At 46.0% G+C, this 42,486-nt stretch carries 36 protein-coding genes; 17 read left to right on the top strand and 19 right to left on the bottom strand.

The features are described 5' to 3' along the window. Positions 1 to 753 precede the first annotated feature (753 nt). On the bottom strand, positions 754 to 1,197 hold the full coding sequence (locus QT973_RS17055; protein WP_333058561.1) for a hypothetical protein: 444 nt from the start codon (positions 1,195 to 1,197) through the stop codon (positions 754 to 756). 66 nt (positions 1,198 to 1,263) lie between these two features. Further along, a complete protein-coding gene (locus tag QT973_RS17050) occupies positions 1,264 to 1,668 on the bottom strand; it encodes an NIL domain-containing protein (RefSeq protein ID WP_190741019.1) in 405 nt (134 codons plus the stop codon). A gap of 178 nt (positions 1,669 to 1,846) precedes the next feature. Here QT973_RS17050 and QT973_RS17045 point away from each other — a divergent pair, with 178 nt between their 5' ends. The 5 genes from QT973_RS17045 to QT973_RS17025 all read left to right on the top strand — a co-directional run bounded on the left by QT973_RS17045 (position 1,847) and on the right by QT973_RS17025 (position 10,895). After that, positions 1,847 to 2,449, top strand: a complete 603-nt coding sequence (locus tag QT973_RS17045) for a thioredoxin family protein (protein WP_333058562.1) — start codon at positions 1,847 to 1,849, stop codon at positions 2,447 to 2,449. 434 nt (positions 2,450 to 2,883) lie between these two features. Beyond that, positions 2,884 to 6,108 carry an efflux RND transporter permease subunit gene (locus tag QT973_RS17040; protein ID WP_333391773.1) on the top strand — a complete coding sequence of 1,075 codons (3,225 nt, stop codon included), beginning with the start codon at positions 2,884 to 2,886 and terminating at the stop codon, positions 6,106 to 6,108. Positions 6,109 to 6,570: 462 nt separating this feature from the next. Further along, positions 6,571 to 7,692 carry a hypothetical protein gene (locus QT973_RS17035; RefSeq protein ID WP_333391771.1) on the top strand — a complete coding sequence of 374 codons (1,122 nt, stop codon included), beginning with the start codon at positions 6,571 to 6,573 and terminating at the stop codon, positions 7,690 to 7,692. Positions 7,693 to 8,073: 381 nt separating this feature from the next. Beyond that, a complete protein-coding gene (locus QT973_RS17030) occupies positions 8,074 to 9,201 on the top strand; it encodes a hypothetical protein (protein ID WP_333391769.1) in 1,128 nt (375 codons plus the stop codon). 512 nt (positions 9,202 to 9,713) lie between these two features. Further along, positions 9,714 to 10,895 (top strand): RtcB family protein, encoded by a 1,182-nt coding sequence (locus QT973_RS17025; RefSeq protein ID WP_333232145.1) that lies wholly within the window; start codon positions 9,714 to 9,716, stop codon positions 10,893 to 10,895. A gap of 227 nt (positions 10,896 to 11,122) precedes the next feature. Here the strand turns inward: QT973_RS17025 and QT973_RS17020 are convergent, their stop codons facing one another. From QT973_RS17020 to purC, 10 genes are all read right to left on the bottom strand, one after another. Further along, complete coding sequence (locus QT973_RS17020; protein WP_333262236.1) at positions 11,123 to 11,494, bottom strand: DUF4278 domain-containing protein; 372 nt, start codon at positions 11,492 to 11,494, stop codon at positions 11,123 to 11,125. Between the two features lie 343 nt (positions 11,495 to 11,837). Further along, positions 11,838 to 12,182 carry a BON domain-containing protein gene (locus QT973_RS17015; RefSeq protein WP_333053154.1) on the bottom strand — a complete coding sequence of 115 codons (345 nt, stop codon included), beginning with the start codon at positions 12,180 to 12,182 and terminating at the stop codon, positions 11,838 to 11,840. Between the two features lie 379 nt (positions 12,183 to 12,561). Beyond that, positions 12,562 to 13,824 (bottom strand): DNA cytosine methyltransferase, encoded by a 1,263-nt coding sequence (locus tag QT973_RS17010; protein ID WP_333391767.1) that lies wholly within the window; start codon positions 13,822 to 13,824, stop codon positions 12,562 to 12,564. A gap of 136 nt (positions 13,825 to 13,960) precedes the next feature. Further along, positions 13,961 to 15,133, bottom strand: a complete 1,173-nt coding sequence (gene lpxB / locus QT973_RS17005; protein ID WP_333270550.1) for a lipid-A-disaccharide synthase — start codon at positions 15,131 to 15,133, stop codon at positions 13,961 to 13,963. A gap of 9 nt (positions 15,134 to 15,142) precedes the next feature. Further along, entirely contained in the window at positions 15,143 to 15,745 is a 603-nt protein-coding gene (locus QT973_RS17000; protein ID WP_333053159.1) for a Uma2 family endonuclease, read from the bottom strand. Between the two features lie 41 nt (positions 15,746 to 15,786). Then, entirely contained in the window at positions 15,787 to 16,581 is a 795-nt protein-coding gene (gene lpxA / locus QT973_RS16995) for an acyl-ACP--UDP-N-acetylglucosamine O-acyltransferase (RefSeq protein ID WP_333208292.1), read from the bottom strand. Positions 16,582 to 16,848: 267 nt separating this feature from the next. Further along, on the bottom strand, positions 16,849 to 17,370 hold the full coding sequence (gene fabZ / locus QT973_RS16990; RefSeq protein WP_333053161.1) for a 3-hydroxyacyl-ACP dehydratase FabZ: 522 nt from the start codon (positions 17,368 to 17,370) through the stop codon (positions 16,849 to 16,851). Positions 17,371 to 17,455: 85 nt separating this feature from the next. After that, positions 17,456 to 18,313 carry a UDP-3-O-acyl-N-acetylglucosamine deacetylase gene (gene lpxC, locus QT973_RS16985; protein ID WP_333053162.1) on the bottom strand — a complete coding sequence of 286 codons (858 nt, stop codon included), beginning with the start codon at positions 18,311 to 18,313 and terminating at the stop codon, positions 17,456 to 17,458. A 120-nt stretch (positions 18,314 to 18,433) separates the two neighbouring features. Continuing rightward, positions 18,434 to 20,815, bottom strand: coding sequence for a BamA/TamA family outer membrane protein (locus QT973_RS16980; protein ID WP_333053164.1), 2,382 nt, complete (start codon positions 20,813 to 20,815; stop codon positions 18,434 to 18,436). 182 nt (positions 20,816 to 20,997) lie between these two features. After that, on the bottom strand, positions 20,998 to 21,726 hold the full coding sequence (gene purC / locus QT973_RS16975; RefSeq protein ID WP_333041222.1) for a phosphoribosylaminoimidazolesuccinocarboxamide synthase: 729 nt from the start codon (positions 21,724 to 21,726) through the stop codon (positions 20,998 to 21,000). A gap of 402 nt (positions 21,727 to 22,128) precedes the next feature. On the opposite strand from purC, the gene QT973_RS16970 reads away from it, so the two are divergent. The 10 genes from QT973_RS16970 to QT973_RS16925 all read left to right on the top strand — a co-directional run bounded on the left by QT973_RS16970 (position 22,129) and on the right by QT973_RS16925 (position 31,837). Then, the gene (locus QT973_RS16970) at positions 22,129 to 22,560 is read left to right on the top strand and encodes a response regulator (protein ID WP_333053165.1); all 432 of its coding nucleotides are present in this window, start codon (positions 22,129 to 22,131) and stop codon (positions 22,558 to 22,560) included. A gap of 120 nt (positions 22,561 to 22,680) precedes the next feature. Beyond that, a complete protein-coding gene (locus QT973_RS16965; protein ID WP_333391766.1) occupies positions 22,681 to 26,100 on the top strand; it encodes a response regulator in 3,420 nt (1,139 codons plus the stop codon). Between the two features lie 185 nt (positions 26,101 to 26,285). Next, on the top strand, positions 26,286 to 28,589 hold the full coding sequence (locus QT973_RS16960; RefSeq protein WP_333232153.1) for a DNA phosphorothioation-associated putative methyltransferase: 2,304 nt from the start codon (positions 26,286 to 26,288) through the stop codon (positions 28,587 to 28,589). A 161-nt stretch (positions 28,590 to 28,750) separates the two neighbouring features. Continuing rightward, entirely contained in the window at positions 28,751 to 28,978 is a 228-nt protein-coding gene (locus tag QT973_RS16955; protein WP_333053171.1) for a hypothetical protein, read from the top strand. A 7-nt stretch (positions 28,979 to 28,985) separates the two neighbouring features. Then, positions 28,986 to 29,375 (top strand): type II toxin-antitoxin system VapC family toxin, encoded by a 390-nt coding sequence (locus QT973_RS16950; protein WP_333053173.1) that lies wholly within the window; start codon positions 28,986 to 28,988, stop codon positions 29,373 to 29,375. A gap of 136 nt (positions 29,376 to 29,511) precedes the next feature. Continuing rightward, positions 29,512 to 29,805: a hypothetical protein gene (locus QT973_RS16945; RefSeq protein WP_333312996.1), complete on the top strand. Its 294-nt coding sequence runs from the start codon at positions 29,512 to 29,514 to the stop codon at positions 29,803 to 29,805. Between the two features lie 103 nt (positions 29,806 to 29,908). Beyond that, a complete protein-coding gene (locus QT973_RS16940; RefSeq protein ID WP_333053176.1) occupies positions 29,909 to 30,274 on the top strand; it encodes a DUF433 domain-containing protein in 366 nt (121 codons plus the stop codon). Then, positions 30,258 to 30,575 carry a DUF5615 family PIN-like protein gene (locus tag QT973_RS16935; RefSeq protein WP_333337825.1) on the top strand — a complete coding sequence of 106 codons (318 nt, stop codon included), beginning with the start codon at positions 30,258 to 30,260 and terminating at the stop codon, positions 30,573 to 30,575. The genes QT973_RS16940 and QT973_RS16935 overlap by 17 nt, the downstream gene beginning before the upstream one ends. A gap of 102 nt (positions 30,576 to 30,677) precedes the next feature. Further along, positions 30,678 to 31,451, top strand: a complete 774-nt coding sequence (locus QT973_RS16930) for a DUF2314 domain-containing protein (protein WP_190741039.1) — start codon at positions 30,678 to 30,680, stop codon at positions 31,449 to 31,451. Positions 31,452 to 31,543: 92 nt separating this feature from the next. Further along, positions 31,544 to 31,837, top strand: a complete 294-nt coding sequence (locus tag QT973_RS16925; protein ID WP_333053179.1) for a hypothetical protein — start codon at positions 31,544 to 31,546, stop codon at positions 31,835 to 31,837. A gap of 340 nt (positions 31,838 to 32,177) precedes the next feature. Here QT973_RS16925 and QT973_RS16920 read toward each other — a convergent pair whose 3' ends face one another. Beyond that, the gene (locus tag QT973_RS16920; RefSeq protein WP_333262239.1) at positions 32,178 to 33,350 is read right to left on the bottom strand and encodes a TRC40/GET3/ArsA family transport-energizing ATPase; all 1,173 of its coding nucleotides are present in this window, start codon (positions 33,348 to 33,350) and stop codon (positions 32,178 to 32,180) included. Between the two features lie 298 nt (positions 33,351 to 33,648). After that, positions 33,649 to 34,041, bottom strand: coding sequence for a DUF2358 domain-containing protein (locus tag QT973_RS16915; protein WP_333270535.1), 393 nt, complete (start codon positions 34,039 to 34,041; stop codon positions 33,649 to 33,651). Between the two features lie 69 nt (positions 34,042 to 34,110). Between QT973_RS16915 and QT973_RS16910 the strand changes: the two genes are divergently transcribed. Beyond that, on the top strand, positions 34,111 to 34,719 hold the full coding sequence (locus QT973_RS16910) for a glutathione S-transferase N-terminal domain-containing protein (RefSeq protein WP_333053183.1): 609 nt from the start codon (positions 34,111 to 34,113) through the stop codon (positions 34,717 to 34,719). A gap of 322 nt (positions 34,720 to 35,041) precedes the next feature. Here the strand turns inward: QT973_RS16910 and QT973_RS16905 are convergent, their stop codons facing one another. From QT973_RS16905 to ahcY, 3 genes are all read right to left on the bottom strand, one after another. Beyond that, positions 35,042 to 36,466 carry an NADP-dependent isocitrate dehydrogenase gene (locus tag QT973_RS16905; protein WP_333391763.1) on the bottom strand — a complete coding sequence of 475 codons (1,425 nt, stop codon included), beginning with the start codon at positions 36,464 to 36,466 and terminating at the stop codon, positions 35,042 to 35,044. 449 nt (positions 36,467 to 36,915) lie between these two features. Next, the gene (locus QT973_RS16900; protein ID WP_333053186.1) at positions 36,916 to 37,530 is read right to left on the bottom strand and encodes a DedA family protein; all 615 of its coding nucleotides are present in this window, start codon (positions 37,528 to 37,530) and stop codon (positions 36,916 to 36,918) included. A gap of 161 nt (positions 37,531 to 37,691) precedes the next feature. Next, a complete protein-coding gene (ahcY, locus tag QT973_RS16895; RefSeq protein ID WP_333232159.1) occupies positions 37,692 to 38,969 on the bottom strand; it encodes an adenosylhomocysteinase in 1,278 nt (425 codons plus the stop codon). 353 nt (positions 38,970 to 39,322) lie between these two features. Between ahcY and QT973_RS16890 the strand changes: the two genes are divergently transcribed. Next, a complete protein-coding gene (locus tag QT973_RS16890; protein ID WP_333053187.1) occupies positions 39,323 to 39,616 on the top strand; it encodes a mechanosensitive ion channel domain-containing protein in 294 nt (97 codons plus the stop codon). 779 nt (positions 39,617 to 40,395) lie between these two features. On the opposite strand, the gene QT973_RS16885 is transcribed toward QT973_RS16890, so the two are convergent. Next, entirely contained in the window at positions 40,396 to 41,088 is a 693-nt protein-coding gene (locus tag QT973_RS16885; RefSeq protein WP_333232161.1) for a PEP-CTERM sorting domain-containing protein, read from the bottom strand. A 627-nt stretch (positions 41,089 to 41,715) separates the two neighbouring features. Beyond that, entirely contained in the window at positions 41,716 to 42,315 is a 600-nt protein-coding gene (locus QT973_RS16880) for a sulfite oxidase-like oxidoreductase (protein ID WP_333053320.1), read from the bottom strand. Positions 42,316 to 42,486 lie beyond the last annotated feature (171 nt).

Below are 42,486 nucleotides of genomic sequence, written 5' to 3'. Positions count from 1 at the left end.
GCTCAAAGTAAAAGTGAAAGGGGAGGGACTTGAAGCCTCCCATGTCTATAAATGACTATACTTTTACCAGCTATGAGGATGTGGCGATGCGGAGATTTTATACAAGAACTAATGGCAGACTCATCTGATGCGTTAAAGTCGGCTATTGAGTTCTCCCTAAAAATAAAATGGCCCCACCGCTGAAGGGCTGTAGGGCGCAAGGACAGTTAAACGCTAACTTGATTGTCGGGAAATTTAGCATCAATGATACTCTGCTATGTGACGATTTTACGATCGTCCATTCACTAATCAACTCTCCCGTATCAAAAAATGTAACCCAGCACCGATCGAATTCAACCTGTCCTATTCTAAAAACAATACCTCATGCATTCTGACTAGCAGCTCCCTAAAGCTGCTTTTTTATTGCGATGAGTTTTTGGCTGCGGGACTTGCGGGTTCTTGGCAATAACATTTTGAGCAACAGTCGCTACACTTCAATACTGCCCTAGGGGTTTTCAGTTCCACTCCAGGTTTGTCGGTAATGGGTAATTAGTAATTGGGAATTAGTAACGCGCAACCGGGAATCGGCAATTGAGAAGCTTTACCTCACGAGGCTGGAAAACTGCTATGATTACGGCGCGGAACGGGGAATTAATCCGGGGGTGGGGGATTGAAAAAAAATAAGCTGTATTTATTGATGGGCGATCTGATAGTTTTCGGCTAAATATCCATTGCGAGTTATAGAATTTGGTTGGATGAATTTCCCGTTCCGAATTAAGAGAATACGAGCCTGCCTGTTTTTGCCCAAAACTCGATCGCTCCGCCCAACCCCACACCTGTTAAAGAAATGGTAGCTAATACCGCAAAAGCCCGCCAATTTTTCCAACCAGATATTTGAATATCGAGTCTTGCCAAAGCTCCGGCTGAAATCAAGAGTAAACAAGTAGCAAAAAGGTGCATCCAAGCAATAATTACTACTGCTACAAAAGCTCCTAAAATTATAGAAATAAAAGCACCCATATCACTCGAAAACCACCGCAAAATTAATGCTTTTATGTCTTTCAACGGGAACGAGAAGGCGGCAGTCAACACTAGAATTGAAGCTATGGCTAGAAACCAAGTCAGGTGCGGGGGAACATCAAACTCAGATAATTTCCAGCCAAAAGTGAAATAAGTAACAAAAAGTAGAGTTAGGGAAACCCAAGAGTTTTTTTTCATCCAATGGCACAATTAGGAGAACCAGGCAAAAAAAAAGATGATGCTCCCGATGAGTTTGTACAGGGCTTAGAGGTTAGTAGAAATAGCTTGCACCGGACAAGTAGGGATGCACTGCTCGCAAACGATACAGCGCGATCGAGCAAAACTTAGTTTAAAGCTTTCTGGGTCAAGGGTCAAGGCTTCTGTCGGGCAAACCCCCGTACATAAACCGCAGTCAACGCAGATATCTTCGTCTATAAGTATTTCCCGACTGGCTAGGGAAACGCCGATATTTTGCGATCGCATCCAGTCGATCGCGGCTTCTAGTTGGTCGATGTCCCCTGATAACTCTAGCACCAGTTTGCCCACCTGATTCGGAGCCACCTGAGCGCGGATAATGTTGGCTGCAACATTAAAATCCTTTGCCAGTCGATAGGTGACAGGCATTTGGATCGATCGTTGGGGAAACGTCAGTGTTACCCGTTTTTTCACCCTGCAAGTCCTCGGTAATTTACAAACAATCTTTGTTATCTTCTGTTTTAGCGCACTTAATCTAATTACTGCCTTTAGCACAAATTTTTATGAAATGGGTCTGATTATCTCAAAATGTGGTATAATCTGAATCTATTATTTAAAATAAAAACATAGAAATCAAAGCGCAATTTATTTTATGACCCAGAATTCGCCCAAGTCAACGGTCGCCCCCGTCGCCAAAAATCCCGAAACAAAAGTCGCCACGCGCCTCAGAAACTTATTGATCGTGTTAACAGCGATCGCCCTTTCAATATCCATCTTCTTCGGGCTGCAAACCCAAACGCCGTCAAGCAGTCTCACCGACATGGCAAAAGCTTCAACGCCATTAGAAACAGCTTTGGTAAATGGCAAACCGACACTGATGGAATTTTATGCTAATTGGTGCGGTAGCTGTCAGGCAATGGCTAAGGATCTGAGCGAAATCAAACAGAAATACGCCGAACCGATGAATTTTGTGATGCTGAATGTAGATAATGACAAATGGCTGCCCGAAATCACAAAATATCGAGTAGATGGCATTCCGCACTTTGTCTATTTGAACGATAAAGGCAGCGCCGTTGCTGAAACGATGGGCGAAATGCCGCGCAGTATTATGGAAGCTAACTTAGAAGCTTTAATTGCAGGAAAACCTCTGCCACACGCCCAAGCAGGCGGTCAAGTTTCTAATTTTACTCCCCCCACAGGGCCTGTGAAAACAAGTAGCTCCGACCCCCGCGCCCACGGCTCTCAAGTACAGTAAATGAAGGAAGTTCGGCAACGGATTCTGTAACGGATGTAACGGATGTCAGCAAGAGGGAAGAAGGAAGAAGGAATAAAGAAGAGGGAAAAGGGAAGAAGACTTTAGGAACAGGCAAGATTCCTGTTCCACAAGAAAGTTTATTTGTTGTGGAACAGGCATCTTGCCTGTTCCTGATGGCGATAAGTTAGAGAGATTCAAAAGCCCCTTGCAATTTCTGCCAATCTGCGTTGTGGGCGATCGACTACCTCTAAAGAAATATTCACAAAAACTTTTGGGAATATTTATTAAGATTTATTATACTCCTCGTAAGGTGCGTCAGTAGATATTCTCTCACCGCCTAGAAAAATTCAAGACTGACGCACCCTACTAGAATTAGTCTGAATGACGGGGCCGACTCTTCAATCTAAAATCTAAAATCTAAAATCTAAAATCGAATGACTCCTGACAAAACCGGATTCAGTATTAGCGCGACCGCGATTCGTCGCCACATCGGCACCCTCATGCTGACACTTGCTATCATAATCGTGGGCCTTTTCTACATCACCCAACTGCCCGTTGACTTGCTACCCTCCATCACCTATCCCCGCATCGGCGTGCGCTTGAACGCCCCAGGCGTATCCCCAGAAGTAGCAATAGACGAAGTTACCCGCCCCCTCGAACAAGGGCTGTCCGCCACTGAAGGCGTCATGCAAGTTTTCTCCCGCACTCGCGAAGGACAAGTCAGCGTCGATTTATTCTTCAAACCCGGGGGCAACATCGACCAGGCCCTCAACGACGCCACCGCCGCTGTCAACCGCATCCGCAACCGACTTCCCGATACAGTTGAATCGCCCACTCTCTTTAAAGTTGACCCTTCCCAGCAGCCGATTTACGAATTTGCCCTCACTTCCGACTCCCTGCAAGGAGTAGATTTGCGCGTATTTGCTGACGAAGAATTATCCAGAGAACTAAACGTAATTCCTGGAATCGCAGCAATTGACGTGGCCGGCGGCGTGCAAGAAGAAATTCAAGTAAATATTGACTTAAATCGCTTGCAATCTTTAGGTGTCAGTATTTCTGACGTTTTATCAGCGCTCGAATCCCGGAACCTGGACACTTCCGGCGGGCGGCTGCGGCAAGAAGCAGCAGAACCTTTAACCCGCACCGTCGGGCGATTTCAGAACGCGAAAGAAATTCAGGCAATTTCTTTTCAAGCATCGGGTTCCAATCCGCCAAAACGAGTTTTTCTGCGCGATTTTGCTCAGGTAATTGACGGTACAGAAGAAGAGCGAGTTAAAGTATTTCTCAATCAGAAATCAGCCGTAAAAATTAGCATTCAAAAGCAGCCAGACGCGAATACAATTTCAGTTGTAGATGGCATCAAAAAGCGGCTAGAAGAATTAAAAACATCCGGGGCAATTCCCGAAGGTACGACTATCGTTACTACTTTTGATGAGTCTAAATTTATCCGCGATTCTATTAGTAACGTCGTATTTTCTGGTTTAACCGGGGCTGTTTTAGCGGGGGCATCTGTATTGCTTTTCCTCGCTTCACTTCGCCAAACTTTGATTATTGTCCTGGCAATTCCCCTCGCAACTTTAATGGCGATTATCCTGATGGGAGTTTTTGGCCTATCTCTGAACGTTTTCAGTTTGGGTGGTTTGGCGCTGGGTGTGGGAATTGTGGTCGATAACTCGATCGTCATGCTGGAGAATATTGTCGAAGGAACCAGCAATGCAAACAGTGCCAACGGCAAGCAGCGTTTAAGTAACAAGCAGTTGATTCAGCAAGCAGAAAAAAGCAGCCAAGAATTAGAATCAGCTTTATTTGCTTCCACCATCACTAACTTAGTTGCCGTACTGCCATTTTTGCTCATCGGCGGCTTAGTTTCCTTACTTTTCAACGAATTAATTCTCACCATCACCTTTTCCGTCGCCGCCTCTCTGATTGTCGGATTGACAGTTGTACCGATGATGGCTTCTCGACTGCTAGCGCTGCGGGTATCCAGCGGTTTGAGCAACTTTTGGCCGCTGCGCGCATTCGATCGAGCTTTTACCAATGCTACCGCCGGCTACGGGAAATTTTTATCGGGAGTAGTGCGGTGGCGGTTGATTATCATTGCAGTAGCGATTATTGGATTGGGTGGCGGCAGTTGGCTGATGGCTGGTCAAATTCCCCAGGAAATATTGCCCAGAATTAATACCGGTCAAGCGAGATTGTTTGCTTTGTTTCCTGCAGGCACAAATTTGGCAACCAACCAAAAAATCATGGCAGAAGCTGATAAAATTATCCTCAGCCAACCAGAAACTCAATACACTTTGACGACGGTGGGCGGGCTGTTATTCGGCAACAATACGGTTGAGAATTTGCTGCGCGGCGGCTGCAACATTACGCTGAAACCGGGCACCAATACATTGGATTTTGTGCAGCGAGTTACGCAAGAATTGAATAAAATTGATTTGCCAAAAAACACTCGTTTGCGCCTGATTCCAGAAAATGTGCGGGGTTTGGTTTTAACTAATTCGCCAGTGCGGGGCGCTGAAGTAGATGTCCTGCTTCAGGGCGAAAATGAACAAATATTGCAGCAAACTGGCCGCGAGATATTGGCAACTTTGGATCAAAAGGTAAAATTAGCTCGTTTTCGCCCGGATGGAGACCCGCAGCAAACGGAAGTGCAGATTCGCCCCAACTGGGAACAAGCGGAAGTCTACGGGTTGAATGCGAGGCAAATTGGAGAGGCGATTCAGACAGCAATTCAAGGTTCTGTTCCCACGCAATTGCAGCGGGGAAACCGTTTGGTTGATGTGCGGGTACAGTTCGATCGCGATTCTGTCCAATCGGTTTCGGAACTAAAATTTATTCCTTTAACTGCTAGGGATAACAGCATTATCCGCTTGAGCGATGTGGCGAATATTGAACTGGGAAAAGCGCCGGGGGAAATTCAAAGGCTTAACCAGCGCCAAGTTTTCTTGATTGCGGGGAATATTAATAAGGGCGCGAGTTTGGGCGATGCTTTGAAACAAGTGGATGCAGTTTTGTCAGAAATAAAATTGCCGCAAGGAGTGCGAGTCATACCGAGTTCGGCGGCGGAAACCAACCGGGAATTGCAAAGTTCGCTGATTGTTTTGGGTTCTTTGGCGGCGTTTTTGGTATTTGTGGTAATGGCGGTGCAGTACAATTCGCTTGTCGATCCGCTGGTGATTATGTTAACGGTGCCCCTGGCTTTGGCTGGGGGGATTTTCGGGTTGTATGCGACTAAAACTCCGATCGGCGCAACGGTGATTGTGGGGGCGATTTTGCTGGTGGGAATTGTGGTAAATAATGCGATTATTATGGTGGAGTTGGCGAACCAAATTGGGGAAGATGAAAAGGTCGATCGCGCCACAGCAATTCTCAGGGCCGCACCTCAGCGCTTGCGTCCGATTTTGATGACAACTATTACTACAGTTTTGGGTTTATTCCCCCTAGCTTTGGGCATTGGCGACGGTTCGGAATTCTTGCAACCGCTGGGTGTGGTGGTGTTTTCCGGTTTGTCGCTGGCGACGCTGCTGACGCTGTTTATTATTCCGTGTTTTTACATTTTGCTGCACGATTTATTTGGTATGTTTGCAGGGAATAAGAAACCGCAGGCGGTTGCTATTCCTGTGCAGAAGGTGGGGAGAAAGACTCCGAATTTGTAATAATTTAGTGCCAGCAAATACGCGCTTTTCCCACAATCCGACAGGGAATGAATTCCCTGCCTCATAGCGAAAGTCGGTTAAAACCGACTGTAGATTTTGACGGGAAGTGCGATCGATTTTAGTCCTCTTTCAGAGGACTTTTGCTATGAGACAGGGAATTCATTCCCTGTCGGACTGTCGGTTAAAACCGACTGTAGATTTTGAGGAAAAATACGATCTATTTCAGTCCTCTTTCAGAGGACTTTCGCTATGAGACAGGGAATTCATTCCCTGTCGGACTGTCGGACTTACCAACAATACTGGTACGGCATTTGATGTTAAGTTGACGCGCCGATAATTAGTCGGTAAGGTGCGTCAGTAAACAGTCTCTGACTCCCCAAAGAAATTCCCGACTGACGCACCCTACGATAAATGCTGCAAGATTTCAGTTAAAATAGAGCTTATTTACGCTGAAATATCTTTATGCTGATTTTACCAAAACATGAAAAACAAATTGACTGGGGTATCTTAGCCATAAATCAACGCACTGATTCCGATTGGACTATTGCGACAAGTTGCGATCACAAAAAAGTCACTTTAGTCGATCGCAACTTGTCGCCAAAATACGAATACCAGCTTCCCGACGAAATTAGCTGTTTAGCCATCAGTCCCAAAGGAGATTTGCTGGCAGCAATTATGGCAAATGGCAATCATTTAGCAATTGTGACAGCAGAAAACCAGCTAGTTTTTGAAGAACAGCTACCTCACCCTCCTGTTAAGTTTTCGTATAACAAAAATGGATTTCAGGACTGCTGGTTTGATGCAGACGGCGTGCGTTTTTGGTGCATGAAATTAATTGAAGGCGGGGAAGTCGAGATTCAAATTCGCGATACCAATTCGTGGCAAATTCAACGACAACTTTTGCTCGAAGACCCTTTTTGCTGGAGTTCCTTCTCGTTTCACCCGCACCCCGAAAATCAAATTTTAGCTCTTTGGGCTGCCGCAGGTCAGGACGGACAGCAAATCTACTGGCTTTATGACGATGGTACGGAAATTCACGCCGTGGAGGTTCCATGTCCCGATGACACAGGGCCTCCAGAATTTCATCCTGCTGGTGGCGAATTTGTGGTTGTACATGGTTGTGAGCGAACAATCAGCCGATTCAGTTTTCCTGACTGCAATCTACTGGGAATATGCGAATGGCCTTGGCCTGATTCTGATGACGGTTTTCTCTTCTCTATGTGCTACCTATCGGACGATCGCCTTCTAATTAACACTAATGAAGGACTTATGTATCTAATCGATCTTAACAAAATGGAAATGTTAGATGAACTGATTTTAAGCGGTCATGAACCGCGTCCTTCTCAAGAACTTTATCCTAATCTTAATGAGGAAGAAGGGCTTTGCAGCGACTTGGACTGCTTTTATAGATTTGATTCAGATAGGATTCTTTCGGTTCACTCACAACTGCCGAGTCAAAAGCCTGAGTCTAAACAGAGGACATTAGTTATCTTCGGGGGAAAAGAGCTGTTTGGTTCCTTGACGAAGGTACAACAATCCGCACCCTACAGTAAATTATTCATTCAATCTTTAGGCCTTTCTTAAGGATTTCCAATACAAAACGCTTCTTGTGCCGTGTTAGCTTTTGACTCGCTTTCCCACAATCCGACAGGGGTTGAAACCCCTGCCTCATAGCGAAAGTCGGTTAAAACCGACTGTAGATTTTGACGGGAAGTGCGAGGGATTTTAGTCCTCTTTCAGAGGACTTGAGCTATGAGACTGGGAATTCATTCCCTGTCGGAGTGTCGGATTTACCAACAATACCGCTACTGCATTTGATGTTAAGTTGACGCGCCGATAATTAGTCGGTAAGGTGCGTCAGTAAACAGTCTCTGACTCCCCAAAGAAATTCCAGACTGACGCACCCTACGATAAATGCTGCAAAATTTCAGTTAAAATAGAGCTTATTTACGCTGAAATATCTTTATGCTAATTTTACCAAAAAATGAAATACAAATTGACTGGTCGTTCTCACACATAAATCAACCCATTAATTCCGAGTGGGCGACGATTGTCAGTGGCGATCGCAAAAAAGTCACTTTAGTCGATCGTAACTTGTCGCCAAAATACGAATACCAGCTTCCCGACGAAATTAGCTGTTTAGCCATTAGTCCCAAAGGCGATTTGCTGGCAGCAATTATGGCAAATGGCAATCACTTAGCAATTGTGGCAGCAGAAAACCAGATCCTCTTTGAAGAACTCCTACCTAACCCTCCTGTTAAGTTTTCGTATAGCAAGAATAGATTTATGGACTGCTGGTTTGATGCAGACGGCGTGCATTTTTGGTGTATCAAATTAATTGAAGGCGAGGAAGTCGAGATTCAAATTCGCGATACTAATTCATGGCATATCCAACGAAATATTAGGCTCAAAGACCCTTTTTATGGCCGTGGATTCTGGTTTCAACGACACCCAGAAAATCAAATTTTAGCTGTTTGGACTACCGATGGTCAGGGCGAATCGCAAATCTATTGGCTTTATGATGATGGTATGACAATTCATGCCGTAGAGGTTCTCTGTGCCGATGATTACATGGGGCCTCCAGAATTTCACCCTGCTGGTGGCGAATTTATAATAGTACATGATTGCGGCCGAAAAATCAGCCGATTCAGTTTTCCTGACCGCAATCTACTGGGAATATGCGAATGGCCTTGGCCTGGGCTGAGTGACGGTTTTGGTAGCTATATGTGCTACCTATCAGACGATCGCATTCTAGTTAATACTGATGAAGGGCTCATGTATCTAATCGATCTTAACAAAATGGAGATATCAGAGCAACTAATTTTAATCGGTCACGAGCCGCGTTCGTCTAAAGAACTTTATCCCAATCTCAAGGATGTTGAAGAAGGGCTTTGCGGCGACTTGCACTATTTCTATCGTTGGGATTCAGATAGCATTCTGTCCGTTCATTCACAAATCCTGACTCAAGAACCTGACTCTAAACAGAAAACATTAGTTATCTTCGGGGGAAAAGAGCTGTTTGGTTCCCTGGCGAAGGTACAAGAATCCGCACCCTACAGTAAATTATTCATTCAATCTTTAGGCATTTCTTAAGGATTTCCAATACAAAACGCTTCTTGTGCCGTGTTAGCTTTTCACTCGCTTTCCCACAATCCGACAGGGGTTGAAACCCCTGCCTCATAGCGAAAGTCGGTTAAAACCGACTGTAGAGTTTGACGGAAAGTGCGAGGGATTTCAGTCCTCTTTCAGAGGACTTTAGCTATGAGACAGGGAATTCATTCCCTGTCGGACTGTCGGTTAAAACCGACTGTAGATTTTGACGGGAAGTGCGAGGGATTTCAGTCCTCTTTCAGAGGACTTTTGCTATGAGACAGGGAATTCATTCCCTGTCGGAATGTCGGACTTACCAACAATACCGCTACTGCATCTGATGTGAAGTTGACGCGGCAAGAATTAGTGGGTAAGGTGCGTCAGTAAAAATTCTATGACTCCCAAAAGAAATTCCAGACTGACGCACCCTACGAGAATTAGTGTGTTTGACATCCGAAAGTCTTTGTGTTACACTCGTACTACATAACAAACTTGCAAAACCAACTTAAACAAAAATGCCCTACGAAAAATTAGACATATCAGCCCCAAAACCAGTATTATCTTGGGCAAATCACGCCCTGGGCGAAAAAGAAACCAAGATGACCGCAAACGTAGCATCTTTGCCCTTTGTATTCAAACACGTCGCACTAATGCCCGACGTACATTTAGGAAAAGGTGCTTTAGTCGGTTCAGTAATTGCCACAAAAGAAGCGATTATTCCGGCGGCTGTGGGCGTCGATGTGGGTTGCGGTATGTCTGCGATAAAAATGCCATTCAAAGCCAACAAACTAGAAGGCAAACTCAAACAAATTCGCCTCGATATCGAAGCAGCAATTCCAGTCGGATTTTCGGAAAACAAAGAAGTAGAAACAACTGTCACCAACTGGCAAGGATGGGGCGAGTTTAAGGAACTTCATCAAGGTGTGCAGCACCAAAACAATAAAGCCTTAAAACAAATGGGTTCCCTCGGCGGCGGTAATCATTTTATTGAGGTTTGCGTTGATACTGAAAACTTTGTGTGGCTAATGCTGCACTCCGGTTCTCGCGGCATTGGAAATTTGCTCGCACAGCAGCATATCGAGACTGCTAAAGATTTAGCTAAACTGGCAGAAATTAATCTGGCTGACAAAGATTTGGCTTATTTTGTAGCGGGTACGCGGGAGTTTGCGGCTTACTGGCACGATTTGCAGTGGGCGCAAGATTATGCTCGTTTTAATCGCGATGTAATGATGAATCGGTTTAAGCGAATTGTGGAAAAGCACGTCGCGGGTGGCAAATCTGTTAAGCCGTTATTAGAGGTGAATTGCCACCACAATTACGCGGAAAAAGAGGTGCATTTTGGCGAAGATGTGTATGTGACTCGCAAGGGTGCTGTGCGCGCGGATGTTGAGGATTACGGGATTATTCCGGGTTCGATGGGGGCGAAATCTTTCATTGTTAAAGGGAAGGGAAATGCTGAAAGTTACTGTAGTTGCAGTCACGGTGCGGGGCGCTTGATGTCTCGCACTCAAGCGAAGAATGTATTCACTCTCGATGATTTTGTGCGGCAGACTGACGGGGTTGAGTGCCGGAAAGATGAGCAATTTTTAGATGAAATTCCGGGGGCTTATAAGTCGATCGATGAGGTGATGAGTCAGCAGTCGGATTTGGTGGAAGTTGTGGCGACTTTGAAGCAGGTGGTTTGTGTCAAGGGGTGACAGAAACTGGTTTATTTGTACTTCATATCGTTTCCGGTTGTATCGGAATGATTTAACCGCAGAGGGCGCAGAGAACGCAGAGGGAGAGAATACAGAGAGGAATAATTCCGATGCTACCGGATTTGATATCACTTACCTGGAAAGTGCTTTATGGGAAGAGGGGGGAAATCAAGCCGCTGCTGATTTCCCCCCTCTTTACAAACGCTTTGTTTTCTGAAGCTTTTTCTCTAACACACCATTTGTCTTGACTCAATTTCTAGCAAGCGCAGCAGTGTTTCATCGCCCTTGGCTTTGGCTGCTTGCTTTCTACGATCGAGAATATTGCAAAGATTCGCCTGGTGTACTTGCGCCACTTCCACAACTGTTGGGTAATAATCCACCCTCGCTGAAGCGCTAGCTGCTGCGACATCACGATCGCCAGCTTGAGCATCTCGCTTTTTGGTATGGTTTGTGCCGCCGTATTTTCTGGGGTTGGGAATGTGTCTCGGATACCGATAGTTCCAGTTTTGACCCCGGTATTTGCCCGCGACTTCCCCTTCGATCATATCGACTGTCGGAATGTCGTACTCGTAGTTTGAACCGCGATAAGTGAGTTTCATATTTTTTGATCCTTATATTTATCGAGATAAAAAGGGCAATCAGGTCAGCGTTGGTTTTCTTCGCTAAAACATTTTTAGTTTCTGTATTCAATTATACTGTTTTTTTAGATAAATCGCTTTTTTTTACAAAAATTAATATTTTGAGGGGGAGACGGCAAGAAAAAACCCGCCGCAGCGGGTTTAATCCAGTTTCATAAAGTAGCGCTAGATATTACCCCCCCAACCCCCCCTCCCGCGGGGGGGCTAAGACTTCATCCATAGCACATCTTTAGAAAAATGGTATTAATCCAGTTTTTGACTGCTTCGAGCAGCCCCGGAGCGAAACTACTTCGGTTCCGAATAACTAGCCGACTGTCACCTGATCGGTTTGCACGTTTGTGGCACCTTCTTCAGCAGAGGCGATCGCCACCAACTTGTCGAGAATTTCCTGACTGGGAACTTGACCTTTGAGAACAACCGTGCTGCTGAGCTGAGCAACCCAAACAGTCTCGATATCAGCAACTTCTGCATCGCTGTCAAAAGCTAAAGCAACCCGCTTCGCGAGGCCACTTTCGTCAAAATTTCCGTCTGGGCCGACTTTAGCAGGAGCGATGGATTGCGCTTGTGCTGCTTGCTGTACTACTTGTGCCATCGGTTCAGCCTGGGGTGCAGGCTTTTCGAGTCCGAACAGTCTTTTAAACCAACCCATAGTATTTGAGTCTCCTGAAAATACACTTTTTACACAATAGCTCTAGAAGTCCAAAAGACTCGTAATTGTTGCAAAACTCAGCGAAATTTATCAAAATGTTTTCCGGTAGACTTTCACAATCTCAAATCTCCCATGATATGCAGATGTTAATTTTGCTATTTTATGTCTAGGATGCTACGCCTTGGATTGCAGACCAGTAGTCGAAATAGTTCCCACTTTTACCTTGAACAAACTGCACAGCGCGCCGGAATACATTCCCGGTTTGTTTAACTACTGGGGACATCTTGTGCTGGTCATCGAACTGTGTCCACGGATACAAGGGACGCTAAACCCGCGCTTAATTGGGGGTAGCCCTGCATATACGCTGTCAATCTAATTCTTAACTTTTTAGATAATATTCTTCTGCTTCTGACCAATTGAGTTTAAGCAAGGAATCATCTCCCCATGTCAGCTTGAGACTCGGCTTAATGGCTGTCACGCCCAAAGCGCTAATAATTTGCGCTGCGACAGCTTTCGCCAATAGCGGCGGTACAGAATTTCCGACTTGGCGAAAACCGTGCCATTTTGTGACATGAAATCTAAACCAGTCAGGATAGGAATGCAGTCGCGCAGCTTCTCTGACTGTAATGCACCGAGGGGCGATCGGGTGAATCGGTCTCGGCGAAGTATAAGCCCCCCTAGCCCTGTCGGTTCCGGCCCTGAGAGTGTTGCAAACTCCGTCGGGGTGAAGCTTGTAAAAACGGCTGATCGGCTCTTTTTCGCCGCGTTTTGCCGCCTGAAACCTTTCTATACATTCCTGAGAATGTTTAGTTCGCAAACTACAAGAGAGGATTTGTCGATCGTACTCGCGATCGTAGGAATAATCATCATCCAAACCATCAATTCCGCGCATTATACTCGCATAAGTGCTGCACTTTCCGTACTCTGCCATTACCCAATCTCGGTGCAGCAACTCGCTGTAGTTTTCCACTTCCGGCAAATCTCCAATCGCATCCCAAACAGTCGGAACAGCAGGTAAATTAATTTTTTTATAGCGTTTAGGAATTTTAATTTTGGGCAATATAGTAGTTTGCTGAGGGTATTTGGGTAGCTCATAACCTGCTTTGCACCCAATCAAAAACAATCGTTTGCGAGCTTGCGGCACTCCATAGTTAACAGCGTTGAGAACTTGATAATTTTCTTCTACTTTATAGCCACGTTTCAGAAAAGAGCTAATTAAAACATTCAGGAGTTCTTTGTGTTCTCCTGATGCAATTCCCGGTACATTTTCCATTACAAAAAACTTGGGTTTTAGCTCCAAAACTAAGCGCTGAAAGTGAAAAATTAGAGAATTTCGTGGATCGTCCACATCGCGCTTGCCCATCATCGAGAATCCTTGACAGGGCGAACCGCTGATTACTACGTCTATCTCGCGCCCCCCGATCGCCGATTTTTTCCGAATTTCCGAGCCCGTAAGCTGTGTGACATCTTTACACAGAATAGAACACAGCGGGAAATTAAACTCGTGTGTGGCGCAGTGAATAGGGTCAATTTCGACTGAGGCAAGTACGTCAAAACCTGCTTGTTCAAAGCCCAGAGTCATGCCGCCCGCACCTGCAAATAAATCAACAGCGATCGGTCGCTTTTTCCGATTGCTTGGCATAACATTTCAATAAAAAAGTTGCTTTAATAGAAATTAAGGAAATCAACAGCGTTTCTGGTAATAAATCGTGAATTTGTCCACGAGCCAGCCACAAAGGAACCGGGTTTATACATAACTTTTAAATACAAAAAATGCTTTAAGAAGCTGTATTTAATTTGACATTTTTCATTATTTCCGCAGCCGCCCGATCGCACACGCCCACATCTCCGAGACTTTCCCGCATTTCCCGATAACCCGCCAAAGTTTGCTGGCGCCGATCGGCATTTTGCAGCAATTCCAATGCGTGATGCACTATATTTTCCGCAGTCGCCTCGTCTTGCAGCAACTCCGGGACGATCGGCTTCATTTGCACCAAATTGGGCGGAGACATAAAAGGAATCGAAAATTTCAGCACGTGGCGAAAAATCCAAGCCGTAATTGGACTGACGCGATAGAGGACAACTTGCGGAACATCCAGCAAAGCCAGCTCCAGATTAACAGTACCAGATTTAGTAATCGCCAGATCGGCAGCAGCCAAGATTTCCAGAGTTTGATTTTCTAACAGAGTAGCCCGCAAACCGTAATTCTCGATCGCCTGTTCAATTTTGTGGCGAAAAGCGTTATTAGCAAGCGGAATCCAAAAATGAACTTCCGGCAATTTAGCTTGAATAATTTGAGCTGCCTCAAATATAACCGGCATCAGGTACTTGAGTTCTTGGTGTCTAGAAGCGGGAATTAGGGCGATCGACACCTGTTCCGGTCCAATTCCCAAAGTTTTGCGGGCAACTTCCCGGCTGGGCGCAGATTGCATTCTATCCACCAAAGGATGACCAACCCAACTCACTTCGGCTCCTTTTTCTCGATAATAACAAGCTTCCTCTGGGAAAATTGCCAAAAGTTGGTCGCAAATATTGACAATCAGATCAGTATTGCGAGGAGAAATCGACCAAACCCATTCTTGAGGTGCGATGTACCAAACCACGGGCAAATCAGGCAAACAGCGGCGGATATAGCTGCCAATACCGAGATTTGGAGTCAAATAATCAATCAATACAACAGCATCGGGGCGGAAGTTTTTGAGATATTGTTTAGCTTTTTGCTGAACTTGGATCGTTGGCCAAATATACGGCACTGATTCTATAAGGCCCATAGAACCAATGCCCAAAGTATCGCCTAAAATAGTAGCCCCAGCTTCCGCCATACGAGGGCCGCCCAATCCTGTTATTTCTAACTCCAAACCAGCCGCGACAGCGTGACGTTTTAAGGCTGCAACTAACAAAGAGCCTTGCAAATCGCCCGAAACCTCACCAGTGCTGATAAAAATTTTCATATTCTGACTTTATACAGGTGAGATGTTGGCTAATAACTCGGTAACAGCATCATATTGATCGGGCATATTAGCACAGCGTAGCAGTAATTCTAAGTCCAGAGCGGGAAGGAATGTACTCCGGGAAATCTGCTCATAATTTTCACCTGTTAAGTAATAGAGAGATAACTGACTATTTTGCCAAAACCAGACTTCCCGAACTCCCAATCTTTTGTAGAATTCTAGAGTATTTATCCCGCCACTGGTAATTACCACTTCAATAGCAATATCTGGGACTATTTTTTGGGTTCCTATATCATAGGAATCATCCGGCTCTTTTCTACCGCCTAATTCTCTGTTACCCAGAGTCGGGCCGCCCTTGCCGTAAAATCTAATCCCATTTGCTCTCATATATGCCTCTAGCAGCATACAGAGAGTTTTCTTGATTATTTCGTGTTCGGGCGAGACAGTCATAATTTGCAGTATTTTATCGAGATAGAAAAATTTCACACCTCTGACATCTTTAAAAGCTGCTTCTATCGCTTCAAATTGCTCCCAACTAACATCTGAGAACCTGATGCAGCCATCTGGTTCTGTTTCAGGGGATGTAGATTTGACAGAAGTATATACATTCATAGGGCAACAGTCGCTTAGTTCATAGGTTTATTCTACCTCATTCACTTTTTGCCAGGAATCAAACCGCGTCGCCCTTTGGTTATAGACTGCTGCATAAATCTCCGCAGGTGCTGCAAGTGGGCGTTTTCTGGCAACAAATCCAACTGTTCCAAAGCTCGATCGAGAGTGTAGCCAGAACGGTATAGAATACGAAAAGTTTTCTTCAAAAGTAGCAAATCTTCTTGGGTAAAACCGGCGCGTTCGAGGCCTATTTTGTTGATTGCTCGCACTCTCGAAGGATTTCCCTCGACTAGCATATAAGGAGGCACATCTCGATCGATCCTGCTCAAGCCGCCCACCATAGACAAACGGCCGATTTGGACAAACTGATGAACCCCCAAAACACCGCTCAAGCGGGCTTGAGACTCGATTTTAACGTGTCCGGCTAAGGCTACAGCATTAGCGATAATTACTCGATCGGCGATCGCGCAATTGTGTCCCACATGAACATAAGCCATCAATAGATTATGATTGCCAATAGTCGTGCTTTCCCCCGCTCCAGTAGCGCGGTTAATTGTCACGTATTCCCGAATGAGATTGTTGTCGCCAATTTTCACCCTAGTTAGAGAACCCTCATATTTCAAATCTTGAGGTTCCAAACCAATCGCCGCACCGGGGAAAATTTGATTGCGAGCGCCTATTTCTGTTAGCCCGTCGATAATTGCATGAGCGCCAATCTTAGTCTCCGGCCCTATTTTCACTCTTTCCCCAATTACAGCATAAGCTCCCACTTCTACAGTCGGGTGAAGTTCAGCGCGGGGATGAATCACAGCAGTTGGGTGAATCAAAGTAAGCATTTTTTATTAGTCAGTTTTCAGTTTTCAGTTTTCAGTTTTCATACAAAATCAAGCTTAAATACCCCGTTTATTTCTTAGTCCGCGGCGGACTTCGTTTGTGTAGTAGCGATTGCAATCGCCGAATCATCAAGGAGTAACAAACCAGGATTTAGTATCAGTAGTCAATTGTCAATTGTCAATTGTCAGTGGTTATCAGGAATATAGAGAAATCCCCAAATAACACATAACCAATCACCAATCACCAATCACCAATCACCAATCACCAACTTAATCTACCATCGAAAACGTCAATTCTCCTTCACAAACTTTTTGTCCGTCTACTTCAGCCAGAGCCTGCATTTTTGCGAAGCGGCGGCGTTTTACCCACAGCAATTCTACAGTCATCAGCAACTGATCGCCCGGTACAACCTGACGACGGAACTTGACTCGATCAATTCCGGTAAACATCCACAATCCTTGCTTGATATCGGGCAACTGAGCCAGAACAATACCGCCAACTTGAGCCATCGCTTCGACAATTAATACTCCAGGCATAATCGGCCGTCCGGGGAAATGCCCTTGAAAATGCGGTTCGTTAAAAGTCACATTTTTAATTCCTACAGCCTTCTCGGACGGCACGTAATCAACAATCTTGTCAACCAGTGCAAAAGGATAGCGATGAGGCAATAATTTCTGAACTTCTTCGAGAGTAAAAGTAGATTTAACCGCTGGAGAATCTTCACCGTTTTTGGTGGGGACGGATTCAGAATTAGCAGTATTGAGGGTGTTAACTTCAGTCAGCGTAGACATTTCTTGAAGAATTTTGAGTGTGGTATGGCAGAAGGCAGAAGGCAGAAGGAAGATGTAATCTTAACAGAAGATCGCCTGTTTTTTCCTAACTTTTATCTAGCGTAGCTAGAGCTTGGGAGTTCAGGGCTTGGGCGAGTTGGACGTGCAGGTTGTGACTGGCTTTGTAAGCCAAGTAGTGAGCTTTTGGCCAAGTTCCGAGCAGACTGAGGTCGCCTACTAAGTCTAGGATTTTATGGCGCACTGGTTCGTTGGCAAATCTCAAAGGCGGGTTGAGCCAGCCGGATCGATCGCAAACTAGGGCGTTTTCTAGGGTACCACCTTTGATCAAACCAGCTTGTCGCAATTGGTCAACTTGGCGAGCAAGTCCAAAAGTGCGGGCTGGGGCGATCGCCGTCGCAAAACTTTCTGCCTCTGGCGACCAACTGTACCATTGATTGCCGATCGCCTGTTCCTCAAAATCAATTCCGTAACTAAATCGAGTTTCGGCTGAGGGTAAAGCTGCTGCAAAAGCATCCCCGTGACGCACCCAAATTGGCTCACTAACGACAAAGGAGGAAGTGGGGTATTGCTTAGATTCTTGAGGAACTAAGCCGGTATGGGCGATCGCCTCTACCCAAACCAGAGCCGAACCGTCCAGCAGCGGCACTTCCGGCCCATCAACCTCAATTCGAGCATTATCCGCTCCCATCCCCGCCAAAGCGGCTAATAGATGCTCTACAGTGCGAATTTGAGCATCGATACCTGCCAGTTCCGTTGAAAGTGCAGTCTGGCAAACCGCCTCAATTTTTGCAGGAATTCTCGGAGCACCAGGCAAGTCAATTCTGACAAAATAGCGACCTTCCCCAACCTCTGCAGGCAAAACTCGGACGCGAGTTTGTTCGCCGCTGTGCAAACCGATTCCCGACAGTTCAAATTCAGATTTTAAGGTACGTTCAATAGTCATTAGTTAGTAGTCAGTAGTCATTAGTTAGTAGTCAGTAGTTAGTAGTCAACTGTCAACAGTCAACTGCCAACTGTCAACAGTCAACTGCCAACTGCCAACTGCCAACTGCCAACTGTCAACTTAGAATCGCTCACCAATTCCAAAGTGAATTTGATTGTCGCCAGTGTCGTTGATACCGTAATCGATCCGGATCGGCCCTAAAGGAGATTGAACCCGCACGCCGATGCCGTAACCGTAACCGCTACCGGGCTTTTCGCGGATACCTGCCGGGTCGCCTGGGACATCTTTGCCCGTGCCCAAGTCAGTGCCAGCATCCAAAAATAGCGCTCCGCCGATAAACGAAATAATCGGGAAACGGTACTCAACGCTGGCCTCTAGGAAGCTGCGGCCGGCTCCCATGTCGCCTTCGTCGTATCCGCGCACCGAGTTGGCGCCGCCCAAGGCAAAGGCTTCGTAGGGAGGCAAATCTCCGAATACGGTGCCGCCCCTAAAACTGAATGCCAGGGTTTGAGGGCCGGCGGTAAAGTTAGTGTACTTGACTGGTAGGTACAAGCTGTAGCTGGCCCGCAGGCGGTTTAACAGGATGCTGCCGGAACCTACAGGAATCGATTGTTCCATCCCAAATCTGAGCAGGGAACCGCTAGTGGGGCGGAGGGGGTCGTTGCGCCGATCGCGTACAACACCTGCTTGCAAAGTTGTCAAGTCATCCGAACCCGAATCGCTAAAACTCAACAGGTTGCCGAGTTCGTCCTCGGATTCGCGCCGGCCTTTGCGATCGGTAATTGAGACTCGCTGGTACTGCAAGCCTACTGAAGCTGTCCACTCAGAATCGGCAAAAGGATTCCGATCCAGGGGACGGGTGAAATTGATACCGGCACCAGTACGATTGATGCGGGGTCGATCGTCGTTGGGCAATCTGACTTCCCGTTCGCCGCCGTCAAAAATCACGCTGATCGATCGTCTTCTAAACGCATTAATCGTATAAGAAGTCCGGTAAGGATCGCCCGCAATCCAGGGATCTGTAAAACTCAAGTCAAACAGATTTTGGCGTTCCCCGATTTGTACTTCAGCCCCCAATTTCTGGTTCCTACCTCTCAAGTTTTGCTGCTGGTAACTCAGCGTACCGAACAAACCCGTCGCGGAACTCAAACCTGCACCAGCCGCCAGAGAACCGGTATTTTTCTCAATGACGTTGACAATTACTCTTGCCTTGCGGGGGTCAGTCGTTCCCGGTTCCAAGGCAAGTCGCACGTCTTCAAAAATTCCCAAACCAAACACCCGTCTCAAATCTCTTTCCGCCTTGGTGCGGTTAAAGATGTCTCCGGGCTTGAGTTCTACTTCGCGGGTGATGACAAACTGACGGGTGTTGCCTCCGATCGGCTGACCCGTCGCATCTGTTGCCTCTCCCTCCTTGTTCAGGAAGCGGACATCAACGGATTCGATCTGGCCTTCTGCCACTACCAGGGTGACAGTGCCGTCGTCTGCTACTTGCGGGGCATCAGTGATTTGGCCCAAAACATAGCCGTTCTCTTGATACCACGCATTAATTTTTTTCACTCCCTCTTCAAAGCGGCGGAGGTTGAGAATTTTGCCGTATTGATCGCGGAAGCTTTCGTCAATTACGCTTTGGGGCAGCACTTGCTGACCGGTGATTGTCACTCCCTGCAGCACCGGATTTGGCTGCACAATAAAAGTCACCCGGACGCCCAACGGGGTGTCTTCCGGTACTGCCCGCACGTTTCTAAAAAAGCCCGTGGCAAAAATGGCGTTGATGTCTTGTTGCAGTTGGCTGCGGTTGGTTGTGCGTCCCGGTTGGGTGCTGATGACTCGGTAAATTTCGGTTTCCAAGTCTTCCGTCGCGCCGGTGACTGTAACTTCTGCTACTAGCACTTGCGGTTCTGCCGCCCCGGCGGGTGCAGGGGCTTGTCTCGGCTGCGGTGCCCGGCCAGGGGGCAATGGAGGAACGGTGTTAGTCGGCGGTCCCGTCGGGGCCGGTATTGTCGGAACTTGGGCGTTTTGAGCGATCGCCTCGGATTCATCTGGTTTCCCTAGCTCTGCTGCGATCCAGGCGGGCGTTACCGCCGCTTCCGATGGGGGGAGCGAGCTTTCCTGTTGCGCCTCTGGCAGGGCGTTTTGGCTGCTAGAGGCGGGGGAAGGGTTGGATGCTAGCTCGGGTTTGAGTTCAAGGATCGGAGGTGAAACCGGGGATGGCGGGTCTGTGACTTGGTTTGGGGGTTCGCGGTCGTTCCCTCCTCTGGCAGGGGCCTCCGCTATTTTTAGGGCTTCCCCTTTGCTGGTTTTAGCGGCTTTAGGGTTTTGAGGAGGGTTTGGGGTTAATTCTGGAAGGGGGCGATCGGGTAATTCGATCGACGGGGCGGGCCCGGCGGCAGTCAAAGCTTCCTCTGCTGATTCAGAGTAGGATGTTTGGCCGGAAGCAGAATTTGATAACCCGAATGTTGCTGAGGCAGTAAAAACTGCCACCAATACAGCAGATAAACGCATTTTTGTTCACTTTTTTGGAATCCACACACCACATTAGTCATTAGTCATTAGTCATTAGTCATTAGTTATTAAGTCGGTTGAATTTCGCGCTGATCGCTAATTGATGACTGTTGACCGCTGATTGCTGACATCGAAAGCAGAAGGGTAACAAACTGTGCAATTCTAGCGCATTACCAAGGCCTCTAGACTTTCTGAGCGAGAACGCGTTGGAGAACTTGCTGGTAAGCGGTTTCTACCGATCCTAAGTCGCGGCGGAATCGGTCTTTGTCCATAACACGGGCGTCGGGGTCGGCTTCTGCATTGTCCCAGAGGCGGCAGGTGTCGGGACTGATTTCGTCGGCGAGGATCAGATTTTGATGTTGGTCGATACCGAATTCTAGTTTGAAGTCTACCAGGGTGATGCCGCACTGGCTGAAAAATTCTTTGAGTATTTCGTTAATTTCGCGGGCGGCGATTTCTAGTTGGTCTACTTGTTCCGGGGTGGCTAGCTGCATTAGCAGCAGCCTGTCGCGGGTCAGCAGCGGGTCTCCCAAATCGTCGTTTTTGTAATAAAACTCGACCAGCGGCGGATTGACAATTGTGCCGAGGGCGAGTCCGGTTTGCTTGCAAAGACTGCCGGCGGCAATGTTTCTGACTACGACTTCCAAGGGCAAAATTTGGACGCGACAGACTCGCATTTGGTTGGGGGCCGGCGTGTCGATGAAGTGGGTGGGAATGCCTTTGGCTTCTAGCATCCGAAACAGGTGGGCGGATACGGCGCAGTTGATTTCGCCTTTGCCGACGATGCTGCCGCGTTTCTGGGCGTTAAAGGCTGTGGCGTCGTCTTTGAAGTGGGTCAGCAAAATTTCGCTGTCTTCGGTGGAGTAGAGGATTTTGGCTTTGCCTTCGTAGAGTTTGCGATCGGCTGACATGGCGATTAATAATAATGTAGATGAGTTTTAGATTTTACCGTAGCTCGATCGGGTGTTATTGGCGAGTTTTTGGATCTCCGCTGCACCGCTCATCCTCTGACAAGCGAATTTCTTCATGTGGTACCCGCCACGTGATTTATCCGTGGAATCCATCCCAAATCTCAAATCTAAAATCCTCAAGCCCCCGCATTTATCCGTCGGGTCAATCCAAAATCTCAAATCTCAAATCCAAAATCGAATGACGGGCAAGTACGCCTGCAGGTAGATACTGTCATCGACCCCGGCATAAATGATTCTTGACAAAGGACAATAGATATTAAACCTGCTGGGTTCGCGATCCGTGCTGACAAAACCTCGCCAACGAGACGGGCGCTTAAAAAACATCTAGAAAATGGCTGATTTATGCAAGACAAAAAAATTCATATTCTTTTGGTAGAAGATGATGAGGTTGATGTGATGAACGTCCGGCGAGCTTTCAAAAAAAATAACATCGTCAACCCCCTCTACATTGCTGCCAATGGATTAGAAGCTCTAGCTATATTGCGTGGACAAGGAAAAATAGATCCTCCCATGCCTCAAGCGCGCCGGTTGATTTTGCTGGACTTGAATATGCCGAGAATGAGCGGGATCGAGTTTTTGCAAGAATTGCGACTGGATGAATGTTTGAGGTCGATTCCGGTAATCGTCCTCACAACTTCTAATGAAGATAGAGATAAAGTAAAAGCTTATAATTTGAATGTAGCGGGCTATATTCTTAAACCTGTTACTTTTTCTAACTTTGTGGAAGTGATGGCTACCCTAAACAAATACTGGATGCTGAGTGAAATTCCCTAAAATAGGGAAATTTGAATAGAAAAATTTTCAAGGGGGCTTTATGATTTTTCAGCGATGCAGTTGTTTTAAGTCCTTTTTCTTGACAGCAGCTTTTTCGGACTAATCCACAATTCGGTTTTTATGGACAAAATTCTCACAATTCTGATAGTTGATGACGATGCAGTCGATCGAATGGCAATCAAACGATCGCTCAAGTCTGCTGGTGTTTCTGCAGAAGTTACTGAAGCAGAAGACTGCGCGGATGCGCTGGCACAACTCTCGGTTAGCAAAAATTCTATGCAGGCTACCGCAAAACTCTCCCAACAAAATAAATCTCAACCTTTAAGCGAGGTTGAGGAGACAGAAAAGGGGCTGCTATTAAATCAAATATTTGAGTGCAAATTTGACTGCGTATTCCTCGACTACGGATTGCCGGACGGAGACGGACTGAGTTTGGTAAAACATCTACGAGAAGCTGGACTGAAAGTTCCCTTAATTGTACTCACAGGTCAAGGCGACGAACAAATCGCTGTGGAATTGATGAAGGCAGGAGCTTCTGATTATATTGCTAAAAATAAGCTTTCTCCCGATAGTTTGTCCCGCAGTTTGTCCAATGCGATGCGCGTTTACCGCGCCGAATTTCAGGCGTTTCATACCAGTCAAAAGCTTAAGGAAAGTGAGGAACGGTACAGGTTAGTTTTAGAGGGAGTGAACGACGGAATTTGGGATTGGGATTTAAGTAAAAATGAGGTTTATTGGAACGATCGCCTTTTGGAAATTATCGGTTTGTCGCGAAAGCAATTTGGCAGGACTATGGAAGCTCTATACAACCGCCTGCACCCCGATGACAAGGAGGGAATTGTCGCGGCGATCGCCGCTCACTTGGAACAAGAAATAGATTATAATGTAGAATTCCGGCTGCTACACTCGAACGGTGTTTACCGCTACTGCACTTCTCAGGGAAAAGCTCAGCGAAATTCCAAAGGAAAAGCGCTGCGAATGGCCGGCATGATTAGCGACATTACTGAGCGGAAACAGGCGGAATATGCTCTGGAAAGGGAACGGCAGCAACTGAAACAAATTATTACTTGCGTGCCGGTAGCAATGGCGATGTTCGATACGGAAATGCGCTATTTAGCTAACTCGCACAAATGGCTGACTCAATTTAATTTTGAGTGGCAGTCGCTGACTAATCTCAGTCATTACGAATTGTTTCCAGATACCCCGAATCGCTGGAAAGTAATGTATCAAGAAGTGCTCAGAGGTGAGGTCGTTTCTGTGAGCGAAGATGCTTGGGAACGAGCAGACGGCTCTGTTATCTACCTGCGCTGGGCCGCTCACCCTTGGTACAATCCAGACGGTAAAGTAGGGGGAATTGTGATGGTGGCCGACAAGATTAATGAGTTGGTGGAAGCGCGGGAAACTGCCTTAGAAGCTAGCCGGGTGAAGTCGCAATTCTTGGCGAACATGAGTCACGAAATTCGCACTCCGATGAATGGGGTTTTGGCAATGGCTCAATTGCTGCTGCGCGCTCCTCTGGAACAGAAACAGCGGGACTGTGCTCAGACGATTTACCGCAGTGCTGAACATTTGCTAAGTGTTATTAATGATATCCTTGATTTCTCTAAAATTGAAGCTGGAGAAATGCGACTTGAAAAGTCTAATTTTGATTTGGATAGTTGCGTTGAGTCGGTGATAGAAATTATAGCGCATTTGGCCGAAGAAAAAGGTATTGAATTGAATATTTTAGTAGACAGCTCAGTGCCGAGAAAGTTGGTGGGCGACTCGGGCAGATTGAAGCAAGTTTTGCTGAATTTGACGGGGAATGCCATAAAATTTACCGATCGCGGTCAAGTTCTAGTTCACGTAACTGTGAAACAGGGCAACAGACTGGCAGAGGGTAGACAAGAAGCAAGGTTGCTATTTTCGGTGCGGGATACTGGCATTGGAATTTCGGCCCAAGGACAAACAAAGCTGTTCCAATCTTTTTCTCAGGTAGATGATTCTCCTACTAGGCCTTACGGCGGGACGGGTTTAGGTTTGGCTATTTGTAAGCAGTTAGTGGAGATGATGGGAGGGGACATTGGAGTTCGCAGTTTGCTAGGCAGCGGTGCTACTTTTTGGTTTACTGTACCTTTGGAAAAACAGTTGCCAGTTGAGCCTCACGATCCCGAACTTGCGGGCAAGAAGTTGTTAGTAATCTCTGGAAGTGCTTTGAGGAGGGCAGCAGTGCGATCGCTCGCTCAAAGTTGGGGTGCGCGCTGCGACGAGGCAGAAAGTGCTGCTGAGGCTTGGAGTTGGTTGAAAAATACCCAGGGCGGGATTTCTCAGAATTCGGGAGAGGGGGGAAAAAGCTGGGATGTGGTGCTGGTGGACTTGCAAATGCCGGAGTTGGATGCGGAGGAATTTGCTAGGAAAGTGCGATCGACCTCGACAGTTTGCTCGTTAATCGCCATGACTGCTTTGCGAGAACAGCCGAAGGCTGAATCGCTTTGCAGTCGAGGTTTTAACGGATATTTGATCGAGCCGGTGCGGCCAAGCCACCTGCTTGAGGCAATGCTTGCGCCGGTGAAGGGAAGGGGAGATTTTGGGAGAGTGGAGGCTGCTAATACTGGCAAGTTGCCACCAGTTAATACTCATCAATATGTTACTCCCAATTCGCTGTCATCGCTGAGAATTTTGGTGGCGGAAGACCACCCGATCAATCAACAAGTTCTTGTCGAACAGTTGGCAGTTTTAGGCTATCAGGCTGACTGCGTGGTCAACGGTCAAGAAGCGCTGGATTTGCTGGCTAAAAAAAGCTATGATTTAGTGCTGATGGACTGTCAAATGCCGATACTGGATGGTTACAAAGCAGCGCAAAAGTTGAGGGAAATCGAAGGAAGCGATCGGCATACTTTTGTGATGGCTTTAACTGCTCATGCTATGCCGGGGGAACGAGAAAAGTGTCTGGCGGCGGGGATGGACGATTATCTCAGCAAACCTGTAGATTTAGATGCTTTGGCGGCGGCCCTGAAAAAGTATGAAGCCCTAAATGTTCAGGATGAAAATAAGTATGGAGTTAAAACTATAAATTCGGAAAATAAATCTCAATTAGCAACAAATTATACAGAAGTTGTGGAAAAAGCGCAGGTTGTGGCCGGGCAGACACCAAGGGCGATCGCACTTCCAACTTGGGAACATAGAGACTGCGACGGACTGTTCGACAAGAGCAGATTGGAGCAACTCGGACGAGTTAATATTAAATTGCCAGAGCGACTCTTGCAAGCTTTTGTGGCAGGAGCCCAAGCTGATGTAGCTGCTGCCAAAAGAGCCGTAGAAGCTAAAGATTGGCAAGCTGTGGAATATCAAGCCCACCGTCTCAAGGGAACTTCGGCTAATGTGGGAGTTGCTCAGATGTCGGATTTGGCCGCACAATTGGAGCATCAAGCGCGAAGCTTTCAATCTGAACCAAAAGGGGTGGAATTGTCAAATAGTGAGAGGATTGAGAACCTATTAGTAAGTTTGTCCAGTCATTTAGCCCGGGTGCAAGAATTTGTGGAAAATCGAATGTTTAGTTAGTCGGTTAGTCGCTATTAATCGATATTAGTCGGCGCTTGAAATCGCGCCTAAACAAACGAAGTCCGCCTACGCGGACTAAGAAATAAATTCTTTGTTTCTTTGTTTGTTTATTTCTTTGTTTCTTTCTTCACTCTGTGTTCTCTGCGTTCTCTGCGGTTAATTTAAAAAAAATAATTAATTTAGCTATGAATTACGATACCATTACAAACACTATTTCAAATAGCAATTCCTTAGAAAACGAGGAAAAACTGCTAACGCCTTTGATGGTTTTTGCTCGCGAAATTTTATTGTATGAAAAAGAGGGTATTTCTGAGCAATATTCTGTAAATGCTGTGCCTTACCCGCTCGATGAAATCAATAATTTTTCTGTGGACAATCTAGTAGCAAAAGTGGCTCGCTGCTGTCGGGAAAGCAAGGTGGGAAAAAAATTACCTACGGCTTTTTACGTTCACGTTTCAGCTTTGCAGAGACTCAACCCTGTCCTCGGAATCTACGAAAATTGTGCCAGACGCACTCTCGAAAATATTGATGAAGCAACTTTAGTTAAATTTTTGCTTCATCAACCTAAAATATCTTATCTTTTTTACCCTGATTTCGATACAAATGCTCATCCTGATTTGCAAACCAGCATCCAGATTAATCTAGCAACAGGGGAAGTTAAATATTTTGATTACAGTAACTGCGAAAATCCCCCGGTTTTGCACCGCAAGGAAACTTTTGTAGCTGCGGATTATCCCCATTACGAAAAGTTTGCGAGGCTGACTCGCTGCGAGGAAAAGTGGGGACTGCTTGACAATACTAGCGTTATCGGAACTCGCGAAGGTTGGCTCAAATATTTGGGATATTGCGGTGTAGAAATCCAAGATCATACTGTTGTCGAGCGTTTGAAAGAGGAGAATAGTGAGCTATCAATTCCTAAAATCGAGCGACATAAAGCTGCAATGGTACGCAATTCGCTTTCTAAACCCCTGCGTCTGGTTTTAGAAGCTGATTTAGTGAGGGACGGGGCGACTTTTTTTGACTACGGTTGCGGTTACGGCGGGGATGTTAAATATATTGCACAAGAGGGTTATGCTATTTCTGGTTGGGACCCATACTATCAGCCGGATACTCCGCGAATGTGTGCGGATATTGTGAATATTGGTTATGTGATTAATGTGATTGAATCTTTGGCGGAACGCCGAGAAGCTTTGCTAAGTGCTTGGGAATTAACTAAGAGTTTATTAGTTGTAGCGGCTCAAGTTTTGATTGATGATAGCGAACGAGGCCAAATTGCTTATGGGGATGGGGTGATTACTTCTCGGAATACTTTTCAGAAGTATTACGAACAGGAAGAGTTGAAGGTTTATATTGACCAAGTTTTGAATGTTGATGCAATTCCTGTGGCTTTGGGAATCTATTTTGTGTTTCGGGATGCAGCGGAGGGTGAAAGTTTTCGTGCTTCTCGGTTTCGATCGCACTTATCGACTCCCAGGGTGCGATCGCAAGTTAAGCGGTTTGAGGATTATGCGGAAATGTTGGCTCCTTTGATGGCTTTTGTGAGCGATCGGGGCCGGCTTCCTGTTAAAGGCGAACTAGCGGAAGAATCGGCGATTAAGGAGGAATTTCACAGTTTTAATCGCGCTTGGAGGGTGATTTTGCAAGCAACGGATGCGGATGATTGGGAGAAAATCGCCGACAAGCGCCGCCAAGATTTGCTGGTATATCTCGCTCTCAACGGTTTGGGCGATCGACCTTCGATGCGCCGACTCCCAGCTCAAATCCGCAACGACATCAAAGGTTTGTTTGACAATTATCAAAAAGCTTGCACTTTGGCAGATTTAATGCTATATAGTCTGAGCAAACCTGATATTGTTGCGGATTGCTGCGAAGATAGTGCGATCGGCTACAAACAGCATGGTTCCCTTTCTGTTCACGTCTCTGCATTAGAAGAACTAGATCCTTTGCTCAGGCTCTACGAAGGCTGCGCCAACCGCACAATTGGCAGACTTGACGGCGCGACAATTATCAAATTTTACGCTCGCAGACCTCAGATTTCCTATCTATTTTATCCCGATTTTGACACTAACCCGCATCCAGCCCTTCACACTTCTATGCACATAGATTTGCGCGACCTTTCTGTGAGCTATCAAGACTATTCTGATGTGTACAATCCGCCAATTTTAGTGAGAAAAGAAGCTTTTGTTACTGAGAGTTATCCGCATTATGACAAGTTTGCGAAACTCACCCGCCAAGAAGAAAAGTTAGGTATTCTCGATCGTGGCGTAGTTAAGAAACATCGGGAATGGATGAAGTGTTTGGAGGAAAATTGCGTGAAAATTAAGGATCATAAGTTGTTTTGGCGATCGAATGCTGACCCAGAAAAGTTGAAAATGCTGCAAAAAGCTGCGTCGGAACGTCAGGCGCGAAAGATTGAGGTTAATGCAGGAAAGAGTGAAGGAACCGCAGAGGGCACAGAGAGCACAGAGGAAGGGAAAGAAGAGGAATAGTCATGGAAACAGAGAAAGTTTCTGCCTAACTACCCAAAATTGGGATTTCACACAGAAAATTTCTGCTTTTGACCCCATGACGGGAAGGGAGTAGTTCCCAAAATCTCAAAATATTGATAGACTTAATCAAAGATATCTTGTTCTGTTTAAAAGGTATAGCCATGACAAATCAAGAGTTTTTAGGTGAATTTTTATCTCTGCCGGCTGAAGCACAGAGTCAAGTGGTAAGTTTGATCGCCTTTTTAAAACAAAAGTACATATATGATGAACATGTCTCTTCGTCAGTAAATGTTGATTTAATGAACGATCCATTTATTGGAATGTGGCGAGATCGTCAAGACTTAGGTAGCACTACCTGGGTACGTAATCTCCGAGAAAACGAGTGGTAAAAAGCACATGGCTAGTTCAACTATCATAGATACCGACATAATCATCGATGTTGGTCGTGGTATTCCTGATGCAGTTAATTGTTTGCAAGGACTAAAATCAAGTTCTCGATTAGCAATTAGCATAATCACACAAATGGAGCTAATTGTTGGTTGCGCTAACAAGGTAGAGTTACAGACTCTAGAAAAATTTCTCCAGCAGTTTGACGTGATTAGAATTGACCAGTCTATTTCAGATAAGGCGGTTGACTTGTTACGGTTGTATCGGCTAAGTCACGGCTTACTAATTGCCGATGGCTTGATCGCAGCTACAGCAATAGTATGGGAGTACCCTTTCATCACTAAGAACCAACGAGATTATCGATTCATTCAAAACTTAAATTTATTGCCCTATCCGTAGCAATCAGAAAGCCTAACAATGCGTTGGAGTCGAGTATCGGTATTGGTTTACTTGATGGACGAATTGTAGTTGTTGTCTACACGGAGCTTGATGAGGAAACAGTTCGTATTATCTCCAGGGCGAAAGTCACTGTCTTATGAACGCAGACGCTATGAACAATACCTCACAAACCGACTGGGCTAGAATCGACGCAATGAGCGATGAAGATATCGATACTTCCGATAGTCCACCACTATCGGAGGAGTTCTTTACTAGAGCGCAATTACGAATGCCTCAGTCGGCTATTACTATGCCAGTTCAAGTCGATCCTGAAACATTTGCTTGGTTTCAGGCACAAGGAGAAACTGCCCAACAACAAATGTCTGTAGCACTTAGGATTTATGCAGATGCACACAAAACCTATCCTGCATTCGTAGCAAAGCCAGCATAACGACAGCTATAATTATGGTTGGCTTTCATTACCTTCCGACAAAGCATTAGGCTTCTTGCTTCAATGTTTTGATACAGTTCAAGTCAGGTAGAATATGTCCCTAATGAGCGCCCCAGCAAAATTCCAAGCAACCTCTCCTCCTTTCCGTTGGGATGAAGCGGGAGGTATCCGTATAGGTTCGAGTCGAGTCACCCTAGATAGCATACTTGCTTCATACCACAATGGCTCCACTCCCGAAGAAATCGCTATTCAGTATTCAGTTGTTCGCTTAGAAGACATATACAGTACCATTGCTTACTATCTAAACCATCGTCAGGAAATTGACAGTTATTTGGAACAGCGCAGCCAACAATCTCAGCAACTGAGACAAGAACTTTCTCGACAACACAACTTAGTTGATCTGAGACAACGTTTGCTTACTCGTTATCAGTCAAAAGGGGAGTCGATACCAAGTGCGCCTTCTAACTGATGAAAATTTTAATGGAGCCATATTGCGTGGGCTGGTGAGACGTTTGCCTGAATTAGATATTGTTCGTGTCCAAGATGTAGGGCTGATTCACACTGACGATCCAGATATTTTAGAATGGGCCGCTAATGAAGGACGCATCTTACTTACCCATGATGTGGCCACTATTACGATGTATGCCTACGAGCGAGTCAATCAAGGACTACCTATGCTTGGAGTTATTGAGGTTATTGCAACAGCACCCATTGGTAAGATCATTGATGATTTAGAACTATTTATTTGTTGCAGTCAGCCTGATGAATAGGAAGGTCGAATTCTTTTCATCCCTTTCCCTTGATATACTTAACCTGCTTATGATGTATATTAATATTAGAAGTACCTCTAACAATCAACTGCGGAGTGGTAAATGAGTCAAAATATTTATCGATTTCAGGGTGATGACCCGGATATAAATCTTGCTAGCAAGAAGGCACGCGAATCATTTAAATATTTTTGGCGTGAGTTGTCATGGGAAAGGCGGCGGATAATTCCTGGGCTGGATATAAGTGCAGTAAAACTTGGATTTCCGACGGGAAAGGTGACGGATTCTGCACCATCAGTTGAACATATGTGGGTGGAGAATGTTAATTTTGATGGTCTGAAAGTTAGTGGAGATTTATTAAACGATCCGAGATGGATAGATGGAATTGGATCGGGCGACCAGATTGTGATGGGCTTCAACGATATCAATGATTGGATATATTCTATTGATGGGATGGTTTATGGTGCATATACTGTTAATGCAATACGGCTTACAATGAATAGCGATCGAAGGCGTGTGCATGATGATGCTTGGGGTTTGGAATTCGGCGATCCGAGAGAAATCCGAATTGTTCCCGATAGCTATTTAAATCAAGAATCAAGAAATAAGGATGAATATGAAATCGGCGAGCATCCAATGAGTGAGAATATGGCTGCAAAAATTGATTCTGCATTAAGTGAAAATCCTACCATTGTAAATCAAATTGATGAAAATGGCTGGACTATGCTGCAATGTGAGGCATTGGCTGGCAACTTAACTCCTGTTAAATTATTATTAAAGTATGGCGCTGATAAAATGATTAAGAATCCTGATGGGTTGACGGCGATTGACTTGGCGGAAGTGATGAAATGGAATAAAATTACTGATTTTCTAAGATAATCGGTGGGGCTTATAATAGGGAATTGTTTACCGGGTACAAGAGCCGCAACTTATTTCAGCACGTAAAGCAACTCGTCAGGAGAGGGCAGAGTATGAAGGTTGAAGCATTAAAACAGCGATTAAACCGCAACCGTCCAATGACTAGCGTGACGATTCGTATGCCCGAAGATGTTGTGGAATATCTAAAGAAAGTTGCACCCTTGTTGGGTTTTTCGGGTTATCAGCCATTAATTCGTGCTTATATCGGTCAAGGTTTGCGCGTTGATTTAGAACGATTTGAGAGCGAGACAGTAAGAGCCTTAGTAGCAAGTTTGAAGCGCCGAGGTGTCAGCGATGCAGTGATTGATGAGGCATTAAAGGAAGTCGTTCATGCTAAATCATGTTAATTGTATCTAGCCAGCAGCATCTCATATCCAACCCGTTGACATCGGAATTATTCATCTCTCTCTTCTGCAGACTCTGCGCCCTCTGCGCCCTCTGCGGTTAAATCATTCCGCTACAATCGGAATTGATACCATTACAAAAGTCACTGTCTCATAAACGCAGACGCAACCGTGCTACTTTTGACAAAGCAGTTCGCCTCGGACAAGAATGGCGTAAGTCTGCTGAATAGCTCAATACCTGCACGCGGGCCAAAAACCCGGTTTCTGCGTGAATATCTCAAGGGATAATCCACGATTTTTCCTAGAAACCGGGTTTTTTAGGTAGAAGCGTGCGTAAGTCTTGTTAAGCAAACTTAATCTTCAAATAATCATCCTCCATCTTCGCCCCCGAAGGTTGCAGCGCCGCTAAAGCTTGCGGCAACACCAAATTACGGCGGTGATTCCCAATCCGAACATTCAACTCATCTCCCGTTTTGGTCAACTGGATCTGATCCTTAGCAATTCCGGGCAAATACAGTTCAAGACTATATTGATTGTTTTCCTGCACGATCTTAATCGTATTTTCTTTGTAATAAACTTGACTTGGGTCTTCGTCTTTGTAAAGCGTTTCTTTCAACCGTTCCAAAGCTGCCAAACCGCACATTTCTTCTGAATAAAGTGGCACTTCCTTAACTGGCAGCGGCATGAAATCTGAGTGAATTTCCTGACGGTACTGTTCCTGGCTTTCTTTCCACCGTTTAAAAAATGGGTCAGTTACTTCTGCGGGAATAATCCGGTTAGCTACTACTAAATCTGTGGCTACATTGTACAAACTCAAATAGGCATGAGCGCGCAGAGATTCTTTAATTACCATTTTTTCGGGATTGGTAACTAACCTTACCGAAGTCACAGTATTGTCAGTTAAAACCTTTTCCAAAGCTTCGATTTGTTCGTAAAATTCGTAAGGTGCATCCATCACCTCTTTGTCTGGTAAAGAAAAACCCGCAATTGGTCTAAAAATTGGTTCAACTAAAGGTCTAAGAGCGGCTGATATGCCTTGCAGCGGCTTGTAAAATTTTCTCATGTACCAGCCGCCAACTTCGGGCAAACTTAGCAGTCTCAATGCTGTGCCAGTTGGAGCCGAATCGATAATTAAAACATCAAATTCGCCTTCGTCGTAATGCCGCTTCATTCGCACCAAACCGAAGATTTCATCCATTCCTGGCAAGATGGCTAATTCTTCAGCTTGCACCCCTTCGAGCCCCTGCGCTCGCAAGACTTGAGTAATGTAGCGCTTAACGGCTCCCCAATTGCCTTCTAATTCCCTGAGAGCGTCTAATTCTGCTCCCCACAAATTCGGTTTCACCAGCCGCGAATCGTGTCCGAGTTCCATGTCGAAGCTGTCGGCTAAGGAGTGAGCGGGATCTGTACTCAGCACTAGGGTTTTGTATCCCAATTCGGCACACCGCAGCCCCGTCGCAGCGGCTACGGAGGTTTTGCCGACGCCGCCTTTTCCGGTCATTAATATTAAGCGCATTGATTGTTTAGCTCGCCTGAAAGTAGTTTACTCCTATATTGTAACGTTATGTAACGGGAATTAATTTTGTGGGTAATTAATTTGGGCGACAAGCAGCCGCCGGACACAGCACATTTTCGCTAACTCACGAAATTGCTGCCATGTCAAGATAAGTTAAAATTATTTATTTCAGATATCAATTGCGACCCATAAAAATCAATCAGCGTTCATCTGTGTTTATCTGCTAATATTTGCCTTAAAAAAGGGATCTCGCTCTTGAAACACTATTTTTTATTGCTAACAAACCTAAGAACAATTCTCAAACATTAGTTTTCACAGGAAATACAAGCTGTTTGAGCACATCCAACCGCGAACAGTCCCAGTAATCGATGTGAGAAACAATTAAACCGTCGCTGTTGACTTTCAGTTCGCTCCTACCGGCGATCGCCATTTTCGGTTTCCAAGGTAGCGGTGCGATCCAGCTCAGAGTCCAGCGAGTTTCTATAGTATCTCCCGATCGCGAAATCCCGTGCAAATCGAGATTTATATCCTGAAAAAAAGTCCCCATAAACCCGATCATTTTGCGGTAGCGATCGACTCCTGTAAATCGATTCACTGGGTCTTCAAAATAAACATCTTTTGCATAGATGCTGTAAGTCTGATTATCGGGAAATCTTTGATAATCGTCTTTGAGAATTTCAATAAGATCCATTATGATTAGCTATTTGCCTGAAATTATTATAATATAGTTTATACCTGCTTGAGAAAAGGCGGACAACTTATGATCGACCTATACACTTTTACCACACCGAACGGCCGCAAAGTTTCGATCATGCTCGAAGAAATAGGTTTACCCTACAACGTGCACGTCATCGACATCACAAAAAACGACCAATTTAGCCCAGAGTTCATCGCCATCAACCCCAACAGCAAAATTCCGGCGATAGTCGATCGAGATAACGGCATCACCGTCTTCGAGTCCGGCGCTATTCTGATCTATCTAGCCGAAAAAAGCGGCAGATTTCTGCCCACAGACAAACAAAAATACTTTCAAGTTATGGAATGGCTGATGTTTCAAATGGCCAGCGTCGGCCCGATGTTTGGTCAGCTAAACCACTTCAAACGCTTTGCACCCGAACAAATTCCCTATGCGATCGGGCGCTACGAAAAAGAAACCTTGCGCCTCTACGGAGTATTAGACACTCAACTAGCAAAATACGAATACATCTGCGGCGACTATTCGATCGCCGACATTGCTACCTATCCCTGGGTTGCTATTTACGAATTTCAAGGATTAACCCTCGACAACCACCCCCACCTCAAACGTTGGGTAGAAACCGTGCAAAAGCGTCCCGCCGTTGAGCGCGGCATGGCTGTCCCATCATTATAAACCCCGCCTCTAAATTGTATTTTCAGGAGGGCAGGACACCCCACAAACAAGTTGACTTTTGTGGAACTCAGAGGTTGCACCATTCTCAATAAGCTTTTTAGGAACAGGCTTTCCGGCCTGTTCCACAAGAAAATTCCCTCTTTGTGGAACAGGCCGGAAAGCCTGTTCTTGACAATGGTGCAAGATGTGAGGTGGAACGGGCACGCGAGCCCGTTCTTAATCAACAGCGGGCGGGCTCGCGTGCCCAACCCCTACTCCCCACAAAGCAAATTGACTGGTTGTGGAACGGGCACGCGAGCCCGTTCAAAAAAAGCCCTCAAACTCAATCGGCGAAATGCTTAATAATCGCCTCAGCAAACTCCGAACACTTCAACTCAGGCACCGGCGGCTCCATCAACCTCGCCAAATCATAAGTAACTTCACCGTTAGAAATTGCCGCTCCCAAACCCTTCTTAATCAAGTCTGCTGCTTCCTGCCATCCCATGTATTCTAACATCATCACCCCGGACAAAATCAGGGAACCGGGATTGACTTTATCCAAACCAGCGTGTTTCGGTGCAGTGCCGTGAGTCGCCTCAAAAACTGCACATTCATCACCAATATTAGCACCGGGGCCCATACCCAATCCACCCACAATGGCGGCGGCCGCATCGGACAAATAATCCCCGTTCAGATTCATTGTCGCCAAAATCGAATACTCGGCCGGTCGGGTTTGAATTTGTTGGAAAATACTGTCAGCAATTCGGTCGTTGACCATGATTTTTTCTTTCCACTGGCCGCTGCCGTGACTGTCCCAAATTGCAAACAGAACGTCGGCTACTTCTTGACGAATTTTGGCTTGTTTTTCTGGGGTCAAAGCATCGTATCCTGGGTCTATTTGGCGAGCATTATCTTCTAAGCTAATGTCGGGATTTTTTTCTTTGTTGCCCAGAATCCAAGACTCTCTTTCAGTTACGCACTGTTGGCGAAACTCGGTGGTGGCTAATTCATAACCCCAATCTCGGAAAGCTCCTTCAGTATATTTCATGATGTTGCCTTTGTGCACCAAGGTCACTTGCTGCTTATCTCTCGGCAACCGTAAAGCGTGGGTAATGGCGCGCCGCACTAAACGCTGAGAACCTGTTTTGCTAATGGGTTTAATTCCGATGCCAGAATCGAGGCGAATTTGTTTTTTGCCATGTTCTGGTGTTGCCGGAATTAACTCATTATTGAGGAATTCAATCAATTTTTTGCCGATTTCGCTGCCTTTGGCCCATTCAATTCCGAGGTAAATATCTTCTGTATTTTCCCGGTAAATAATTACGTCTAGGAGTTCAGGAGTTTTGTGTAGCGATGGTGTTCCAGCATAATATTTGCAGGGCCGCACGCAGGCGTAAAGGTCAAAGATTTGCCGCAAAGCTACGTTTAGCGATCGAATTCCGCCACCTACGGGCGTTGTCAGCGGCCCTTTGATGGCGACTCCGTATTCTTTGATGGCGTCTAAGGAATCTTGGGGCAGATATTGGTAAGTACCGTAGACATCGCAAGCTTCGTCGCCTACATAGATTTTAAACCAGTTGATTTTTCGATCGCCACCGTAAGCCTTTTCTACCGCAGCATCCATGACTTTCTGGGATGCAGGCCACAAGTCAACGCCCGTACCGTCGCCGCGAATGAAGGGAATAATTGGGTCATTGGGGACGATCGGCAAACCGTCTTTGAAAGTAATTTTAGAACCTGTTGTCGGGGCTACAATCTTTTCGTACATATCTTAACAGCGCGGATAGGAATGTTCCCTATTTTGCCACGATTATCTGCCTAAACCTCCACCAATCCTAAATATTTGTATAAATTTAAGTTGGATTTTTGGGCGATCGGCTGCCCGTCACTGTGACTTTTGGGCGATCGCCCATTTAAAAGTTAATTTAAAAAAGTAGCCAAGATAGCAGAATTTTCTATCAAATTTCCCTCTCTATCTTTCAGCGCTACGGTTGAGAGGATGCTGGAAACAAGTCAGTGGATTTTAGATTTTACATTTTAGATTTTTAGATTTACTCCCCAGATTAATCGGGGAGGTTGAACCTTAGTCTAAAATTTTGGGTTGATAACGCACGACTCCTGTCGGAAAGTTGTATGCGTTTTGGGGTGGGGTCAAAATGGTGATTGTAGCCGCCGATGAACGCAAATAAAGGCAGATTATTTTCACAAATTTTGCATTTATTTGCGATATTTTTCCTTCTGCATATTCTTCTTCACAACCCACAAAATACACCAAATGACAATAATCACCACAACTATTTTGGAAACCGGGGCCAGATATTCCTCTACAAGTGTATAATTTTGCCCTAATTTATATCCGGTAAAAGTCAGGAAACTTACCCATAAAAGAGTACCTCCTGTTGAGTAGATTAAAAAAGGAATTAAAGGCATATTATTGATGCCAGCGGGCAGGGAAATCAGGGTGCGAACTCCGGGTACTAGGCGACACAAAAACACGGCTTTGTTGCCGTGTCTGTTAAACCATCTATTTGCTTTGTCAATATCGGCCCCCGATACAGTAATCCACTTGCCGTATTTGTCGGCTAAATTCCTCAAGCGTTCTTCGCTCAATAATTTACCAGCATAGTACCAGGGAAGCGCCCCCAAAACTGTACCGATTACCCCTGCGGCGATCGCCGGTGAAAACTCCATTCGGTTCTGGAATACCGTGAACCCTGCCAGCGGCATAATCAATTCTGAGGGTATGGGGGGGAAAAGATTTTCTAAAAACATCAACAGTCCTATTCCGAAATAGCCCATAGACTGCATTGTGTTAGTTATCCATTCAACCATTTTGATTCCCTAATTTGGTAAGAAGAAGTCATTAGTCATTGCTCGTTCCTAGGCTCTGCCTGGGAACACATATCGAGAGGCTCTGCCTCGACTCCCCATGAGGGAGGCAGAGCCTTGCTGCATTCATTCCCAGGCTGATCCTGGGAACGAGAATACTATGATTAAGTACCCGAAGTCCAAGAGTTTGTGTACTCAATTTGTTCGGCAGTCAAGGTATCAATGTGAATACCCATTGCTTCCAATTTGAGACGGGCAATTTCTTTGTCAACTTCCACGGGAATTGAGTGAATACCAGGCTCTAGTTTGCCTTTGTTCGTAACTAGATATTCGCAGGCTAAAGCTTGGTTAGCAAAGCTCATATCCATCACGGCGCTGGGGTGTCCTTCGGCTGCTGCCAAGTTGATCAAACGACCTTCGCCCAACACAATAATCGACTTGCCATTATTCAGGTGATATTCTTGAGTGAAAGACCGGACTGTTTTCACGTCGGTGCTTTTTGCGCCGAGGGATTTGAGGTCAATTTCAATGTCGAAGTGACCGGAATTGCAAACAATTGCGCCGTCTTTCATTGTCTCGAAATGTTCGGCACGAATGACGTGTTTGTTGCCGGTAACGGTAATGAATATATCTCCGACTGTTGCTGCTTCGTCCATCGGCATGACGCGGAAACCGTCCATCACTGCTTCGATCGCCCGAATCGGATCGATTTCTGTGACAATTACGTTAGCACCCATTCCGCGGGCGCGCAGTGCCGTGCCTTTGCCGCACCAACCGTAACCTGCAACCACAATATTTTTACCGGCTAACAAAATATTGGTAGCGCGGATAATCCCATCTAGGGTAGATTGACCGGTGCCGTAGCGGTTGTCAAAGAAGTGCTTGGTGTCGGCGTCGTTGACGTTCATTGCGGGGAAAGTCAGCACGCCGTCTTTCAACATGGCCCGCAGGCGCACGATGCCTGTGGTAGTTTCTTCGGTAGTTCCGATTAAGTCGGCAATTTGGTTCGGGCGGTGCTGGATCAGGGCCGCTACCACGTCGCTGCCGTCGTCGATGATAATATTGGGGCGGTGGTCTAGGGCTGTGTAGACGTGACGTTCGTAGGTAGCCGCGTCTTCTCCTTTGAGGGCGAAGACGGAAATGCCGTAGTCTTCAACTAAGCAAGCCGCTACGTCATCTTGAGTGCTCAGGGGGTTGCTGGCGATCAGTACGGCGTCGCCACCGCCGAGTTTGATGGCGATTGCCAAATGAGCGGTTTCTGTGGTTACGTGGCAGCAAGCAGCCAAGCGAATGCCAGCGAAAGGCTTTTCTTTAGCGAAGCGTTCTTGAATTTGCCGCAAAACGGGCATTTCCCGGCCGGCCCACTCGATACGTTGCTTTCCCAAGGGGGCGAGGGACAAGTCTTTGACTTCGTGTTTAATCTTGACGGATGTAGCAACCATGTATGTTATTTCTCAGAAATCATCAAACTTTGTTAGTTTTAACAGATTAACCCATCGGCGGGCAAGTGCTGTGATTTTACTCGATCGGGGTCGGCGCTGCTAATCTTAAATTTTGATTAGGTTTTAATGATTAGCGAACGAGTAGATGGAGTCACCCGCACCGTGAGAGTCAAACATTCTTGTCGGGCGATCGAGCTCAATCTTTTGTGTTAGCGTGGCCTTCTTTAATTTTTTGACAATCAAGCATCCAGGATACAAGCCCCCGAATTGATCCGTGGGGTCAAGGCTTCAATCGAAAATCGAAAATCTAAAATCTAAAATCGATTGACACTCTCACTTGGGCTGCTGGCAGTTTGAGCGCCTGCGTGGCGTTCCCAGCTTGGCACCCTGCAGATATCATCAGTTGGTTAGGACTTGGTTCCGTAGGGATTAGTTTCCCGTTCCCAGACATCTTCAAATACTTTTTATCGGAAATATTGTTGCTGTGGCACGAACCGTTTCAATTGGGCGATCGGATAATTGTGGAAGGCTTTGAAGGTACGGTTGAAAAGATTTTGCTGCGTTCAACTCAAGTTATTAGCGATCGGGGAGAGCGAGTTATCGTGCCGAAGGCGATCGTATTTGCCAATTCAGTGCGGGTAAGCTAATCCGCATTTAAATTGCATAGTCAAATAAATCTTTACTGGTGTGGGGAGTAGGGGTTGGGCAGGAGATCGCGCCCTCAATATACAATTTAAATGCACAACAGCTTACTAATAGGCCTGCCCCGCAGGCGAACTAACTTGCCTTTAAATGTAGCCTATGATGTTGATACTTCAGGCTTTAGCGATGGTTCTTTGGATCTTATTGTCCGCTATTGGACGCTGCGCGAACCAGCATAGGTGCGACGGACAAACACCAGGGCTGTAGTGGCGATTAAAGTAGCGTGCATCCGGGCGGACATTAACATTCCTCAATCGGTACTGGTGACTTTGTACGATCGAACAATTTACCGTGAGTGAGTTTTGAATTTTGATTGGGGAGAGGGAGATAGCGGGAGAGTGGGAGAGTGGGAGAGTTGGAAAAATCCTCTTGCTTCACGCTTGACTTCTTCCCTCAACACCCCTCCGTTAACTCCGTTAAATCCCTTATTCTGGGCGGGGCCGAACTTCCCTCCGATCTCAAATCCGCCCTTGGAAAGTCGGGCGTAAAATCGAGTCAACATCCAACACTCAACCATCATTCAGTTTGGCGACCCCTCCTTCTACAGTCAACAGTCAACAGTCAACAGTCAACAATTCCGGATGTGTGCAACCAGAATTGATATGACTTCTCCCTTCTGACATTTCAAATCAAGCAAAAGGCGAGCCGATTTCTCATTAGCGCGCCTCCTAATTGAATTTTATTTTGTAACACGTAAAAGAGGAGATTGTTCCGGTTGACAAAATCATGAAGTCGTCTTGCTAGCGCGACGGCGGCGGGCTGCAACCAAACCACCCAAACCGAGAGCCAAACCAGTCATTGTCATGGGTTCGGGAACTGCTTCTGCGCTGACTGTGAAGTCTTGGAAGTCTGCGTCATTGCCGTTACCGCCATCGTCGAAGGAGATTAGTGTGCCTCCATTGAACAGAGAACCTATTCCGTTTGTGAATTTTCCGGCAGATCCGAAGCTGTTCGTTTCTTCTGTGTTGAGTGCGTCCCACAGTTGCGATTGCGCGCCAAACACTGCTTGCTGGTTGCGCGTATTCAAGGCTGAGGTCGAGTAGACAGTGCCAGCCCAGCCGCTGTTGAGTCCCAAAGTATAAATTTGATTGGCCAGGAATGTGAATACTGTCGAGCCAGAACCCAAGACTGTATTGCCCAGAGTTCCTTTCCATTCGTTACTCGAGCCGTTGTCTGAGGATTTAGTTTCCGAAAACAGGGTGCTAACTAGAGTGGCCGCCGAGTTGTTCACACTGTAGATGCCCAAAGAGGAAGTATACCCACCGTGAGATTCTTTGAAGTTAAACTTGACGCTGGTATCTTGGCTGAATGTGATGCCGTTGGTGCCAAAGGAGAAGGCTTGAGCTGGAGCTCCGGCGCCAAACAGAGCTGTGGCGGCGGCGGTAGCTGTTAGGGCGGATAAGAGTTTGGTATTCATAAACCTGTTCCTTTTGTGCGATCGTCTTAATAATTTCATTATGCGATACTTTGTTTGTATTTGGCGCACTTTAGGTAAAGTTTGACATATTCTTTATCAAGGCTTTACATATCCTTCATAAATTCTCTCTATCACATCTGCGGGCGGGGGATCGATCCCTAATAATACCCACTAAATAATTATAAATATTGTGGTCTGAAACCTTGCAGTCGCGGGCAGGGGAGCGCGGATGAACTTAAGTGATTTGGATCGGGCTTATGGCTACTTTTTTTTATAGTCTCAAGTCTAAATCCTCAATAGCAAACACTTAAGTATAAATACGGTAATATTCGTGGGTACTGACAGTTCCAGAAGTTTTCTATTAACCCTAAACTGGGAATATTTGTTTTTTGGGGCTTATGTATGGGAGTTAAAGTAGTTTATCTATCAGGTAAATTACGTACAAAATGCGATCGTGTGGTCTACGTATTTTGGTTGAATTAAATAGAACCCCTGGTGTGAGATATCCCCAAGATGGGATCGAGAAGATGCAATTTCCGCAGATTGAAGCGGTAAAAGACCGGATTGCCCCTCAACAAAGATTGTATAGAGAAGCTGTGGCCCCGTCTTTGCTCCCGATCGCCCGCATCAAAACAGACCGCTGTAGCGTTCCTCTGCCCAAGGTTCGCCCCGCCGATGGTAGCCGTTGCGTTCCCAAAAACCGAGTTCTTCGGTTTCTGTAAACTCCAGGCCGTTAATCCATTTGGCGCTTTTCCAAGCGTACAAGTGGGGAACTACGAGCCGCATTGGGCCGCCGTGGTCTGCGGATAGAGGTTCGCCGAAGACGGTGTGGGCGAAAAAGTTTTCTTCTCTCAGGAAGTCGGCGATCGCAATGTTAGTCGTGTAGCCGCCGTAGCAGTGTTCCAGGACGTGCATAGCTTTCGGATCGACTTCTATGCAGTTCATAAAATCGGTGACTTTGACTCCCGTCCACTGCACGTCGAGTTTTGACCACCGGGTGACGCAGTGAAAATCCGCAGTAAAGTTACTTTGGGGCATGGCCTGGAAGTCCGACCAACTGAAGGTTTGTGGTTTTGCCAATCCCCAGACTTTAAATTCCCAACTCTCAATGCTGACGGAGGGTGTATCGCCGTAGGTCAGCACAGGAAAGCCGTTGGCGAGGTATTGACCCGGGGGGACGCGATCGATGTTTTCTGATTCTGGCTTGCGAAAAAATTTGCCCAGCATGGATTCACGCTCTACAGTAACTGACTGCAATCCTGAGTATAACTTGCATAGAGGGGCGCATCGCAATTCTTCTCAAGGTAGAAAGCTTTCTGGACTTCTCTAGAAAGAAAAATCCCTAAATCCTGCCTGATGCCAACCTACTTCTGCCTTCTGAGAGAGACCAAGCTAAAA

Source organism: Microcoleus sp. Z1_A1 (assembly GCF_036700305.1).
Taxonomy (GTDB): domain Bacteria; phylum Cyanobacteriota; class Cyanobacteriia; order Cyanobacteriales; family Microcoleaceae; genus Microcoleus.
Note: the sequence above shows the minus strand (reverse complement) of the source record. Positions and strands in the feature narration are given on the sequence as shown.

Excerpts from the sequence above, each read along its gene's own strand:
- QT973_RS16945 (WP_333312996.1), top strand. The coding sequence starts at position 29,512 with ATGAACGCAGACGCTATGAACAATACCTCACAAACCGACTGGGCTAGA.
- QT973_RS16965 (WP_333391766.1), top strand. The coding sequence starts at position 22,681 with ATGGACAAAATTCTCACAATTCTGATAGTTGATGACGATGCAGTCGAT.
- QT973_RS16885 (WP_333232161.1), bottom strand. The coding sequence starts at position 41,088 with ATGAATACCAAACTCTTATCCGCCCTAACAGCTACCGCCGCCGCCACA.
- QT973_RS17035 (WP_333391771.1), top strand. The coding sequence starts at position 6,571 with ATGCTGATTTTACCAAAACATGAAAAACAAATTGACTGGGGTATCTTA.
- QT973_RS16925 (WP_333053179.1), top strand. The coding sequence starts at position 31,544 with ATGAAGGTTGAAGCATTAAAACAGCGATTAAACCGCAACCGTCCAATG.
- QT973_RS17055 (WP_333058561.1), bottom strand. The coding sequence starts at position 1,197 with ATGAAAAAAAACTCTTGGGTTTCCCTAACTCTACTTTTTGTTACTTAT.
- QT973_RS17030 (WP_333391769.1), top strand. The coding sequence starts at position 8,074 with ATGCTAATTTTACCAAAAAATGAAATACAAATTGACTGGTCGTTCTCA.
- purC (WP_333041222.1), bottom strand. The coding sequence starts at position 21,726 with ATGTCAGCCGATCGCAAACTCTACGAAGGCAAAGCCAAAATCCTCTAC.
- QT973_RS16930 (WP_190741039.1), top strand. The coding sequence starts at position 30,678 with ATGAGTCAAAATATTTATCGATTTCAGGGTGATGACCCGGATATAAAT.
- QT973_RS17010 (WP_333391767.1), bottom strand. The coding sequence starts at position 13,824 with ATGCCAAGCAATCGGAAAAAGCGACCGATCGCTGTTGATTTATTTGCA.
- lpxC (WP_333053162.1), bottom strand. The coding sequence starts at position 18,313 with ATGACTATTGAACGTACCTTAAAATCTGAATTTGAACTGTCGGGAATC.
- QT973_RS16970 (WP_333053165.1), top strand. The coding sequence starts at position 22,129 with ATGCAAGACAAAAAAATTCATATTCTTTTGGTAGAAGATGATGAGGTT.
- fabZ (WP_333053161.1), bottom strand. The coding sequence starts at position 17,370 with ATGTCTACGCTGACTGAAGTTAACACCCTCAATACTGCTAATTCTGAA.
- QT973_RS17015 (WP_333053154.1), bottom strand. The coding sequence starts at position 12,182 with ATGGGTTGGTTTAAAAGACTGTTCGGACTCGAAAAGCCTGCACCCCAG.
- QT973_RS16960 (WP_333232153.1), top strand. The coding sequence starts at position 26,286 with ATGAATTACGATACCATTACAAACACTATTTCAAATAGCAATTCCTTA.
- QT973_RS17000 (WP_333053159.1), bottom strand. The coding sequence starts at position 15,745 with ATGAATGTATATACTTCTGTCAAATCTACATCCCCTGAAACAGAACCA.
- QT973_RS16910 (WP_333053183.1), top strand. The coding sequence starts at position 34,111 with ATGATCGACCTATACACTTTTACCACACCGAACGGCCGCAAAGTTTCG.
- QT973_RS16915 (WP_333270535.1), bottom strand. The coding sequence starts at position 34,041 with ATGGATCTTATTGAAATTCTCAAAGACGATTATCAAAGATTTCCCGAT.
- QT973_RS17020 (WP_333262236.1), bottom strand. The coding sequence starts at position 11,494 with ATGAAACTCACTTATCGCGGTTCAAACTACGAGTACGACATTCCGACA.
- lpxB (WP_333270550.1), bottom strand. The coding sequence starts at position 15,133 with ATGAAAATTTTTATCAGCACTGGTGAGGTTTCGGGCGATTTGCAAGGC.
- QT973_RS16920 (WP_333262239.1), bottom strand. The coding sequence starts at position 33,350 with ATGCGCTTAATATTAATGACCGGAAAAGGCGGCGTCGGCAAAACCTCC.
- QT973_RS17025 (WP_333232145.1), top strand. The coding sequence starts at position 9,714 with ATGCCCTACGAAAAATTAGACATATCAGCCCCAAAACCAGTATTATCT.
- QT973_RS16905 (WP_333391763.1), bottom strand. The coding sequence starts at position 36,466 with ATGTACGAAAAGATTGTAGCCCCGACAACAGGTTCTAAAATTACTTTC.
- QT973_RS16880 (WP_333053320.1), bottom strand. The coding sequence starts at position 42,315 with ATGCTGGGCAAATTTTTTCGCAAGCCAGAATCAGAAAACATCGATCGC.
- lpxA (WP_333208292.1), bottom strand. The coding sequence starts at position 16,581 with ATGCTTACTTTGATTCACCCAACTGCTGTGATTCATCCCCGCGCTGAA.
- QT973_RS16955 (WP_333053171.1), top strand. The coding sequence starts at position 28,751 with ATGACAAATCAAGAGTTTTTAGGTGAATTTTTATCTCTGCCGGCTGAA.
- QT973_RS16940 (WP_333053176.1), top strand. The coding sequence starts at position 29,909 with ATGAGCGCCCCAGCAAAATTCCAAGCAACCTCTCCTCCTTTCCGTTGG.
- QT973_RS16980 (WP_333053164.1), bottom strand. The coding sequence starts at position 20,815 with ATGCGTTTATCTGCTGTATTGGTGGCAGTTTTTACTGCCTCAGCAACA.
- QT973_RS16950 (WP_333053173.1), top strand. The coding sequence starts at position 28,986 with ATGGCTAGTTCAACTATCATAGATACCGACATAATCATCGATGTTGGT.
- QT973_RS16900 (WP_333053186.1), bottom strand. The coding sequence starts at position 37,530 with ATGGTTGAATGGATAACTAACACAATGCAGTCTATGGGCTATTTCGGA.
- QT973_RS17040 (WP_333391773.1), top strand. The coding sequence starts at position 2,884 with ATGACTCCTGACAAAACCGGATTCAGTATTAGCGCGACCGCGATTCGT.
- QT973_RS17045 (WP_333058562.1), top strand. The coding sequence starts at position 1,847 with ATGACCCAGAATTCGCCCAAGTCAACGGTCGCCCCCGTCGCCAAAAAT.
- ahcY (WP_333232159.1), bottom strand. The coding sequence starts at position 38,969 with ATGGTTGCTACATCCGTCAAGATTAAACACGAAGTCAAAGACTTGTCC.